General features: G+C 59.4%; 57 protein-coding genes and 8 pseudogenes (2 of these 65 only partly in view). 29 read left to right on the forward strand and 36 right to left on the reverse strand.

Features of this window, described 5'->3' with window-relative positions:
* On the reverse strand, positions 1–431 hold the start of the coding sequence (gene ltrA / locus AYM40_RS36110; protein ID WP_063500976.1) for a group II intron reverse transcriptase/maturase. It extends 877 nt beyond the left edge of the window; the window shows 431 of its 1,308 coding nt (coding positions 1–431); it begins with the start codon at positions 429–431; the stop codon falls past the left edge of the window.
* 511 nt (positions 432–942) lie between these two features.
* On the opposite strand from ltrA, the gene AYM40_RS36115 reads away from it, so the two are divergent.
* On the forward strand, positions 943–1,260 hold the full coding sequence (locus AYM40_RS36115) for a hypothetical protein (RefSeq protein ID WP_181448482.1): 318 nt from the start codon (positions 943–945) through the stop codon (positions 1,258–1,260).
* Positions 1,261–1,313: 53 nt separating this feature from the next.
* On the opposite strand, the gene AYM40_RS36120 is transcribed toward AYM40_RS36115, so the two are convergent.
* Positions 1,314–1,661, reverse strand: a complete 348-nt coding sequence (locus AYM40_RS36120) for a carboxymuconolactone decarboxylase family protein (RefSeq protein ID WP_063500977.1) — start codon at positions 1,659–1,661, stop codon at positions 1,314–1,316.
* A gap of 102 nt (positions 1,662–1,763) precedes the next feature.
* Positions 1,764–2,258, reverse strand: a complete 495-nt coding sequence (locus AYM40_RS36125; RefSeq protein WP_046565394.1) for a hypothetical protein — start codon at positions 2,256–2,258, stop codon at positions 1,764–1,766.
* 517 nt (positions 2,259–2,775) lie between these two features.
* Here AYM40_RS36125 and AYM40_RS36130 point away from each other — a divergent pair.
* The 4 genes from AYM40_RS36130 to AYM40_RS36145 all read left to right on the forward strand — a co-directional run bounded on the left by AYM40_RS36130 (position 2,776) and on the right by AYM40_RS36145 (position 6,160).
* Positions 2,776–3,348 carry a cytochrome b gene (locus AYM40_RS36130; protein WP_063501110.1) on the forward strand — a complete coding sequence of 191 codons (573 nt, stop codon included), beginning with the start codon at positions 2,776–2,778 and terminating at the stop codon, positions 3,346–3,348.
* A gap of 258 nt (positions 3,349–3,606) precedes the next feature.
* On the forward strand, positions 3,607–4,134 hold the full coding sequence (locus AYM40_RS36135; RefSeq protein ID WP_063500978.1) for an efflux RND transporter permease subunit: 528 nt from the start codon (positions 3,607–3,609) through the stop codon (positions 4,132–4,134).
* Positions 4,135–4,193: 59 nt separating this feature from the next.
* Positions 4,194–5,402, forward strand: a complete 1,209-nt coding sequence (locus AYM40_RS36140; RefSeq protein WP_046564565.1) for an MFS transporter — start codon at positions 4,194–4,196, stop codon at positions 5,400–5,402.
* Complete coding sequence (locus AYM40_RS36145; protein ID WP_063500979.1) at positions 5,399–6,160, forward strand: phosphatase PAP2 family protein; 762 nt, start codon at positions 5,399–5,401, stop codon at positions 6,158–6,160. The genes AYM40_RS36140 and AYM40_RS36145 overlap by 4 nt, the downstream gene beginning before the upstream one ends.
* A gap of 64 nt (positions 6,161–6,224) precedes the next feature.
* Here AYM40_RS36145 and AYM40_RS36150 read toward each other — a convergent pair whose 3' ends face one another.
* Entirely contained in the window at positions 6,225–6,872 is a 648-nt protein-coding gene (locus AYM40_RS36150; protein WP_236721152.1) for an IS6 family transposase, read from the reverse strand.
* On the opposite strand from AYM40_RS36150, the gene AYM40_RS43115 reads away from it, so the two are divergent.
* Together AYM40_RS43115 and AYM40_RS36155 are read left to right on the forward strand one after the other, a co-directional pair.
* A complete protein-coding gene (locus tag AYM40_RS43115; RefSeq protein WP_236721159.1) occupies positions 6,771–7,034 on the forward strand; it encodes a hypothetical protein in 264 nt (87 codons plus the stop codon). The two genes, AYM40_RS36150 and AYM40_RS43115, sit on opposite strands and share 102 nt — an antisense overlap.
* A 392-nt stretch (positions 7,035–7,426) precedes the next feature.
* Positions 7,427–9,406 (forward strand): sulfatase-like hydrolase/transferase, encoded by a 1,980-nt coding sequence (locus tag AYM40_RS36155; protein WP_236721149.1) that lies wholly within the window; start codon positions 7,427–7,429, stop codon positions 9,404–9,406.
* Positions 9,407–9,724: 318 nt separating this feature from the next.
* On the opposite strand, the gene AYM40_RS36160 is transcribed toward AYM40_RS36155, so the two are convergent.
* Together AYM40_RS36160 and AYM40_RS36165 are read right to left on the reverse strand one after the other, a co-directional pair.
* A complete protein-coding gene (locus tag AYM40_RS36160) occupies positions 9,725–10,750 on the reverse strand; it encodes an IS30 family transposase (RefSeq protein ID WP_063500981.1) in 1,026 nt (341 codons plus the stop codon).
* An 86-nt stretch (positions 10,751–10,836) separates the two neighbouring features.
* A pseudogene (locus AYM40_RS36165) lies at positions 10,837–11,349 on the reverse strand (IS6 family transposase); the annotation flags it as partial.
* 42 nt (positions 11,350–11,391) lie between these two features.
* Between AYM40_RS36165 and AYM40_RS36170 the strand changes: the two are divergent.
* A pseudogene (locus AYM40_RS36170) lies at positions 11,392–11,682 on the forward strand (IS6 family transposase); the annotation flags it as partial.
* 31 nt (positions 11,683–11,713) lie between these two features.
* Positions 11,714–12,460, forward strand: a complete 747-nt coding sequence (locus tag AYM40_RS36175) for an IS6 family transposase (protein WP_063500980.1) — start codon at positions 11,714–11,716, stop codon at positions 12,458–12,460.
* A 55-nt stretch (positions 12,461–12,515) separates the two neighbouring features.
* Here AYM40_RS36175 and AYM40_RS36180 read toward each other — a convergent pair.
* A pseudogene (locus tag AYM40_RS36180) lies at positions 12,516–12,638 on the reverse strand (IS6 family transposase); the annotation flags it as partial.
* A 311-nt stretch (positions 12,639–12,949) separates the two neighbouring features.
* Between AYM40_RS36180 and AYM40_RS36185 the strand changes: the two are divergent.
* The gene (locus AYM40_RS36185) at positions 12,950–13,669 is read left to right on the forward strand and encodes an IS6 family transposase (protein WP_063500983.1); all 720 of its coding nucleotides are present in this window, start codon (positions 12,950–12,952) and stop codon (positions 13,667–13,669) included.
* Here the strand turns inward: AYM40_RS36185 and AYM40_RS36190 are convergent.
* The 9 genes and pseudogenes from AYM40_RS36190 to AYM40_RS36230 form a co-directional block, all read right to left on the reverse strand.
* Positions 13,663–13,842 carry a hypothetical protein gene (locus AYM40_RS36190; RefSeq protein WP_063500984.1) on the reverse strand — a complete coding sequence of 60 codons (180 nt, stop codon included), beginning with the start codon at positions 13,840–13,842 and terminating at the stop codon, positions 13,663–13,665. The genes AYM40_RS36185 and AYM40_RS36190 overlap by 7 nt on opposite strands.
* Positions 13,843–13,864: 22 nt before the next feature.
* The gene (locus AYM40_RS36195; protein ID WP_063500985.1) at positions 13,865–14,164 is read right to left on the reverse strand and encodes a hypothetical protein; all 300 of its coding nucleotides are present in this window, start codon (positions 14,162–14,164) and stop codon (positions 13,865–13,867) included.
* 140 nt (positions 14,165–14,304) lie between these two features.
* The gene (locus tag AYM40_RS36200; RefSeq protein ID WP_063500986.1) at positions 14,305–14,523 is read right to left on the reverse strand and encodes a hypothetical protein; all 219 of its coding nucleotides are present in this window, start codon (positions 14,521–14,523) and stop codon (positions 14,305–14,307) included.
* Positions 14,520–15,287 carry an IS21-like element helper ATPase IstB gene (istB, locus tag AYM40_RS36205; protein WP_063500987.1) on the reverse strand — a complete coding sequence of 256 codons (768 nt, stop codon included), beginning with the start codon at positions 15,285–15,287 and terminating at the stop codon, positions 14,520–14,522. Before istB ends, AYM40_RS36200 begins: the two co-directional genes overlap by 4 nt.
* The gene (locus tag AYM40_RS36210; protein WP_236721150.1) at positions 15,274–16,200 is read right to left on the reverse strand and encodes a Mu transposase domain-containing protein; all 927 of its coding nucleotides are present in this window, start codon (positions 16,198–16,200) and stop codon (positions 15,274–15,276) included. Before AYM40_RS36210 ends, istB begins: the two co-directional genes overlap by 14 nt.
* 11 nt (positions 16,201–16,211) lie before the next feature.
* The gene (locus AYM40_RS36215; protein ID WP_063500947.1) at positions 16,212–17,207 is read right to left on the reverse strand and encodes a tyrosine-type recombinase/integrase; all 996 of its coding nucleotides are present in this window, start codon (positions 17,205–17,207) and stop codon (positions 16,212–16,214) included.
* On the reverse strand, positions 17,200–18,141 hold the full coding sequence (locus AYM40_RS36220; protein ID WP_063500948.1) for a tyrosine-type recombinase/integrase: 942 nt from the start codon (positions 18,139–18,141) through the stop codon (positions 17,200–17,202). The genes AYM40_RS36215 and AYM40_RS36220 overlap by 8 nt, the downstream gene beginning before the upstream one ends.
* Positions 18,138–19,379, reverse strand: coding sequence for a tyrosine-type recombinase/integrase (locus tag AYM40_RS36225; protein ID WP_063500949.1), 1,242 nt, complete (start codon positions 19,377–19,379; stop codon positions 18,138–18,140). The genes AYM40_RS36220 and AYM40_RS36225 overlap by 4 nt, the downstream gene beginning before the upstream one ends.
* Positions 19,380–19,481: 102 nt before the next feature.
* Positions 19,482–20,195 (reverse strand): annotated as a pseudogene (locus tag AYM40_RS36230) (IS21 family transposase); the annotation flags it as partial.
* Between the two features lie 447 nt (positions 20,196–20,642).
* Here AYM40_RS36230 and AYM40_RS36235 point away from each other — a divergent pair.
* The 4 genes from AYM40_RS36235 to AYM40_RS36250 are packed head-to-tail and all read left to right on the forward strand — an operon-like array spanning position 20,643 to position 26,207.
* Positions 20,643–22,094, forward strand: coding sequence for a site-specific integrase (locus tag AYM40_RS36235; RefSeq protein WP_236078321.1), 1,452 nt, complete (start codon positions 20,643–20,645; stop codon positions 22,092–22,094).
* Positions 22,091–23,971 (forward strand): hypothetical protein, encoded by a 1,881-nt coding sequence (locus AYM40_RS36240; RefSeq protein ID WP_063500988.1) that lies wholly within the window; start codon positions 22,091–22,093, stop codon positions 23,969–23,971. The genes AYM40_RS36235 and AYM40_RS36240 overlap by 4 nt, the downstream gene beginning before the upstream one ends.
* Positions 23,968–25,848, forward strand: coding sequence for a hypothetical protein (locus tag AYM40_RS36245; protein ID WP_063500989.1), 1,881 nt, complete (start codon positions 23,968–23,970; stop codon positions 25,846–25,848). The genes AYM40_RS36240 and AYM40_RS36245 overlap by 4 nt, the downstream gene beginning before the upstream one ends.
* Positions 25,845–26,207: a hypothetical protein gene (locus AYM40_RS36250; RefSeq protein WP_063500990.1), complete on the forward strand. Its 363-nt coding sequence runs from the start codon at positions 25,845–25,847 to the stop codon at positions 26,205–26,207. The genes AYM40_RS36245 and AYM40_RS36250 overlap by 4 nt, the downstream gene beginning before the upstream one ends.
* Before the next feature lie 1,056 nt (positions 26,208–27,263).
* Here AYM40_RS36250 and AYM40_RS36260 read toward each other — a convergent pair.
* The 9 genes and pseudogenes from AYM40_RS36260 to AYM40_RS41690 form a co-directional block, all read right to left on the reverse strand.
* Positions 27,264–27,995: an IS6 family transposase gene (locus AYM40_RS36260; protein WP_063500992.1), complete on the reverse strand. Its 732-nt coding sequence runs from the start codon at positions 27,993–27,995 to the stop codon at positions 27,264–27,266.
* A gap of 136 nt (positions 27,996–28,131) precedes the next feature.
* Entirely contained in the window at positions 28,132–28,857 is a 726-nt protein-coding gene (locus tag AYM40_RS36265; protein ID WP_082855549.1) for a TetR/AcrR family transcriptional regulator, read from the reverse strand.
* 134 nt (positions 28,858–28,991) lie between these two features.
* Positions 28,992–30,242, reverse strand: a complete 1,251-nt coding sequence (locus tag AYM40_RS36270; RefSeq protein ID WP_063500994.1) for an MFS transporter — start codon at positions 30,240–30,242, stop codon at positions 28,992–28,994.
* Positions 30,243–30,379: 137 nt separating this feature from the next.
* Positions 30,380–32,002 carry a long-chain-fatty-acid--CoA ligase gene (locus AYM40_RS36275; protein ID WP_063500995.1) on the reverse strand — a complete coding sequence of 541 codons (1,623 nt, stop codon included), beginning with the start codon at positions 32,000–32,002 and terminating at the stop codon, positions 30,380–30,382.
* Positions 32,003–32,021: 19 nt separating this feature from the next.
* On the reverse strand, positions 32,022–32,795 hold the full coding sequence (locus tag AYM40_RS36280) for an SDR family NAD(P)-dependent oxidoreductase (RefSeq protein WP_063500996.1): 774 nt from the start codon (positions 32,793–32,795) through the stop codon (positions 32,022–32,024).
* A pseudogene (locus AYM40_RS39695) lies at positions 32,792–33,025 on the reverse strand (acetyl-CoA C-acyltransferase); the annotation flags it as partial. The pseudogene AYM40_RS39695 and the gene AYM40_RS36280, both read right to left, overlap by 4 nt.
* Positions 32,967–33,728 (reverse strand): acyl-CoA dehydrogenase family protein, encoded by a 762-nt coding sequence (locus AYM40_RS36285; RefSeq protein ID WP_082855550.1) that lies wholly within the window; start codon positions 33,726–33,728, stop codon positions 32,967–32,969. The gene AYM40_RS36285 and the pseudogene AYM40_RS39695, both read right to left, overlap by 59 nt.
* A gap of 60 nt (positions 33,729–33,788) precedes the next feature.
* Positions 33,789–34,709, reverse strand: a complete 921-nt coding sequence (locus AYM40_RS36290; RefSeq protein ID WP_063500997.1) for an alpha/beta hydrolase — start codon at positions 34,707–34,709, stop codon at positions 33,789–33,791.
* A 311-nt stretch (positions 34,710–35,020) separates the two neighbouring features.
* Positions 35,021–35,170, reverse strand: a complete 150-nt coding sequence (locus AYM40_RS41690; RefSeq protein ID WP_158515388.1) for a hypothetical protein — start codon at positions 35,168–35,170, stop codon at positions 35,021–35,023.
* A gap of 48 nt (positions 35,171–35,218) precedes the next feature.
* Here AYM40_RS41690 and AYM40_RS43975 point away from each other — a divergent pair.
* Together AYM40_RS43975 and AYM40_RS43125 are read left to right on the forward strand one after the other, a co-directional pair.
* A pseudogene (locus tag AYM40_RS43975) lies at positions 35,219–35,320 on the forward strand (IS5/IS1182 family transposase); the annotation flags it as partial.
* Positions 35,287–35,485 (forward strand): annotated as a pseudogene (locus AYM40_RS43125) (zinc ribbon domain-containing protein); the annotation flags it as partial. The pseudogenes AYM40_RS43975 and AYM40_RS43125, both read left to right, overlap by 34 nt.
* Positions 35,486–35,510: 25 nt before the next feature.
* On the opposite strand, the gene AYM40_RS36300 reads toward AYM40_RS43125, so the two are convergent.
* Entirely contained in the window at positions 35,511–36,113 is a 603-nt protein-coding gene (locus AYM40_RS36300) for a recombinase family protein (RefSeq protein ID WP_063500999.1), read from the reverse strand.
* Positions 36,114–36,232: 119 nt separating this feature from the next.
* Here AYM40_RS36300 and AYM40_RS36305 point away from each other — a divergent pair, with 119 nt between their 5' ends.
* From AYM40_RS36305 to AYM40_RS36315, 3 genes and pseudogenes are all read left to right on the forward strand, one after another.
* Positions 36,233–36,601, forward strand: a complete 369-nt coding sequence (locus tag AYM40_RS36305; protein ID WP_082855551.1) for a plasmid pRiA4b ORF-3 family protein — start codon at positions 36,233–36,235, stop codon at positions 36,599–36,601.
* Complete coding sequence (locus AYM40_RS36310; protein ID WP_148662451.1) at positions 36,586–36,861, forward strand: hypothetical protein; 276 nt, start codon at positions 36,586–36,588, stop codon at positions 36,859–36,861. The genes AYM40_RS36305 and AYM40_RS36310 overlap by 16 nt, the downstream gene beginning before the upstream one ends.
* A gap of 13 nt (positions 36,862–36,874) precedes the next feature.
* Positions 36,875–37,994, forward strand: a pseudogene (locus AYM40_RS36315) (ISKra4 family transposase); the annotation flags it as partial.
* A 5-nt stretch (positions 37,995–37,999) separates the two neighbouring features.
* On the opposite strand, the gene tnpC reads toward AYM40_RS36315, so the two are convergent.
* From tnpC to tnpA, 3 genes are all read right to left on the reverse strand, one after another.
* Entirely contained in the window at positions 38,000–39,601 is a 1,602-nt protein-coding gene (gene tnpC / locus AYM40_RS36325) for an IS66 family transposase (RefSeq protein ID WP_063501004.1), read from the reverse strand.
* A gap of 97 nt (positions 39,602–39,698) precedes the next feature.
* Positions 39,699–40,049 (reverse strand): IS66 family insertion sequence element accessory protein TnpB, encoded by a 351-nt coding sequence (gene tnpB, locus AYM40_RS36330; protein ID WP_063496045.1) that lies wholly within the window; start codon positions 40,047–40,049, stop codon positions 39,699–39,701.
* Positions 40,030–40,524, reverse strand: a complete 495-nt coding sequence (gene tnpA / locus AYM40_RS36335; protein WP_063496046.1) for an IS66-like element accessory protein TnpA — start codon at positions 40,522–40,524, stop codon at positions 40,030–40,032. The genes tnpB and tnpA overlap by 20 nt, the downstream gene beginning before the upstream one ends.
* An 83-nt stretch (positions 40,525–40,607) precedes the next feature.
* On the opposite strand from tnpA, the gene AYM40_RS36340 reads away from it, so the two are divergent.
* The 4 genes from AYM40_RS36340 (at position 40,608) to AYM40_RS36355 (ending at position 43,922) form a co-directional block, all read left to right on the forward strand.
* Complete coding sequence (locus tag AYM40_RS36340; protein WP_063501005.1) at positions 40,608–41,009, forward strand: hypothetical protein; 402 nt, start codon at positions 40,608–40,610, stop codon at positions 41,007–41,009.
* Between the two features lie 168 nt (positions 41,010–41,177).
* On the forward strand, positions 41,178–43,013 hold the full coding sequence (locus AYM40_RS36345) for an AMP-dependent synthetase/ligase (protein ID WP_063501006.1): 1,836 nt from the start codon (positions 41,178–41,180) through the stop codon (positions 43,011–43,013).
* A 404-nt stretch (positions 43,014–43,417) separates the two neighbouring features.
* A complete protein-coding gene (locus AYM40_RS36350; protein ID WP_148662452.1) occupies positions 43,418–43,645 on the forward strand; it encodes a hypothetical protein in 228 nt (75 codons plus the stop codon).
* 31 nt (positions 43,646–43,676) lie between these two features.
* Positions 43,677–43,922 carry a hypothetical protein gene (locus AYM40_RS36355; protein WP_063501007.1) on the forward strand — a complete coding sequence of 82 codons (246 nt, stop codon included), beginning with the start codon at positions 43,677–43,679 and terminating at the stop codon, positions 43,920–43,922.
* 146 nt (positions 43,923–44,068) lie between these two features.
* Here the strand turns inward: AYM40_RS36355 and AYM40_RS36360 are convergent, their stop codons facing one another.
* Complete coding sequence (locus tag AYM40_RS36360; protein WP_063501008.1) at positions 44,069–44,719, reverse strand: BON domain-containing protein; 651 nt, start codon at positions 44,717–44,719, stop codon at positions 44,069–44,071.
* A 363-nt stretch (positions 44,720–45,082) separates the two neighbouring features.
* Here AYM40_RS36360 and AYM40_RS36365 point away from each other — a divergent pair, with 363 nt between their 5' ends.
* The gene (locus tag AYM40_RS36365) at positions 45,083–45,745 is read left to right on the forward strand and encodes a nitroreductase family protein (RefSeq protein WP_063501009.1); all 663 of its coding nucleotides are present in this window, start codon (positions 45,083–45,085) and stop codon (positions 45,743–45,745) included.
* Between the two features lie 108 nt (positions 45,746–45,853).
* Here AYM40_RS36365 and AYM40_RS36370 read toward each other — a convergent pair whose 3' ends face one another.
* Complete coding sequence (locus AYM40_RS36370) at positions 45,854–46,288, reverse strand: Hsp20/alpha crystallin family protein (protein WP_063501010.1); 435 nt, start codon at positions 46,286–46,288, stop codon at positions 45,854–45,856.
* A gap of 203 nt (positions 46,289–46,491) precedes the next feature.
* Between AYM40_RS36370 and AYM40_RS36375 the strand changes: the two genes are divergently transcribed.
* Positions 46,492–48,192: an AAA family ATPase gene (locus AYM40_RS36375; RefSeq protein ID WP_063501011.1), complete on the forward strand. Its 1,701-nt coding sequence runs from the start codon at positions 46,492–46,494 to the stop codon at positions 48,190–48,192.
* Positions 48,193–48,300: 108 nt separating this feature from the next.
* Complete coding sequence (locus tag AYM40_RS36380; RefSeq protein ID WP_063501012.1) at positions 48,301–48,813, forward strand: universal stress protein; 513 nt, start codon at positions 48,301–48,303, stop codon at positions 48,811–48,813.
* 151 nt (positions 48,814–48,964) lie between these two features.
* Here AYM40_RS36380 and AYM40_RS36385 read toward each other — a convergent pair whose 3' ends face one another.
* The 5 genes from AYM40_RS36385 to AYM40_RS36405 all read right to left on the reverse strand — a co-directional run bounded on the left by AYM40_RS36385 (position 48,965) and on the right by AYM40_RS36405 (position 51,876).
* On the reverse strand, positions 48,965–49,951 hold the full coding sequence (locus AYM40_RS36385; protein WP_063501013.1) for a zinc-dependent alcohol dehydrogenase family protein: 987 nt from the start codon (positions 49,949–49,951) through the stop codon (positions 48,965–48,967).
* A 1-nt stretch (position 49,952) separates the two neighbouring features.
* On the reverse strand, positions 49,953–50,180 hold the full coding sequence (locus AYM40_RS36390; RefSeq protein ID WP_063501014.1) for a DUF3562 domain-containing protein: 228 nt from the start codon (positions 50,178–50,180) through the stop codon (positions 49,953–49,955).
* Between the two features lie 144 nt (positions 50,181–50,324).
* Positions 50,325–50,600 (reverse strand): DUF1488 domain-containing protein, encoded by a 276-nt coding sequence (locus AYM40_RS36395; RefSeq protein ID WP_063501114.1) that lies wholly within the window; start codon positions 50,598–50,600, stop codon positions 50,325–50,327.
* A 79-nt stretch (positions 50,601–50,679) separates the two neighbouring features.
* Entirely contained in the window at positions 50,680–51,381 is a 702-nt protein-coding gene (locus AYM40_RS36400) for a CBS domain-containing protein (RefSeq protein WP_063501015.1), read from the reverse strand.
* Between the two features lie 30 nt (positions 51,382–51,411).
* Positions 51,412–51,876 (reverse strand): hypothetical protein, encoded by a 465-nt coding sequence (locus tag AYM40_RS36405; protein ID WP_063501016.1) that lies wholly within the window; start codon positions 51,874–51,876, stop codon positions 51,412–51,414.
* Positions 51,877–52,346: 470 nt separating this feature from the next.
* Between AYM40_RS36405 and cydP the strand changes: the two genes are divergently transcribed.
* The 3 genes in view from cydP to cydB are tightly spaced (at most 54 nt apart) and all read left to right on the forward strand, a layout consistent with a single transcriptional unit that may run on beyond the window.
* Positions 52,347–52,607, forward strand: coding sequence for a cytochrome oxidase putative small subunit CydP (gene cydP, locus AYM40_RS36410; RefSeq protein WP_063501017.1), 261 nt, complete (start codon positions 52,347–52,349; stop codon positions 52,605–52,607).
* Positions 52,597–54,192, forward strand: a complete 1,596-nt coding sequence (locus AYM40_RS36415) for a cytochrome ubiquinol oxidase subunit I (protein ID WP_063501018.1) — start codon at positions 52,597–52,599, stop codon at positions 54,190–54,192. Before cydP ends, AYM40_RS36415 begins: the two co-directional genes overlap by 11 nt.
* 54 nt (positions 54,193–54,246) lie before the next feature.
* A protein-coding gene (gene cydB, locus AYM40_RS36420) for a cytochrome d ubiquinol oxidase subunit II (protein WP_063501019.1) crosses the window boundary here: on the forward strand, positions 54,247–54,840 show its 5' portion. Its footprint extends 543 nt past the window's final position; only the first 594 of its 1,137 coding nucleotides appear in the window; the start codon lies at positions 54,247–54,249; its stop codon lies off the right edge, out of view.

Consider the following 54,840-nt stretch of genomic DNA (forward strand, 5'->3'; position numbering starts at 1 on the left):
CAGTTCCTTCTCGCTTGCGCAACAGCTTGCTTCGCCGATTTGTTAGGCCGATAACCGAACGATGATGAATGGAATATCGCATCGATTCCCGGTTCAACCAGTAACTTGACCGCCATCTGAGCCACTCGGTCAGTGATTGTCGGTACCCCGAGAGGACGAAACCCGTCCCCCTTCGGTATCAGCACCTCCTTGACCGGTTGAGGAAAGTAACTCCCCGAACTCATTCGATTCCACAGAGCGTACAGATTTCTCGCCAAACGATTGCGGAAGGTTTCAATACTCTCCCGGTCCACGCCCGGTCCGCCTTGATTGGCAGCCACGCGTTTCCAGGCTTCCCAGATCAATCGCTTGGGTATCTCGAACGACTTGGCGTCAACCCCGGAATCATCCCGCGTCGCAGTTGTTCCATGATCTCCACCAGACAAGGTCATGCCTTCGCTCCGGAAGTCATTACAACCCCTTCAACGCTACTACGCATGACTCCGCCCCTGTGCCTCGCATCGGTACTCTCACCCTCACGGGTTCTCCGCTTGAGTTTCTCCCTTGACATCGAGACGACAGGTTCCCAAGTTCCATATCCACGCCTGCAGAAAGGTCGCGCCACCTCTATGCCGGATGCCGTCAAACCCACCTTCAGGTTGCCGTTTGACTGATCCCGAGGCGTTGTCGAGTCCTCGGTTTTGACATCATTGCAATTATCGACACTTCTTCGATGGTTCACTTTCGTTCGCCTCCTTACTGCACACCTGACGGGATTCATCCCGCCTTTTCCACAGACGCTCACCACACCCGCTCTTAACGAGTGCAGCTCTGGGTGGTTTGGTATCACCGCCTGATCGGCGACACCGAGGGGCCGGCCCCCATCACGGATACAGCATGTACAGCGACGTACTGTCGCTTTCCTTCTTGGCACACCGACATCTAGTGTGACGCAGGGGGGTAGTGCAGACCAAGCTGATCCGAATGCACCTACGTGAAATCCAGGCCGAGTTTCGGCGTGGCAACTTTTCGGCGCCAGCCCGGATTCACGGTGCGGACATGCCCGGTTTATCGCAGCTCGGCGCGGCAAAGCCAGGTCAGGTATTGATTGTTTACAGGGACGTGGACGGCGGGGGCGAACTGATCTTTCGCAGCGGTGACCCCGGATTGGTGTCCGCGCTTCACGTGTGGTTCGATGCACAGCTCTCGGACCACGGCATCGACGCAATGGACGGACATATGGCGCATCACCCCGGTATGGTGCCGCCGGGATCTGATTAGCATCGCGCGCTCCGGGCGAATGAGGCCAGGGAGAGCAGATACGTCGAGCCCGTTCAGGACGAAAACTGCTCAAACGCTCCAAGCGCATGGGTGGCGTACATCATCGACGGGCCACCTCCCATATAGACTGCGGTGCCGAGCACGTCCTCGATTTCGGCTCTCGTCGTGCCGAGTTTCACCAGTGTCTGCACGTGAAAACCGATGCAATCATCGCAACGACTGGCAATCGCAATCCCCAGTGCCACTACCTCCCGCGTCTTCCGGTCCAGTGGGCCGTCTTTCGTACCTGCAGCAGCAAGCTGGCCGAATGCATTCATCAGATCAGATTGCGAAGTGCGCATCGCCCGCATTTGAGAAGCAACTGCGTTCGTGAGTTCCTTGTAGTCCGGAATGCCGCTCATCTCTGCTCCTGTAGCCTGGCTAGCGTTGGAAACCGGCCGATTGCCGGCAGGCGATGCTTCGGAACCTCCTGGTAGCCAAAGTTTCGCTCGACGTTAATACATTTACTGCGTTCCAGCAGGTGGCGGTCCCATCCGGTACCGTTGCTGCCACATCATGTTGCTCATCATCTCCTGCTGCATCCGCAGGTACTGGTCAGTCATGTATTGCCGCTGCCGAAGTTGCCCAGGCGTCATATGCGAATAATAGCCACCCATATGTCCCCCGCCCTGCCCTGCGCCACCCATCATTCCCGGACCCATCATTCGAGGACCCCACATACCATGCATGATGGACATTGCACCCTGCATGGTGGCCCAATGTTCATCGAGCAGCTTTTGACGCTCTTTCGGATCCTGGGCCTTACGAAGCTGGTCCATCTGCGCCTGCATCTCATTCATCTTCTCCTGCCATTGCGCCACGTTCTTGTCGAATTCAGCCGGGTCTTCAGCCTGGGGGCTGGAGGCGGCTTGTGGTGGACTCGTATTCCTGGTAGCCGCATGCAGCACAGGTGTGTTTAGTGTCATGCCGATCGCTACTGCAACCAGAAGCTTTTTCATGTTGTGTACCCAGGACGATGTTTCGGATGACAGGAAGGTAAAGACGAGTCCCTGTATCAGCCTACGTCTGGGCTGGCGATGCATATTGATGCAGGTCAAATGCGTCCGCAACGGCTCGCATCCGGCTTGAACGGCGAGATTCGTTTGAGCGACCGAACATACGTCGGGATTGGTAATTCCAGAACGACACGCGAGCCAGTGCTCCCCGCGAGTTGCGTTGGCGATTCGGCGCCGAAGACGAGGACGAAACCATCCTTGAAACGAATTTTCTGGAGATGTTACTAGTCTGCGATGACGGCGAGATGCCCCGAAGTAATCCGAGTCAGCCGAACTCGCGCGCCCGTCATTCGTCATGACGCAAGGTCACCATACTTCGCTGGCCAGCCCGTTTGCAGCGCCTGCGTGAATGGCGCATCAATAAATGGAGGGTGGCGTAGTCTTCTGGCTACGCGGCTCTTCGTCTGCAATAATGCTGATTACCCATTTGACGCTCGCTGATCAGCAAAGGGGAAACACCATGGGGAAAATCACTGGCACCCGCTACGGTTCGATCGCCCAATTCCTCCACTGGTGTACGGCAATTCTTGTCCTCGTGGCATTCATGTATGGGCCCGGCGGACCAGAGCAGCGCGTGTACTCCTCCGTCCACGAGTTCGACCGGCGACTCCACGAGACATTGGGATTGTGCGTGTTCACGCTGGCCGTCATCCGCTTGCTGTGGCGGACTATCGATGCTCGACCCGAGCCTCCTCCGGTTTCGCGCTGGATGCGTGTCATGGCAACTGTCGTCCAGGGGCTGCTGTATATGCTTCTCCTTGCACTTCCGCTGACAGCCATCGCCGGCGCGTGGCTCGAAGGACATCCTCTGGCGCTCGTCGCCGGGGTCGAAATTCCACCTTTACTCGGCGCTTCACACAATGCGGGCGCAACCTTCGCATCGGTCCACAAGTGGCTCGGCGACGCGATCATGTGGCTCGCAGGACTTCACGCACTCGCTGCTCTTTACCATCATGTCGTCCTCAAGGATGGTGTCTTGACCACCATGCTTCCGCGCTGGTTTCCAGCAGGACGTGCAAGAACTGACCGGTGAGCCCTGAAACGTGCTTCTCAGAAGCGCCTGGAAAATCCGACCGACGTCAATGTGACGACCAGACCAAATGTCATAAGGCATCTGAATGGACTGCGGGTCGTGGAGATACTGGCGACACCCACCGCACCGCTCGACCAGGTCAGTTCACCTTCTAAACGAGCGCTCGCGACGCTTTCCCTGCCTGCGGGTTACGAAGTCAAATTTGGCGGTCTGTAGACGCAGTTCAAGTGTGCTGCCCTAAATGTCGGCGTCGCGGCAATGGTGGCGCTAACGCTGGGCATACTGACGTTGCGGTTCGACGGTTTGCTAGTACCTGGCCTGATATTGTTGCAAATGCCACTCGCGTTCCCGGGAGGGGCAGTCGCCCTTGTGGTGAGCGGCGCTGGACTGAACGCCATCGGCCTGATTGTCTTCCCTACCGTGATTGGGGTGAGTTTGAATTACGGCATCGTGTTACTGCGACTGGTGAAGCGGAACGAAGCGCAAGGATTCTCCGTAGTTGACGCTGTACGCGACGCGGTCGAGGTGCGCTTTCGGCCAATTCCGCGGACCGTCCTGACGGCATCGCCACGTCTGTCGCCTACGGCTCGTGGCTTCGACAAGGGAGCGGCATCGGAACAGGGTCCGGCTATCGTTACGCTGAGCGGCCTGGTCTGGAACGGTCTGCCAGGTACAAACCTGTTACCGGCCCTCTACGTGTGCAGGCGTGCAAAGCAGCGTCGGAAGGTAACCTGGACCCGTCGGGCTGGAACGTCGCCCGATATCACCGGTAGCGCTTCATATTGATTTCGCGTCGACGTGCGACCATGCCACCGTCGAACCGGACAATTCCAGAATCGAGAAAAATGCAGACCGACATCAAGCCTCCCGCCCGCACGCTCAGCCAGATTCCTCGTAGCATCTGGATGCTCGGCTTCGTCAGCATGTTCATGGACATCTCGTCGGAGATGATCCACAGCCTCCTACCGATGTTCCTGGTGACGAGTCTGGGAGCGAGCGCCATGATGGTTGGCCTCATTGAAGGTGTCGCGGAAGCGACTGCGCCCATCGTGAAAGTCTTTTCCGGTGCACTGAGCGACTATCTTGGCAACCGGAAATGGCTCGCCGTCATTGGTTACGGCATGGGCGCACTCAGCAAGCCGCTTTTTGCACTTGCCCCGACGGCAGGAATTGTCCTGACGGCGCGCGTCGCGGACCGAATCGGGAAAGGTCTGCGGGGGGCCCCGCGCGACGCGCTCGTAGCGGATATCACGCCCCCGCATCTGCGTGGTGCCGCGTATGGCCTCCGCCAGGCGCTGGACACCATCGGCGCCTTCGTCGGTCCATTACTGGCCGTCGTGTTGATGCTGCTTTGGTCAAACAACTTCCGTCTGGTGTTCTGGGTGGCCGTGATTCCAGGCATCGCCGCCGTAACGTTGCTTGTAATCGGCGTCAGGGAGCCGCCGCATCCGTCAGGTGCGAAACGCATCAATCCGTTGAAGCTCGAAAACCTGAAGAAGCTGAGCAGGTCGTACTGGTGGGTAGTGTTTGTCGGCGCGGTGTTCACACTCGCACGGTTCAGTGAGGCGTTTCTCGTCCTGCGCGCCATGCAAGGCGACGTACCCGTGGCGCTAGTGCCGCTCGTCATGGTCGTGATGAACCTGGTGTATTCGGCGTCGGCTTACCCCTTTGGCAAGTTAGCCGACGTGATGAGCCACACCCGACTGCTAGCCATGGGTCTCGTCGTGCTGATTATGTCGGATGTCGTGCTTGCGCACGGAAGCCACTGGCCACTCGTGCTGCTCGGCGTCGCTCTGTGGGGCCTGCACATGGGGCTCACGCAAGGTCTGCTGGCGACCATGGTCGCGCAAGTAGCGCCGCCCGAGCTGAAAGGGACAGCGTTTGGCTTCTTCAACGTCACGAGCGGATTGGCAACGCTTGTGGCAAGTCTCGTCGCCGGCGAGCTCTGGGACCGGTTTGGAGCAGGCACAACGTTCTATGCAGGCGCTGGATTCTGTATCGCGACGCTGATTGCGCTCGTCGCGAGGACAACGACGTCTGGCGGTAAAGCATGAACTGGCGTTTGCTCTTCAAGCGCATCGGAATTCGCAACCTGCTCGTTGCCGGCGTACTAGCCGTAGGTGGTACGTGGCTTTTCCTTGGCGTGCTGGAGGATGTCGTGAGTGGGGACCCGCTTGTTGCGGTCGACGTCAGGATTCACGCGGCGCTCCAATCTATCCGTTTCCCGCTACTCGACTCCCTTATGGTTGCCGCCTCGGAACTGGGCGATGCTGCCGTCACCATTCCAGTCATCCTCGTCGTGCTTGCGTGGTTCGTGGGCCAGAGGCGGCTGCGAAGCGCTGCTTACTGGATTCTGACGGTCCTGTTTGCACAGGTCTTCGTCGTCACGCTGAAGTTTGCCATGCGCCGTGCGCGACCGTCATCGATGTACGAAGGCATACAGGGATTTTCCTTTCCCAGCAATCATGCGACGCTGAGCGTCGTCACCTATGGCTTTCTGGCGTTTTTCGTTGCGCGCGCGTGGGGCAGCGCGGCACGGCTACGTATTGCGACTGTCACCGCACTCTTCATTCTTCTGATTTCGTTCTCACGCCTTTATCTGGGCGTGCACTGGTTTTCTGACGTGCTCGCCGGAATCAGCTTCGGTGTGGCATGGATAGCAATGGCAGCAGTGCTGCATCGTGTAGGGGATGAAAACGGAAGGTGTTCTTCTTCCCTAGGCGTGGCGTCCTTCGTGACCTTTGTCATCAGTGCGACGGTGCACATCATCATGCAACACGGTGTGAACATGGCCCTCTACGTCCCCAGGTAGCGTGTTGGCGGGTTCTGTCGCGATAACGGCGGACGGACAATTCTGATCGATATCGTAGGACTGCTTACATAACCAGCGAGTAGAACTGCTCGGCGGCTGATGGATGGGTGTCTTTTTCCGCCCGCATTTGTCCTTTGCGAATCATGTGCATGACCTCGATGCCAGACAGAATGATGCGCGCGCACCGAAAATCCTTGAAGCCCAGCATCGGTTTGACGATACGTTTGATGGCCCGGTGATCCTGCTCCACAATGTTGTTCAGGTACTTGCATAGCCGAATCCTGATCGGTGTTTCCCGCTCGGCATTGATCGCCTGAAGAGCGGCCAGATTCGCGCCGCTTTTGTCAATCGTCACAGTCTCCGGCGCGCCGTTCTGGTCGATTGCCTTTTCGAAATATCGTCGCGCAGCAACCTTGTCCCGACGGGCCCGAAACAAAAAGTCGACCGTGTCTCCGGCCTTGTCCAAAGCGCGATACAAGTATTTCCACTGGCCGCGCACCTTGATGTACGTCTCGTCCATCCGCCAGCTCTTGCCCACCGGGCGCTTGTGCTTGCGGAAGGCTTTTTCGAACAGCGGCACCAGCGTGATCACCCATCGGTGCACGGTCGAATGATCGACCTCGATACCGTGTTCCGCAATCATCTCTTCGAGATCACGCAGACTCAGCGAATACGCCACGTACCACCGAACGCACAGCAGGATCACGTCCACAGGGAAATGCAGCCGCTTCAGAACTTTCGCGACGCCCGGCGGCAACGCTTTCCGGCAAATGCGTTCTTTCTTCACCGGCGCTTCGGACACATTTTTCATGCCCCAATTTTACCCTACCGCCTTATCGCGACAGAACCCTGGCACCTGCCCAAAATTGTCTGATCCTTATGGCACTTGTCCGAAAAACATAGCTGTCCTTCGCCTAATATTGTCCTCATGAGTGGTTGGGCCATATTGGCCACTCTCCGCAAAACGCGGTCGCGAGTGTGAGTTATCTGTAACGACATGGCCATGTCGTGGAAGAGGTTCCATGCTATGGAGGACGCTGCCTGGGCAAGAACCTGGCAATCAATGGCATTGCCCCGCAAACACCAGTATTTGACTCGGTTGCCGCCCTCCGTCCTTGGCACGCCTCCTGCCCATCATTGACTGGACGGAGCAGTCTTCTGTTCATTTTCTTTAATCCGTAGTTTGTTAAGGGGCAAAGGACACGGCCAGGAAGCTGCCAGCCCCCAATTGCGATAGAAACTAAATGCTAAACAAATGAGGCAAAAATGTTACCCAAGCGAACTCTCACCAATTTAACCGATGACGAGCAAGATAAATCCAAGGTTGCCCCGCATACTGGCAATGTGAATTTGTCAAGGCGCAATGTATTAAAAGGTGCAGCTGCGGTCGCGGCTAGCTCGATATTACCTGCCCACGGGAATGAAGGATCTTCACCCGGATCAGCTAGACCCAATATCTTATTTATAGTTGTTGATGAATTGCGCTTCCCGACTGTTTTTCCCACCGGAGTCACAAGCGCGGCTCAGTTTATGCATAAATTCATGCCAAATACCTTTTCATTATGGAGCGGCGGGGTAAAGTTTTCAAATCACAATTCCGCTGCCACAATGTGCTCTCCGTCTCGCGGCGTATTGGTTACCGGACTTTATAGTCACCAAACCTGGATGGCTACGACGATCATCCCAAATCCCAGCACAAATATATCCGACTCTCCACCGCTCCATCCGGGCTTTCCAACCTATGGGAAGTTATTTCAAGATGCTGGCTATGCGACTCCCTATATTGGAAAGTGGCATTTATCTGTCCCTCATCAACCTGATGGGAAAGGTCTCCTTTCTTTGTTTGGTTTTCAGGGGCTTACCGACCCTGATCCAACAGGTTTTAATTTGCAAGGCACTTATGGTGACATGAACAACCCATCGAGTCCCTATTACAGCGATGGATATATCGCTGATCAGGCGTCCGCCTGGCTTAGCAATAAACATCCCGGCGATCAACCTTGGTGCCTTACGGTCGGCTTTGTAAACCCGCATGATCAAGAATTTTTTCCCGCGGGCACGGAATATCAAACCTTCACCAATTTATTTGACAACTCAATCAGCAAATTGAATCCAGATGATTATAACCAGCACGCTAATTATTCTGTGCAAGTTTGTGCTGAATCTGTAATTTGGTCAACTAACGTTTTGGCCAATCCTCCCAGCTATGGGTATCCAAGCATTCCACCCAACTGGGAATCCCTTGAAAGGCTGCGAGCCAATAAGCCTGCATGGCAATCGGTGACAAGACAATTTTTCGAGATGCAATTTGGAGGCGTTTCTGGCAGTGTGGAAAGCACAAATTTTTCTATCGCACCTTATCCAAACACCACTACGTATCCTGGCTATTCCCTGGCTGGAAATTATGGCATCGGACTTTCGCCATATAGCTACTGGCAGCGATCGATGGATACGTATACCTTGCTCATGTCTATTGTGGATCATAAAATCGGCCAGGTAATTCAATCGCTTCCAAAAAACGTAGCTAGCAACACCATCATCATTTTTACGTCCGACCACGGCGATTATGCGGGTTCTCACGGTTTAGTGGCCGGCAAGGCGGGCTCTTTGTATGCCGAAGCGATTCGGGTACCATTGATTGTGTTCGATCCTACAGGTCGATTTACCGGCGACATTGACACGATTCGCACACAATTAACCTCCTCTGTCGATATAATGCCCATGTTGGTAAGTTTTGCCTATGGTGGCAGTCGTTCCTGGATGCGGGGCGATTTGGCTACAATTTACCGGGGCCGTTACGATATGTTTCCGTTACTGAAATCCTATAATGAGCCAGGTCGCGATTACGCTCTATTTGCATCCGATGAAGTTCTGTCTTCTACATTTGATTTTGCAACTGCACCCGATCCTGTTACGAATAACCAAACACCATCTCATATTGTCGGCATGATTACTGAAAAAAGTAAATTGGGCGTTTATTCAAATTGGCAGCCAAAGTCAGTTGATGTGGTCTCAGCCAGTCAGCAGAGTGAATATTACAATTACTCAACACCACACGGCAAATTAGAGCTGAACAATACGTATTCAATCGAACCGATCGCCGCCGAAATGAAAGAATTGCTTTTTAATGAGCTTGTGCCTAATGAACTCGAAGCTCCCCTGCCTAATGCCTTGCAGGCGGTTCATGCGACAGCGCAAGCCGCATTTTTGGCGTTTCTGGCTTTGTCTGAAAATTCTGGGGAGTGAGAATTTTCCATTAATCAACCAGAAGGTTATCTGATAATCTCTCTGCAGTCATCGCATTACACACAAGTCATGACGAATGGGTTGTAAACAAATCCGAGAAGCTTGCGATTACCCACATCTTGATCATAAATTCTGCTAATCTGAAAACGTTTAGGATAACGATCCTAAGAATGGCAAGGAAAGAACAGGCGGATGACGAAGCATGGCTGGATCACGAGATTGTAGAGAGCGAATTTCAGGACATCCGGCTCCGCAAGCGGTTTGGAAGGTTGTGTCGCGATAAGGCTGGGCGGTTTCAAGAGTGAAGCGCAACAGGGGCTAATGAATGGAAGCTGAGTGTATCGAAGCGGTTGCGAGCATACGTTCGAAGACCTCGAATGGCGAATGAAATGCATGGGTAGCGCGAGGTCGGCTGTTGAGGCTGTCGGCGATGGCATCGAGTTCGTCCTGACTGTAGATCGAGAGGTCAGTACCCTTCGGCAGATACTGCCGCAGCAGCCCGTTGGTGTTCTCGCAGGTACCGCGTTGCCATGGACTGTGCGGATCGCAGAAGTACACGCGCACGCCGGTGGCGGCGCTGAGCTCCTGATGCCGGGTCATTTCCTTACCCTGGTCGTAGGTGAAGCTCTGGCGCAGTGGGGCGGCGATCGAATTCAGTTTGGCAGTGAAGCCCGCCAGTGCCGAGGCGGCGGTGGCGTCTTCCATCTTCGCCAGCAGCACCAGGCGACTGGTGCGCTCAACCAGCACGCCGACGGAAGACTGGTTGCCGGCGCCCTTGATGAAGTCACCTTCCCAGTGACCTGGCATCACCCGGTCGTAGACCTCAGGCGGCCGCACATGGATGCTCACCATGTCGGGGATCTGGCCGCGCCGGTCAGTGCCCCGCTTGCGTGACATCCGCGTGCTGTGGCCGTGGCGCAGACAGGCGATCAGCTGACGGCGCAGCTCACCGCGTGGCTGGGCATAGATGGCGGTGTAGATGGTCTCGTGCGAGACGTGCTGGGTCGGATCGTTGGGCCACATGCGCTTGAGCGTACCTGAGATCTGCTGGGGCGACCACTTCCATTCCAGCAGGGTGAGTACGACGCGCCACGACATGCTTTGAGGGTGCAGCTTGGGACATGTGCGCGCAGCCTCGCGTCGGCTCGTGCTGAGCCACTGCGCCGGGGCAGACGCATAGCCCACGACAGAACACGTGTTCCTGGTCAGCTCGCGGCTCACAGTTGATGCCGGGCGCCCGAGTGTTCGGGCCATGGCCCGAACACTCGAACCCTGCTGCTTCATGCTTGCAATGGTCATGCGCTCTTCAGGCTGAAGCTGTTGATACGTTCTTCTTTTTTGCATGTGCGCACCTTACACGAGGAAGGTGTTGCACTTCAGATTTGATCGCGCCCTGGCAAGGCGAAAAGTTGCGCAATTTTAAGGATTCCTTACATGACCAACGAATAGAATTGCTCGGCGGCAGTTCGTGAGACGCCATCAGCTTTCATCTGCCCTTTCCTGATCATATGCATCGTTTCGATGCCCGACAGGATGATGCGGGCACAACGAAAATTCTTGAACCCCAGCATCGGCCGGGTACGGCGCTTGATCGCCCGGTGGTCCTGTTCGATGAGATTATTCAGATACTTGTTCTGGCGGACCTTGATCGGCGTGTCGCGCTCGGCATTGAGGGCCTCCAGCGCAGCCAGATTGGAGCCGCTTTTGTCGATCATTACCGTCTCGGGTTCGCCATTATGGGAGATCGATTTTTCGAAGTAGCGCTTCGCCGCAGCCTTGTCACGATGGGCCCGTAACAGACAATCGATGGTGTGACCGGCCTTGTCGACGGCGCGGTACAAGTATTTCCACTGGCCCCGTACCTTAATGTAGGTCTCATCGACGCGCCAGCTCTTGCCGACGGGGCGCTTGCGATGACGAAACGCTTTCTCCAGCACCGGCAACGGCTCTGTCACGTTAACGAGGCTGCCGCGTAAGATTACACAATGAAGAAAGCAAAATCGCTTTACCACGGTCATCGGTTCCCGGCAGCGGTCATCAGCCACGCAGTTCGCTGGTACTTCCGGTTTCAGCTCAGGCTGCGTGATATCGAGGAACTGCTGTTCGAACGCGGCGTGATTGTCAGCTACGAGACGATCCGCCGCTGGTGCGACAAGTTCGGCGCGGGCTTTGCGCATCGTATGAAATCCGTACGTCGCAAGCCGGGTTCGACCTGGCACCTCGACGAGGTATTTGTGACGCTGCGCGGCGAACCGTACCTGCTGTGGCGGGTTCTGTCGCGATAAGGCGGTAGGGTAAAATTGGGGCATGAAAAATGTGTCCGAAGCGCCGGTGAAGAAAGAACGCATTTGCCGGAAAGCGTTGCCGCCGGGCGTCGCGAAAGTTCTGAAGCGGCTGCATTTCCCTGTGGACGTGATCCTGCTGTGCGTTCGGTGGTACGTGGCGTATTCGCTGAGTCTGCGTGATCTCGAAGAGATGATTGCGGAACACGGTATCGAGGTCGATCATTCGACCGTGCACCGATGGGTGATCACGCTGGTGCCGCTGTTCGAAAAAGCCTTCCGCAAGCACAAGCGCCCGGTGGGCAAGAGCTGGCGGATGGACGAGACGTACATCAAGGTGCGCGGCCAGTGGAAATACTTGTATCGCGCTTTGGACAAGGCCGGAGACACGGTCGACTTTTTGTTTCGGGCCCGTCGGGACAAGGTTGCTGCGCGACGATATTTCGAAAAGGCAATCGACCAGAACGGCGCGCCGGAGACTGTGACGATTGACAAAAGCGGCGCGAATCTGGCCGCTCTTCAGGCGATCAATGCCGAGCGGGAAACACCGATCAGGATTCGGCTATGCAAGTACCTGAACAACATTGTGGAGCAGGATCACCGGGCCATCAAACGTATCGTCAAACCGATGCTGGGCTTCAAGGATTTTCGGTGCGCGCGCATCATTCTGTCTGGCATCGAGGTCATGCACATGATTCGCAAAGGACAAATGCGGGCGGAAAAAGACACCCATCCATCAGCCGCCGAGCAGTTCTACTCGCTGGTTATGTAAGCAGTCCTACGATATCGATCAGAATTGTCCGTCCGCCGTTATCGCGACAGAACCTCATTTCGACAAGATCGCGCAGACTGAGCTTGTAGCGCAGGTACCAACGAACACACAGAATGATGATCTCCCGATCAAAATGGCGTCCAGCGAACAGCTCGTCCAGACTTTTCAGCTTGCTCATCGTAGGTCATCGGTTCGTTTTGCTCCGGCAACTCTAACCTATTCGCCGACCCTATTTGCACCAGAACCCAACAAGGGTCCATCGACCGGCAAACCTCGCTGACCGATAACCCCTGGTCTCGTACCATGCGAACTACTTCCAGCCTGAAGCTGGCGTCAAATTGTCGGAGCCTTCTTGTCATCTTGCTCTTTTTCCTCGTCGATTCCGGATTGTCCTCCTATCGACCTGTCCGAGGAAATTAGACGGCTCTGATGCAAATAGCGTGGTCGAAACGGTTACAGTCTCGGGCCGAACGAGTTTGAGAGCCGACGATGAGTAAGTTTAAGGGTCTGGAGGAGTTGTTCGCGGGGCGCCACTTTGATCGCGAGGTGATCATCCTGTGTGTTCGCTGGTACCTGCGCTACAAGCTCAGCCTGCGAGATCTGGTGGAAATGATGGCCGAGCGAGGACTGTCGCTGGCGCACACCACGATCTTGCGTTGGGTGAAGCGCTATTCGCCCGAATTCGTCAAACGCTGGAACCGTTTTGGCACGCCCACCGGTCAGTCCTGGCGTGTCGATGAGACGTATATCAAACTGCGTGGCCAATGGGCCTACCTTTATCGCGCGGTGGATCGGGCAGGCCAGACAGTAGACTTCATGCTCCGCGCCAAACGCGACGTGGCCGCAGCAAAAGCATTTTTCAAGAAGGCCATCAAGCATCAGGGCCAGCCCCCGAAAACCATCACTCTCGATGGCTCCGCGGCTTCGCATCGCGCGATTCGTGAGATGAAGGAAGACGGCGTGCTTCCCGAAGACACCAACGTCCGGTCCTCGAAGTACCTGAACAACCAAGTCGAGCAAGACCATCGCAACATCAAGTCAAGGACGAACGTCATGCTTGGTTTCAAGCAATTCAAGAACGCCACGATCACGCTTGCGGGCGTTGAATTGATGCATCGCATTCGCAAAGGACAATTTAGCCTCACCCAACTGCGCGTCAAGGATATCACTGTGCCTGCGGTTTGGAATGCGGTCCTCTCGGCTCAGTGAGGCATCCTATCAAAACCATCTTGCTCGACAACCTCCGCTATTTGCACCAGAGCCCACAGCAGGATCACGTCCACAGGGAAATGCAGCCGCTTCAGAACTTTCGCGACGCCCGGCGGCAACGCTTTCCGGCAAATGCGTTCTTTCTTCACCGGCGCTTCGGACACATTTTTCATGCCCCAATTTTACCCTACCGCCTTATCGCGACAGAACCGCCCTCAGGCCCAGCAGGATACGGCGCACCGCCGAGTAGCTGCCGGTGTAGCCATGGTTGCGTTTCAGCGCGTGGTGAATCGTTGTGCCCTGAACGCCGGCGTCATGCCAGTCACGGATCTGCTCGCGAAACGGCTCGAGCGTGGACACGCATGTGCTCGGCAAATGTGGAGTGCGGCCAAACACGCCGGCAATCACGGTATCGTCAGGCAACGGCTGCCCGGGATTCAGCCAGCCGCGCTCGTCGGCCATACGACGAACAGCGGTCAACTTCTTGCGACCCATCAGGCCGCTACGCCCGATGTCGCGATCAGAATCGCCTTGCTGTTAGCGGCGGTGCAAATCCGGCCCTAAACGGCGGCACAAGGTTAAGGAGCGTCAACGAGTAGGGGCCGTTACCGGCGCCTACTGTAGAGTGATGCTCATCAGAATGGATCGTCGACGTCGTTCAGGTGAGCGTTCACGGGAGGGCCGCGTTGTTCGTGCAGCTGTTCATGCAATTGGACCTGATAGTGCATGCAGATTCGCTCGCGTAGATCGTCGATGAGTTCGACGACAGCGAGCGCCTGATCGGCGGACCAGTCGTCCGGAATCAGGAAGTCGAGCCCACAAGTAATTCCGGAAGGCAGGTGAAGGCGCGTCATGATGTCTTCTTCTCGGCCTTGGCCGCAGTACGTTTCTTCGTGCGCTGCTCAGCGCGTTCACGCGCCTCCTTCACACGATAGGACTCGCCCTCGATCACAACGACTTCCGCACGATGCACCAGTCGGTCAACAAGGGAGACGACGCAAGCCGCGTTCGGAAACACCTCATGCCATTCTCCGAACGGTCGATTTGTCGTAACCACTGTCGACGCGACACCGTACCGCCGGCTGACGAGTTCGAACAGCAGATCGGCGTGGCGGTTCGAGTACGAGAGGTAGCCGACTTCATCGACCACAAGGACGTCGGGTGAGGCATAGCGGTTCAGCCGGCGGCGCAAGGCCGAATCGCTATCGAGCGCGGCCAGTTCTCCGAGCATCTGGCCGGCGGTGGTGAACAAGGCAGTGTGGCCATGCACGATTGCCTGATAGGCGAGATTGAGCGCCAGTGTCGATTTGCCGACGCCGTTCGGGCCGATCAGCACGACGTTCGCGGTGTCCTTGACGAACTCGAGCGCCATCAACTCTTCGACGACAGCGCGATCGCACCGTTTGGGCCAGGCCCAGTCGAAGTCGCACAACGGTTTGAAGCTGCCCAGATGGGCATCGCGGATGCGTCGCTCCAGAGAACGGCGTCCGCGCTCGTCCTCTTCCCAGCGCAGCAATGGCGCGACCCACGGCTCGGCCACCACATCGGGCCAGTGTGCTATCAGTCCATACAGGCGCAAGGCGTGCGCGCGGTTTTGCAGATCATCAGGCGCGTTCATCGGTGCCTCCGGTGATCTGGTCGTAAATGTCGAGCCGATGGGGTGTCACCAGCGTGTCCTTCCTGCGCACGTGTTCCGGCATCGGGACGGCCACTGGCGGAGGCAGCTTGCGTGCCTCGCGCCGGCGCTCCAGCGCCAGACGAACCGGATTCGGATGAGGTGCAGCACCACTGGCGAGAGTCTCCTCAATGGCCGCCTGCAGTTCGGAGGCGCCATAGCGGTCAAGCAGGCGCAGCAGATTGGCGGTGATGTTGCCCAGGTTGCCGCCCCGTTCAGCGGCGCGCAGCATCAGCGTCTGGCTGGCCGGTGCCGCCTGGGCCAGATGGTCAAGGCCGCGATGATGGCGGGCCTCGCGTTTGCGTGCAACGAGGGCGTCGATATGTGTGGCAATTTCGATCTGTGCGCCGCGATCGTAACTTCGCACATGGGTGGCGAGCAGATCGGCGCCGTCGAGAATGCGTACCTGGTGCGGATCGGCCCGTACCGTGAGCGTGCGCCGCACGTGCGTATGTGGGATCGTGTAGTCGTTCAGGTCGAAACGTACGTAAGGCGTCTTGTTGACCTTCACGGCCAGTTGTAGCTCGCACGGATACGGATTCGCCGGCAAGGCGAGCAGGCTGGGCTGTTCGCGGGCGAAGGCCTCACGCACGGTGATTGTGGGCTCTTCCCGGCACGGTCGATCAGCCGCAGGTCCAGCGCACCAGAGGGCGGCCTGGGCATTGAGGTCGTCGAGGTCGACGAATTTGCGCGCGGCAAAGAAATTCTCGCGTACAAACCGTATAGCCCTTTCGACGCGACCCTTCTCGTTGTTATGGGCTCGAGCCCATAACAACGAGTATGGTGTGGTAAAAAAAATGTGCTGGTCGATAACCAACGAGGCGAAGGCAGCGTCTTTGCGGAAATCGAACAGCACATATTATTCGGCTACAGGGTGCGGAGGAAGGCCATCAGGTCGGGCTGATCACGCCATTGTTTTTGTACTTCGGCATTGCCTTGCACTTCGCATGTCGCCAGCGCCCGCGCCTTTGTTTCCAGGTTGATCTCGGCATAGATGTTGGTCGTCTCCAACGACACGTGCCCAAGCCAGCCGCGTATCGTATTGATGTCGACACCGGCCTGCAGTAGTAGCGAAGCGGTTGTATGCCGAATCACATGTGGGTGCACATTCTTGCCGGCGAGTGACGGCGCGCTGGCTGCAGCACGAATAGCGCAGCGCTTCACCAGAGCATGAATGCCGGAGCGCGTCATCGTCTGGTGGAAGCGGTTGAGGAACACAGGTTCGGCGGCGGCCCTGCCTTCAGTCTGTGAGCGCAACGCCTCGATTGTGGATTTCCAGAGCGGGCAGCGGCGATGTTTGTTCCCCTTGCCGACGATGCTGGCCGAACGCGTGTGCCAGTCAATGTCGCCAATCCTGAGCTGCGCGGCTTCGCTTGCACGCGCTCCTGAATTAAACATGAAGAGCAGTAACGCATGTTCGCGCTGCCCCTGTGCTGTATTCATGTCAGAGGCTGCGAGCAGGGCGTCCATTTCCTGCCTGCTAAGGTAGCTGATCTCCGGCCGACTGGTTCTCTTGACGGGAATCAGATGAATCTGTGCCCACCATTCGACGTATTCCGGTGCATGTTCGCCGATGAAACGAGCCAGCGCATGGATGCCGCCGAGCCGCTGATTTCGTGTGCTGACCATACAGTGGCGCTGTTCTTCCATGTGCGTCAGGAACAGGCGGACCATTTGCGCGGAGAGATCATCAACGCTCAGGCGGTCGATCCGTTTGTCGACCTTGGCGGCCAGATACGGAAGCAACAGCATGAGCATGTCGCGGTAACTTTTTTGCGTATTGATTGCAAGGTTACGTTCGCCCACCAGATACTCGATCAGGAACCGCCGGATCCACGGACCCAGCAGAGATGAGTTATTCATGATGCACCTCAAGGAAGTAAGTTTCAAAGCGCGTGCCCGCTTCATTCAGCAACTCGGGCGTCAGAGTGAGGTAGCGCTGGGTGCTCGCGAGATCGATGTGGCCGAGATAGGTGGCCAGTTGCGGTAACAACAGTTGCAACTCCACGCCACCGCGATACCAGGCGATTAGCCGGTGCACTGCGCCTGAGTGCCGCAAATCATGCAGCCTCGGCTGGCAGGACGCACCGCCTTCGCGTTGGATGTTTGCCAGGGCGCGCTGTCGCTGAAAGGCCTTGCACACAGCTTTCTGGGTCACAGGGCGACCATCGCGGAAACAGAAGAACGGCGCAGCCGGTGCCTGCCCAAATCTCTGGTTGCGTTGCCGGGCATAGGTTCGCATCGCACTATTCAGATCTGCGCCTAGCGGAACCAGCCTCGATTTATAGAATTTGCTCTCGTGCACATGCAGGACGGCTTCGTCGAGATTGACGTCCTGCATGGTTAGCCGCAAGGCTTCGCCATGGCGCAGGCAAGCGCCATACAGAATCAGAATGAGTGCACGCAAAACATATGCATCCAGCAGACCGTATGGACTGCATGCCGCCGGAGCCACGTCGAGCAGGCGCTTTAATTCCTGCTGCGAATAGATATAGGGTATCAGCGGTGGCGGCAATTCCGGACTGTAGGGAGAAAGTGGAGAAGCCGAGACATGCCCACGCGAGAGGGCAAAACGAAACAGGCAGTCAAGTACCGACCTTCTCTTGCGCCAATGGTTAGTCAGCGGCCTGTTGCCAGTCAGGAAGTCATGTACATGCCTGAGCGTGACCGACGTCACATCAATGTTGCCATCAACCCGGCGGCAGAATGAGGCAAGCGTGGCCGCTTCGGAATCAAAGCGCATGCCCAACGCCCGTTTGTGGCTCACGTATTGGGCGACAACTTCGGAGAGCGTCATAGCAAACTCCCCAGATCGATTTCGGCCACACGCCTCAGTCCGCTCAGGTCAACCTTCGCATAGGTTCTCGTCGACGAAGCGCTGCGATGGCCGAGATGATCGCCGATCTCCTTCAGGGCAAAACCAGCATCGAGTAAGTGCCGGGCATTGGCATGCCTCAGGCAATGTGCGCCACGCCGCGGGATGTCGATGCCAAGCACTGCGAGACGCGATCGGACAATGTCGCTTACGCGCGCAGGTGACAACGGTCGGATCGGCGCCTCAACCGACAGGAACAGCTCACGATGAGCGCTTCGTGGACGCGCCTCCTTCAGGTAACGCAGAATGGCATTCCCAACTGTTGCCACCAGCGGATATTGCTGTGTGCAACGCTGCTTGGGACGATGGACATGAAGGATCTCGCCGCACCAGTCTATATCCTCCAGACGGAGCAGTACCACCTCGCCGCGCCTCAGTCCGTAGACAACCAGCAGCATGATCATCGCACGGTTGCGTAGATCGATCGCACTGTCGCCGACAAAACTGGCGACGAATCTTTGCACGTCATCCCAATCTGGCCCGAGCGGCAAACCCTCCTCCCTATACACCACGGGTGCTTCAATGCCGCACGCAACGTCGGTAGCCCAGCCTTGTCCTTCTGCATACCGGAAGAAATTGCGCAGCGTGCTCGCAAGCGCGTGCAATGACACTCTGGACCAGCCATGGTTGCCCTGGTACGCGAGGTAGGTGTCGACGTCGTGGATAGTGAGAGCATCAATTGCCCTGTCAGGGCGGCAGACCATCGCCAGAAAATGACCGATCTCATCACGACAGTTTGAAATCGTAGCAGGAGAGAGTCCTCGCTGGTCGCGCATGAAATCGACGTAGTGTTCGACATAGCGAACAAATGGTTCTCTCGTGGGATGCCGTTCCTCCAGACGCCCCAGAAAACACAGCCAGGCCGTGGCGGTATGGATGAACAGAAGCCGCGAGCTGCGGGACTCGTTCGTGCGCTCACTTCGAACGAGACGAATCCGGTGGTCAACCGCAAACGCGATTTCCTCGTGCGTTATTAACCGCGGGCGGGACAGATCCATGCTCTGCGAAAAAACCAGCAGGACCCACGCGATCTTGCGGATCGACTTAGGCGGATAACCCAGTTCCTGACAATGTACGAGGAAGCGTTTCCTGGATTCCACGCAGGGCGCGAGCGTGTGGGCAGCAAGAACATGCGGACGCGTAAAGAGAGTCTCAAACATGATATTCCCTCAATGTGGATCAGTGGAATATCAGTATCAGCCTGAAATTATGTCGCCATGGACGCGTCAACCTGACAGGCAATACAGGGTCATTAAGAGGCACCGCGACATTTTTTTTACCACACCATACTCATTTCCTCGGCACACGGCCACTGGACGGGGCTCGTAGCGATGATGCGCGGCGAACGCGAGCAGCGTCGGGTTGAAGCGGATCGCGTCGCCCCGACGTTCAAGCACGGCACTTTTAAGATTGTCGTACAAGACGACACGTGGCAACCCGGACCATGCCGCCCAGGCACCGGCGTGGCCGGCCAGGAAGCTGTCCATGCGTGCATCGAGGAAGAAGTGCAGATAGATCTGTCGCGACCACGACAGCACCATCACGAAGGCCATCAGGGGTCGGCGCGCACGTCCGATCTGCAGATGGCCGAAGCTCCCCCAGTCGCATTGAGCTTGCTCCCCAGGCAAGGTGCGAAGCCGAAGGTACGCCTCGGCCACCGGGCGCGGACGATGAAGCGAAACCAGGTGTCTGAAGTGGTGCTGACCGCCGCGGTAGCCGCGCTCATAGACCATCGCATACAGGCGGCTGGCCGTGAGTGATGGAAACTTCTTGAGCGTCTCATGGATGAACGGCAGGTAGGCATCGATCTGCGAGGGCCGCAGCATCGGGCCAATCCGGGGCAGTCCGGCCTGAGCCAGCACGCGCTGGACGGTGCCGCGGTTTACGTGTAACTGGCGCGCGATGGTGCCACAGCGCCACTTCTCGACATGGTAGTAGCGCAGGATCTGCGCTTCGAGTTCAACTCCGATGGTCATGGGTCCCTTCCTGTGCAGTGAGTAGCAGTACGAACGTCACGGAAGACCCGACGGCGCAGTGGCCCGAGGCGTAAGAAGCCAGGACAGACGCAGTGGCAGAAGTGGCAATGCTCAGGCACAGGTGTGGCGCTGGTGGGTACCGCTGCTCTGGCCGCCGACGTCGTCGAAGTCGGTGCCAGTAGAGCATCGGCGGCAGGCACGGCGGAACCGTGATGCGTCACTTTATTCTGGCGGCTGCGATAGCGGCGCATCCGTTCAGCGTGTGCAAACCGGCCGTGGCGACTGCGCTGATAGCGCTGAGCAGCCTCGCGTAAGCTGGCCTGGCGTGAGGCTCGAGAGCAGTCGCCTTTGCAGTAAATCTGTCCTATGCGCAAGTGAAGAACGATTTCCTGGTACTCGCAGGCTGTGTTAAAGCGGACATCCCCACAAACACAGCAGAGGACCTGCATGATGACAGCAAGACGAACGACCATCCGGCAACTGCCGCTAACCGAGGTCGTTGACCGCGACACACCCGGCGCGACGCCGGTCAGTATCACCACCCCCGATGGCGGCACCATCTATCACACGGCCCCGCTCGCAGCCCCCGACACAGGCAAGCGACGCGACGCCCGCCCGCAGTGGATCGCAGACACCTTCCCTCTCTTTCCTGTTGTCCGACTCGCTGACGGTGCGCCGTGGGCCGAGGCGAACGTCTGGCTCATCGATATGATGGAGTCGAAGTCGTCGCCCAACATGCTCACGTTCGCCAGCATCGCAGACGACCTGGTGGCGTTCCGTCGTTATCTGGATGACGAGGGCGTCGACTGGCTGACGTTCCCCGCGAACAAGCGGCAACGTCCGACCTACCGCTACAGCGCCTCGATCAGGCTGGCCGTGCAGGCAGGCGAACTGTCTGCGGGCGTTGCCAGGCGTCGTATGGGCGCTGTGGTGCGCTTCTATCGCTGGCTCATGACGGAAGCAGGCCTCAGGCCCGCGAACGCGCCGTGGGTCGAATCCGATCGTTTCATCGAGTTTAAGGACCAGAAGGGCTTCAGCAATGTGATTGCGGTCAAGGCCACCGACCTGTCAATCAGCGGTCGGCGCGCCGAAGATCCGTGGGACGATCACATTCAGGACGGCGGTCGCCTGCGCCCGCTGCCCTCTGCCGAGCAGTCGGCGCTGCTTGAATCGTTAGCCGCACTCGGCAACACCGAGATGACGCTCATTCATCTGTTCGCGCTGTTGACAGGCGCTCGCATCCAGACGGTACTGACCGTGCGCGCGAAACACATGATGCGCAAACCGGGCGAGTTTCACGGCGACGACATCCGTCTCGCCTGCGGTCCGGGTACGGGCATCGACACGAAGGGCGGTGTCAAGGGCGTGTTGCACCTGCCGCGCGGTTTTTACGAGCGGCTGTACGTCTACGTGCACAGCGATCGTGCACGCAAGCGTCGCCAGCTGGCAGACGGCGGTGATCATCCCGACCAGCCGATCTTTCTGAGCCATCGCGGAGCGCCGCTCTACGAGGATCGCGCGTCGCGCGACCCGCTCACCACTGGCCCGCGCGTGCGCCGTCACGTCAAGACCGGGCAGGCCGTGCGCCAGTTCATCAGGGACGAACTGTTGCCCATGATGCGCGTGCGGCTCGGCAACCCCAGGTACGAGTTCAGCTTCCACGACCTGCGCGCGACCTTCGGGTTGAACATGGTCGACACGATGACAGCGAACGGGACGAAGTACACACGGGCGCTCGATCAGTTGCGGCAGTTGATGTGGCACGTACAACCGTCAATGACTGAACGCTATCTCGCTTACCGCGAGAATCGCAAGCTGTTCGACGCTGTGCAGGATGGCTGGGGCGCGCACCTGTCGACGCTGGTCGCGCGCACGCTCGACACGGTGGAGGCAGCATGAGTCGCCAGTACGAGGAAGTGTACATGCCGCTCGCGGAAGGCACGCTGCTGCTGCACCCCGGGCGCGCGCTGCTCAGGTGGGAAGGCATGAGCAGACGTTCCGATATCGGTCAGATCTGCTATCTGACGCGCGACACGTCGAACCCGCAGCGCACGCGACACACTTTCGACCACACAAGCTTCTGCAGCGAACGCGCCAGGGTTGTACGTCTGCTGGTGACGCAGCTTTCCGCGCAGGTGACCCCCGGCGTGATGCGTCCGAAGACGGTCTACGGTGCGCTACGCGCCGTGCTTGACTTCGTTAGCTGGGCCGACAGGCAGGGCCTGCATCAGGTGCTCTGTGACGAGAAGCCTACGGCGGAGGCTGTTCATCGCTACTTCGGTGAGAAGCGCGAACAAGTCTCGCAGGGCAACCTGAGCCGCAATACCGTCGCCGGCTATCAGCGTAATCTGTTGTCGATGCTACGCGAGCTCTTCCGAAACGACGAGTTCTGCGCCGATGCGCGGGTGCTGCGCTGGCAACAGGAAGCGGCTGTGCCGACAGCTGTGCCTGACGCCGAAGCACAGGCCGCCCTGCTTGCGTGGGCTGATGCGCTCTTCAGCAGCATCAGCATGCTGGTGCTCGACTTCAAGCCGTACCCGATGCACGTGAGCACGGCGCGAGGCGAGAGTCTTTGCCTTGTTCCGCACAGACACAACCGCCGTGAAGGCAACGACTCGCCTGGCCTGGCTGGCTGGAATCTGGAAACGGGCGAGCTGCGCACCCGGGAAGAACTCATAACGCGCATGGCTGAGGCTGGCGCTAAAGATCCTCTTAACCGTTCACGGGGCGTTGCCTGGTTTGCTGCTAAACATCTTGCGGCGGCGAACAAGAACGCACAGTCGGCTATCCGTCGCTTGCACGCTTCGATGGCGGTCTATTGCTTCGCCGCGCTGTTTCTGGCCGAAACGGGCGTCAACCTCGCACAACTGCTGGCCATGAAGTGGAGTCCGGAGCTTGCCGCGAGCTTGCAGGATGCGTCGGTTGCGCGCCAGAAGTTTCGCGAGGTCAAGTACCGTGCAGCCGCGAAGGACGTCACGTTTACCGTCTCGCTGGGTTTCATGCCGAAGCTCAAGAAGTATCTGGCGTTGCGCGAGTATCTGGTGCAGGACGCAGACCGTGACGCGTTGTTTGTCGTAGTCGGACACCATGCCCAGCCGGGGCGGCTTACCGGTCTCTCAATCAGCTTCCTGGATCTGCTTTACAGTCGACTCGACACGCTCGGGATCGTGCTGCCGCGCATTACCGCCCGGCAGTGGCGTGCGGCAAAGCAGGATTGGGCGGTGAGCAACCACGACCCTCTCGTCGCAGCCAGGCTGATGGGGCACTCGCTGGCCACGGCACTGCACTTGTACTCGAACGGTACGGACGCCGCGCACAAGGCCGAGATGGGCGCGTTCCTCGCGTCGGTCGAGCAGACCGTGCTGAAACCTGGTAACAAACCGGCAGGCAGCATCAGGAGCGCGGTGGGCGTTTGCATCGGGTTCCACAAGCCTGCGCCGATCGCGGCGTCGGTCACCGTACAGCCTGACTGCCGCTCGACCGAAGGGTGTCTCTTCTGCGACCAGTACCGCGTGCACGCTGACGCCACCGACATCCGCAAGCTGCTGGGCTGCCGTCATTGCGTCAGGCTCATGAGCAGACGTGCGGACTCGATCGAGCAATACGACAGATCGTTCGGTGCGGTGCTGCGACGCGTTGACTTCCTGCTCGACGAACTGCGCAGGCGCGACGCCGCGCTGGTCGATCAGATCGAACATGACGTTGATATCAGGGGGAATCTGGATGCTTTCTGGTCGGCCAGGCTCGACCACCTCTACGAACTGGGGGTGGCATGAACAACACGTTGATTTCGCCGCTCGCCGGGCGCCCCGACTGGTATCGGGTCGAGGACGACACGGTCGTTACGCACGACAAGGCTGGAAACGCGGCTTCGCTGTTTGGTGACGACGCCTGGGACATCCGGGCATATACGATTGGACCGCGCACCCATATCTACTTCAGGGGCCACGTGCCTGACGGCGTGAGCCGCGCCCTTTCAGAAGCGACTACGCGGCAGTGGAAGCAGGTGATGTACTTTCAGATGCACGAAGCGACTGATACGGTACCGGTGTTCGGTACGCTTCAATCCCGTTCAACCTGCCTGAAGGAATTCACGTTCTTTGCTGCCGAACGTCAGCTTACGCTCTACGAGGGGTTGTCCAGCGCTGCCGTTGTTCTGGACTATGTGGCGCATGCCGGGAGGGAGAGAAAGGCCAATCCTCTTCATTCGCTTCTGGTAAAGCTTCACCGTCTGGGCGTCGGGACCACGGGGCTGCGCGTACCGCTGGCCCAACTGCACAAGCCTCTGTTCGAACGCTACGCGCAACGTGCTGGAAGCTCACAACACCCTGTCATCCCGACGCGGATCTACCAGCACTTTCTGTCGACCTGTGAGCACGACCTCAGCGTTGCTGAGGGTGTCGCTGGCATCCTGTCGGACTACCTCGCACACAAGTACGCCGGCGAGATTCCATGCATCCCTGATGAACTGGTAAGGATCGCTGAGTACTTCGCGTGCAAGAACTCCCCTTTCGTCGTGTTGTCGCTTGTGGCGTCGATCGGTGCGCTATGCCAGCTTGTCATCCTGTCATTCACCGGCATGCGTGCGATGGAAGCGGAGACCCTGCCGTACGACTGCCTGCGCGAGACCCGTCTGGATGGCGTGACCCACTACACCATCGAGGGCGTCACGACCAAGCTGTCGGGAGGGCATCCCAGGCGCGCATGCTGGGTGACCAGCCCGCTCGCCGCCCGTGCCGTCAGGCTCGCGCAACGCCTGTCGGGCGAGGCACACCGTGCGCACGGCGAGCAGGGCTACGCCGAATCGACGGACGGTTCGCACCTGCTGTTCTGCCGGATGGGTCTGCATCTTAAGTACGTGGCAAACCGGGCGGCGAGTAACGTACATAACGAAATCGAAGCCTTTCGCGAGCGCGTCTTCCCGACGATCACGGCGGAGGATATCGCTGAACTGAAGCGTGTTGACATGCACCGCGCGTGGGAAGACGAGCCGAAGTACACGCTCGGGCAACAGTGGCCGTTCACTCGGCACCAGCTTCGCAGGACCTTGGCCCTCTTCGCCCATCGGAGCGGCCTCGTGACGCTACCGACGCTCAAACGTCAGCTGCAGCACCTCACGCAGGAGATGAGCACCTACTATGCGCGCGGCTCGGCGTTCGCGAAGGGCTTCATCGACACCGACAGTACCCACTTCGCGAAGGAATGGGCCGAGACGCAGGGCCTGTCCGAGTATCTCGCGTACGCCGAGCAGGTGCTGTTCGCTGACGAGCGGTTGTTCGGCGGGCACGCAGCGTGGGTGCAGAGCCGTGCCGTGCAGGCTTCGCCGGTGTCGGTTTATTCGCGCGAGCAGACGGTGAGAATGTTCGGTAAGGGCGAACTGGCGTACCGAGAGACGGTGTTGGGCGGCTGCGTCAGCGTCGAGCCGTGCAAGTCGACGCCACTCGACTGGATGCGTCTGGATTGCCTTGAATCGAACTGCCGCAATCTCGTCGTCGTGCCGTCAAAGCTTCAGCGCGTGATCAAGGCGCAGCAGGTTACGGTCGCGAAGCTGCGCGCGGTCGATGAGGCGAGCGTCGAATACCGTATCGAGGCCCAGACGCTGCAACGATTGCTTGACGCGCAGAAGAAACTGATCAAACCGGAGGCAGCATGAGCGACGCCATGACCGACTACTACGCCGCCCTTGAGCGGCTGAAGAAACGCAAGGGTGCACGTATCAACAACGACACCGTGGCGATCGAGGCGGGCCGCAAGAAGGGCAGCATCAAGAAGTCGCGCCCGCAGTTCACCGAACTGATCGCAGCGATCGACACGGCCAACGTGGTAACCGCGCGCCCGAAGCTCGAGCTGAACGAGCGGCTGAACCGCGCGAAGGGCGACGCGAAGGATCTGCAGGCACAGCTTGACGAGTCGCTGGCTCGTGAACTCGCTCTGCTACGTCAGGTGTTCAGCCTGCGCAAGGAACTGGCCGCGCTGCGTGGCGGTAGCGTCCTGCCCTTGCAGCCGCGCTAGATCGGGGCGGACGTCTTCGCTCCATGCGGGCTGGTGAAGCCCGGCAAAGTGAACCCTTGACGCGCGATGGCTTGACGCGCTCCAGCATGGTCGGAGGCCCGGCTTTATCGGGCCGCCGACCACGCGAAACTTGCGGCGGAAGATGGACATCAGGACAGTTGTTCTGTCCACTTTTTCGGCTAACCAAATGGACATCCTGCTGACTGCCGATCCCTGTATTTTCAAGGCGCCGGCTGATGTCCACTGTTTTTCTCTTGCGCATACTGGCCGCGGTCACAACGGCGGCAAACAATGACCTGGGCCCGGCAGCGGGCGCAAACGAAGAGGCGGCCTGAGGCCGGCATCGGCAATCCCCGTCAATGCCGATGCGATATCGACAGGGCTGACGGGGCGTGCAATACTTTGCTGGCACCGTGCCCCGTCGTGCGCGTGCTGGGCTCGACACCGGATTGGACCTGGCAGTTTAGGCCGGTGTCGGGCCTGTTTCTTCGGCGGTAGGCCTTCTTCTACCGCATCCTGACTCCTGCGTCACCCCTTCCTGAAACGAGCCGCGTCGGGTGCGTCTGCACTCGCCCTTCGGGCTCCTTCCGACGCACCCGATACCGCCCATCGATGCCATCAACAACAAGCACCGGACTGCCCTGCAGAACAGGAATCGTTTCGCATTTCTGATCGACGCCGCCATCTGGTGTCGGATTCTGACCGCCGTCCACACTTGCCGCATGCGGACAAGGACTTGACGGTACTCAAACAATTCGAACCTCCGGTTGGTCATGGACACTCCGTTCAGAAAGAACGGGAGCGTACCCATCTGGAAAGTTCGAATCGCGTTCAACACCCCGCGCCAGTGGCGCCTATGCGCCGGTCATCAGGCGGCGCCAATACGCCGATCCCGGAATGGCTCCATAACGCCGGTCAGTGACACCTGAAGCTCGCTCGTCTATAGGCCGTATAGTACATATCTTCGTTTGATGGTGCGTGCTTAGATGCCAACTGACGGCGTTGTCAAGTTGGCGACTGTAGGCAAAAAGTGCGGCGCACGCGTAGTTATCCTTATCAGATTGCTATCTCGATTGCGGCTGCGACAGTCCAACCATGCCAGGTGGCGAGGCGTTCTGTTAGTACGGCGCGATGACATGCCGCGTTCATCTGATGTCTGGGCAACGCGAAGTGCTGCCGAATCGGGCCGAAGCATGAGAGAAACGCCTGCGTGCGACGCGCGTCGCGAAAGCCGCACATCTGGCGTTCGTGCCTACGGGTTGGCTGGTGACTGTTCTCGGCGCGGTTGTTTACGCGTGCGGCCGCTTTGACGAAAACGTGCTTTACCTGAGCGAGCTCAGGAATATCAGCCTTCGCCGCCGGATAACTGCGCAGTTGGTCGGTAACGATTTTGCGCGGCACCGGGTTTGAACGCAGCACCCGCCGAAAGAAGCGCTTTGCCGCGGCCTTGTCGCGACGCTTTTGCACCAGCACATCGAGTTCGGCGCCGTGCTCGTCGACCGCCCGCCACAACAGGTACGGCTCACCGCGCAGCGTCACGAACATCTCGTCTAAATGCCAGGTGCTGCCTGGCTTGCGCCGCACCGCCCTGGCGCACTGAGCGAATCCGGCGCCGAACTTGTCGCACCAGCGACGGATCGTTTCGTACGTGACCACTACGCCACGCTCGAGCAACAACTCCTCGATGTCGCGCAGGCTCAGGCTGAATCGGAAGTACCAGCGAACGGCGCAGCTGATGACGATAGCAGGGAAGCGGTGGCCGTGATAAAGCGATTTCGTCTTCTTCATCGCTTCATTCTACCGCCCCATCTCCAGCAACTTGACAGTGCCCCCGCACCTACTGCCGCACCGCTCAATAACAAATCAACCGCGGATCGAGTCATATGACCTGAAACGAGGCGTTACATTGCCGGATCCCAGATGACTACTTCCCTACATCGACAAGGCTATGAAATCCAGCGACCAGGAACGGAACCAGGCGGTCATAGACGTGCCGAAGATCCGAAGCGGCAAAACGGCCTGTCGAGAGCGCTTCGACTCGCCCCGGCTCTGCGATCAGCGCAACCATGGCACCGACCATGAAGCTGAACCCGTGGTGAACATCCTCCTCGGAAACGTCCGGCAGTGCCTTGCGGAACTCAACTACGTACTGTCGCGCGACCGCATCGTAGTGCTTGCTGATGATCTTGGCCCAGTCCGGCGAATTAGCAAGACGAGCGACAAGCCGCGAATAACTCTTCCAGCCCTGGCCGCCGTCCGCGCTACGCTCGACGAACGGCCAGACATAGCCCTCTACGAGGTCCTTTATCGGCAATGGACCTTCGGGCGTACGCAGCCTTGCAGCGTCGAGTGCCTGAATACGGCGATGGGCCATGACTGATGCGCGCCGCTCAACGACCTTGTCGAAAAGAAGATCCTTTGTCCCAAAGTGATACGTAACGAGCGCGATGCGCGCATCCGACGCTTCAGCAACATCCCGCATGGAGGTGCCGTGAAAGCCGTTGTTAGCGAAGAGTTCTTCGGCAGCATCCAGCATCTTTTCCCGAGTCGCATCCCCCGCCTTGCGCGCGCCTTGCCTTACGACACCAGGCACACTTTGAGCGATCCCATTACGCTTTTCCGGGACAGTCGGAACGGAGACTTTCTTCATGCAGGAATGAAACTTCGAAAGTATTATTGGGCATATGTACAGTTGTCATTATCGCATGAAACGCAGTCCAGAACGGCCGCTGCAGCCGCGCAACGGCCAACCATTCAACTAGCTTACATCCATGATTTTCCGAGTCATTCCCGCGATAACTTGGCATCGGCTGCGGATTCAAAAAGCGGCTTCGCATGGCGCCGAACCCGCGCCAACAGCGCGGTAAATACGCCGGCCAGACCAAAGCCGAACCCGCAGAGCGCAATGCCAGTTGCAAGACTGCTCTTTGCCGCAACCGCCCCCAACGCGAACGGAGCAAATGCTGAGAGGCCTCGCCCGACATTGAAGCAGAAACCCGCCCCAAGGCTGCGGATTCGCGCAGGATACAGTTCGGCAAAGTAGGCGCCGAATATTCCTGTGAACGAGAAAAATAATGCAGTGACTGGTCCCATCCACAGGAGCAGCGCAGTGCTGCGGGTTACGGCGTAGATGGGAAGCGTCACGACCGCGCCGGCAAAAGAAAGAATCAAAGCCCGTTCACGCCCGATCTTGTCGCCGAGCCACCCGAACAGTTGATATCCAAGAAACATGCCGACGTTGAGCAGAATCACGAACGTGGTCATCGTCCCTGTGTCGAGTCCTCTCTCTTTGACCAGATAAGTTGGAATCCACGTATTTGCCCCCCAGTACCCAACGAGCGCAAACGTTGCGGCGAGCGTACCAAGCAAGGTCGTGGCTCGAAACTCATCCAAGAAGAGATCCCTGACAGACACCGATTGCGCCGCAGTGCCGGTCGCGTGCCGCTCGGCGCCCCACGCCTCCGACTCCCGCACGAATAGCAGGGTATAAATTGCGGCGAGAATTGCGCCAATCCCGCAGAAAAAGAGTGCTCGCCACCCATACACTGGAAGGACGAGGCGCGCAAGGAACGCAGCGAACCCAAAGCCGATTGGCCACGACCCGAGGACGAACGCGGCAGCGCGCCCTCTCTGGTGTGAAGGAAAGCTCTCTCGGATAAACGCCGCGGCTACGCCCCAAACTCCGCCAAGCCCCAGCCCGGCGAGAAACCGTAGAAGCATCAGGTGAGACCAGTCCTGCGCGAATCCTACTGCCGCCGTGAAGACGCCGAAAGCCAGCAGACTACCCACGAGTGCGCGCTTGCGCCCGTAGTTATCGGAGTACCATCCTATCAGGACGCTACTGAACCCGACGCCAATGAGCGTCGCTGTTCCAATCAGGCCGGCCATGCCAAGTGACAAATGAAGATCTGCAATAATCGCTGGCATTGCCACCGCTAGCAGCATGAAGTCCATCGCATCGAACGCGTAAGCCAAAAAGCAGGCTACGAGAACATGCCATCGGTTCGATGAACCTGTAGCGTGCGTCGTCGACATCGTCTCTCTCCTATGTGACCTGCTCGCTCCGATAGTTGACAGGTCTGGTTATGTGTTCCTGATGACTTGCATTTCGGCACAACTGGGTCAGCAGAATTGTTCTGCCGACGATGGTTCTTTCAGCTTCAAGGACTGGCTCAGGCGTGCGGCTTGGGTACCGCAACGACCATCGTTCGAAGCCGCTTCTTGTCGATCTTGCCCACACTCGTCTTCGGGATTTCCTCAACAATCACGAAAGACCGTGGGACGGCAAATTTTGGGATCACGCCGTTTCGGACCTGCTCGTTCAGCATGACGGTCAACTCACGAACAACTTCGTCTTCAGCCACAGTCCGCATTCCGTCGAGTTTGATGAACGCCCTCGGGCACTCCCCCCATTTCTCGTCTGGCACGCCGATCACGGCCGCTTCTTCAACCGCTTGATGCTCTCGCAGCATCCGTTCAAGGTCGAGCGACGAGATCCATTCACCGCCAGACTTGATTACGTCCTTCAAACGATCGACGATTCTGACTGCTCCGTCAGCGTCGATTCTTGCAACATCACCGGTGTGGAGATAGTCACCCTCCCAAAGCTGGCACGTACCCTGTTCATTCTTGACATAAGCTCGCGTCAACCAGGGAGCCCGCGCCACAAGTTCCCCCTGCTCAACGCCTTCGCCCCACAGCCGCAAATCAACCAGGGGAACCGGACAACCAACCCGGCAAAGTTCCGCCGGAGCCTGAACGGCGAGGGTCGCATCCGCTCTTGCAAAGCACACCACCGGACAGGTTTCTGACATGCCGTAACCCGCGAACACCTGGATCCCTGATTCCAGCGCGCGCGACGCGAGTGTGGGGACCATGGCCGATCCCCCCACCATTACCTTCCAGCCTGAAAACGTCACGCCTTGCAGTCGTGCTTCATCCAGAAGCATCTGCAGAATTGTCGGTACGCAGTGCGAATAGGTAACGCCCTCGCGATTGATGAGACCTGGCAGCGTTTTGGCATCAAATCTACCTGGATAGACCTGCTTCAGGCCAAGGAGCGTCGCAATGTACGGCATGCCCCATGCATGAACATGAAACATCGGAGTGAGAGGCAGATAGACATCTCCGACCCGCAGGCTCTGGTAATCATCGGCAGAAGCAAGTGCCAACCCAACGGCCAGCGTGTGCTCTACGAGCTGACGATGGGTGTAGCTCACGCCCTTGGGCAACCCGGTGGTACCGGTCGTGTAGAAGTGGGTCGCTACTGCCTCCTCGTCGACCTGGGGAAAGTCGAACTCACCGGCGGCCTCGAGCAGCGCTTCATAGTCACCCGCATATTCCATCGAGGTTGACGGAAAATGCTGGCTCTCGTCGGGGCAGACAATCAGCCGTAGCCTCAGCGTGCTTCCCTCGAGCGCCTGCTCCAGAAGGGGCAAAAACTCGGCAGCCGCGATGACAACACTCGATTCACTGTGCTCGAGCGTGTAGCGTAGTTGCGACGGCGACAGACGGATATTGGCTGTCATCAACGTTGCGCCAAGCATCGGAACCGCGAAATATGCTTCGAGATAGCGATGCGTGTCGCGATCAAGAACGGCGACCCGGGTACCGGTCGCGACACCCATATCGGCCAGCGCCTTGCCAAGCTTCGAGATCCGCTCCCGGAGCGCCTGATAGCCCATGCGCCTGCCGTCGGAGGTGACAATCTCTGTCCCCCGCGCAGCGCGTACGCCACTAGCGAGAATGGAGCCAATGGTGAGCCCGCAACGTACAGATGACGGTTGGTTGTTCATCAATTGCCCCTCTGGCGCGTCACATCCACGAGAGCACCTGGCCACCGTCGACCGGCAGACAGACCCCGGTGATAAATCCACCGGCGTCGGAGGCAAGTAGCAGTACGCTTCCATCCAGCTGGTGCGGCTTGCCAAACTTCTTCATTGGAATGCGCTGTCTTATCGTTTCCGCGAAGCCCTTTTCTTCGAAGGATGCGTGCATGTCGGTCTCGAAGTTGCCCGGGCAGATGGCATTCACGCGGATGTTCTTGGACGCCAGTTCGAGCGCCATGACACGGGTCAGATGAACCAGTCCCGCCTTCGCCGCGCCGTAGCTCGAAAGGGAACCACCGGCGCGAAGACCCGCTGTCGATGCAACGTTGATGATTGAGCCGCCGCCCGAACCGATCATCGAGCGTGCGGCCACCTGCGCAAGTAGAAATGCACCCTTCAGGTCCGTATCAAACACGGCGCTAACCTGTTCGGGAGTCTGGTCAATGAAGCGCTCCGTGTAGAGGATGCCCGCGTTATTGAAAAGAATGTCGATAGGCTGACCGACCTTCTCCTGGGCGAGTGCCCATGCGCTGTCAAATGTCGAAGGCTGCGTCACATCCAGCGTGACTGCATAGGCTTGCAACCCCTGTTCACGCAGGTTTGCTGCCGCCTGTTCGATACGGTCCGAACGACGGGCACAGAGGACAACTTTTGCGCCAGCCTCAGCCATCGTCGTGGCCATGTGCAAGCCGATCCCGCTTGACGCCCCCGTAATGAGCGCTGCCCGACCGCTCAGGCTAAAAATCGATGCGTAACTCATTGCACCACCTCAAACAGCGCAGCCGCGCCCATTCCCCCACCCACGCACATGGTCACAACGACGTGCCGCGCGCCGCGACGCCGGCCTTCGATCAAGGCGTGACCCGTCAGACGTGCCCCCGTCATCCCGTAGGGATGGCCAAGCGCGATGGCACCGCCATCGACGTTCAACTTATCCGGATCGATGCCCAGTCGGTCGCGGCAAAAGAGCGCCTGACAAGCCCGCATCTCCATCCGGGAGAAACTTCGGCACCAGAAACAGGGAGATTCCCTTAACGCCAGCGGGCGCCCCTTTGATGCGTGCGAGCACCATATGGGCAATGTTCTCAGTGAAGGCCTGGTCACCGCCAGAAATGAACATCTTCTGACCGGAAATCCGGTACGTTCCGTCACCCGCGGCGATCGCAACGGTCTTGATGTCTCCCAGCGCCGAGCCCTGCCCCGGCTCGGTCAGGGCCATCGTCCCCGCACAGCGTCCATCGGCCATCGCGGGAAGATATTGTGCCTTCAGCTCATCGTTGCCGAATTCCCGCAACAGATTTGCAGCGCCAATTGACAGGAACGGATAGCCTGCCGTGGGGGTATTGGCCACAAAGAAGTAAGCCATCGCCGCACGAAACACCGGCTCGGGCAACTGAATGCCACCCTCTTCGGCGTCCCAATGCGCCGACAGCATCCCAGCCTCAGCGAATGCCTTCCACGCTTCACCCGTTTCGCGAATGGTCCTCGCACCGCCTTCTACGAACTGCGGCTCTTCCGCGTCGCCCTTCGCGTAATGCGGCGCGAAGAAGTCGGCTGAAAGACGTTCAGCGGCGGACAAAATAAAGTCGAAATCCTCCCGTGTTTGCCCCTCATATCTGGGCCTTTGGGACAGTGTTTCGACTTTCAGCACTTCATGAAGCTGGAAGGCCAGCTCGCGTGACAGGGCGGACATCTTTGACTCGATCTACGGTTGGCGGATTTTTGAGGCCGGGGTCCCGGTTACGTGGGTGCCTTAGCGGACGCCGAGGTGTTCGGCGGCGAACTCGGCAGCCAGACGCCCCGCCACCGCAAGGTCGTTTTGCTTCGAGTACAGGCTCATGTGCGACACCTTCGGCAACACGGCCAGCTTCTTGCGCGCCGACGGAATGCTGTTGAACACACCAATCTCCAGATCCCACAGCGTGATCTCATCACCCTCCGCAACCACCATCAGCGTCGGCTTGTCGTACAGCCGCCGTGCGAACGGCGCCACGTCGTAGCCCAGCAGCAGCTCCGTCGACTCGATCGTGCTCCAGTGCTCATGACGCGGAGCCTCGCGCTCCTTGATGTCGTGGAAGATCGTGTGGATCGTCGGGAACGGCCACGTGCTCAGCTCGCTGAACGGATGCAGCGACGACATCGGCATGCGACCACCGGCGGTACCCGACTTCGTACGCTCGCGGCGGTCCGCCAGAATCAGCTCGTTGAGCTCGTGGAAGCGCTGCGAGCCATGCACGCGGCGCATGTTCTCGTAGCCGTCGACCACCGGAATGTTCGAGATCACGCATTTCACGCGCTCGTCGGTCGCCCCGACTGCCAGCACGTGGCCACCCGCGTACGAGATGCCCCACACGCCGATGCGCTCACCGTCGATCTCCGGAAGCCTCTCGCCAAATGTCACCGCGCTCTTGTAGTCCTCAATCTGCGCGGCCGGGTCAATGTGCTGGCGCGGCAGGCCTTCGCTGGCGCCCATGCAGCGGTAGTCGAACATCAGCACCGCCACGCCCTTCTCCACGATCGCCTTCGCGTAGTGCGGCATGACGATCTCCTTCACGTAGCACCAGCCGCCACCCATCACCAGCAGCGGGAACGGGCCTTCCCCTTCCGGAAGAACCAGATCGCCCCGGATCTTCTCGCCCTTGCTCAGAAACTCTACCGCGCGTTGACTGGACATCGTGTGCCGCTCCTGTTGAAAAGGTCCGACCTTCCACTCGAGGTCTCACGATAATTATCTGTACGATTGACCAATTACTTAATCATCGTAAACACTTGGAATTCCGGCACTAGCTGCAATACACACAAACTATCGCTTTCGATATTGATCATATGTATCGCTATCTTTTATGCCTTCCCCGCACTCCGGATGTCGCGCATTCGCAGCAGGTGTGCGCCGCTCGAGTACACGTATCAGGCGCAACGGAACTTCCCGTCGCACGCGACAGCCCGCTATTTCTTGGAACGTGTGCATCAGACCGAGCCACGTGATCACCCGCCGACGCGCAGACAGAGGCCCGGCTGATCCGGGTACGCCGAAGAGAACGGCGTACCCGGATCAGCGCCGCCAAGATTCTGATAGGACGCCGCGATATAGACCTTCGTGCGTTTCGATAGCGCGAAACCAAGCGTAGTAGCCACGTGGTTCCAGTTTGGACGCGTGATTGCTCTGCTCAGCTCGTAGCGGCGTTCGTGCATACGAAGACGCGGTACCGAGGTTTGACGAAAGACACTGCGCAGATCACGACACTGTTTGAGCTGGCGTGTGGTTCGATGAGGTCGATGAGGCGTATTCAACCCAGACCTGTAGCTGCTGTAAAAGGCGCGCAGGCCCGAAGGGCCTGGAAGGTCTTGGAATAAGGGAGCGGGCCTGCCTTTGAGTGTGGCGCGTATCATCATCGCGACATCAATGCAGCCGGAAACATTCTCGCGGCGGGACGTCGCCGTCTAGCAGGAGAGCGCGCCATTCCGGGGGCTGGGGTCACCGACCGACTTTTCGACCGTCAGGCGCGGCGTTGCCTTTCCTTCGGGCGCGCAGTAGCGTGGAAATGCTCACCCCCGATTGCTCGGCTGCCTGCTGGTAGGTCATTCCCTGCCTGATCAGGGACAAGCCCTTGTTCACCAGGCGCGGTGTCGCGTTGGGCCGGCCGAGGCGCTTGCCCCTGGCGCGCGCATTGGCCAGGCCAGAGCGGACACGTTCCCGAATAAGCTCCCTTTCGAATTCCGCGACCGCCGAGAGCAAATGCGCCTGCATCCGGCCCACTGGTGTGCTCATGTCGATCTGGCCAGGTACCACGAAGGCCACTCCAAGCGCTTCCAGCTCCGCCATTGTCAGGATCAGGTCCTGCACGCTGCGTCCCCAACGGTCCAAGGCCTGGACCAGGATCACATCGACGGCGCGGGTGCGCGCCAGTTGCATGACCGCTTCGCGCAGCGGCCGCTTTTGTGACGCGCCGCTGACGGTTTCCTGCATTTCCCGCACGATCTTCCAGCCGCGGGCTTTCGCGTAGTTGCGCAATTCCCGCCGCTGCCGGTCGGTGGATTGGTCCGGGGTGGACACGCGGGTATAGACCGCTGCACGCATGGTCAAAAACCCCTCCGATTCTCGTGCCCAGGCCCCAGTCCTGGCGGGCCTTGCAGAGCATCGTTTTCAACCGTCAAAATCAGGTGATTCTGACGGTCGTTTACTAAGCTTAGGTGACTATGCCAAACGCAACCAGCGCCACGGTTTACCGGCTCCACGTATGGATTCGCCAGATCAGTCCGATGATCTGGCGCCGATTACTCGTACGCAGTGACAGCACGATCGTCGACTTGCATTACGCGCTGCAGATCGCGTTCGGCTGGAACGACGCGCATTTGAATCTGTTTCACATCCATGGCCAGGACTATGGCGTGTACCACGACGGCGGCACGAGCTTCTCGACTGATCCGGACCAGGTTCGACTGTGCGATTTTAAATTCCGTATCAACGAGCGCTTCCGCTACGAGTACGACTTCGGCGACGGCTGGCAACACGAAGTGCGCGTTGAAGCGAGCCTGGCGCAGGACGAAAAATGCACCTATCCGTGAAGCGACGGGCGCCACCGGAAGGCTGCGGTGGCACTTTGGCCTTCATGGCACGACGGGACGCGGTCCCATCGCACGTTGAAGATTTACTCGAGGACATCCAGGCCGACCTGGATGCGAACGACATCGAGGCCGTCCGGAATCGACGCGAGGATATCGAAGCGTTGCGCGAATGGCTGACGCTGGATGAGTTCGACCGGCGCGGGGTCAACCGCCGGCTCAAGCAGTACGCGACCCACGATGAGTCCTGGATGTGGCAATAGCCAGGAGCCGGCGATGAAAGTGAGAATACAGGTAGTCGTTGAAGCCGAAAACGGCGAACCGGAGAAGGTCGAGGAAATCGCGCGGCTGGAGCGCGGTACGCTGCGTCCGGAGGACCTTGGTCTGACACTCGCGGAGGCGAAAGTGTTGCTACACGGCATGCAGCAGGCCGTGGTCACTGAGCAGATCGCGGAATACCTCGAGCAATTCAAGACCTGTCCGGACTGCGGTGCGCATCGGACCCGGAAAGGGCACCATCCCCTCGTTTATCGGACCCTGTTCGGGAAATTCAACCTCGTCAGCCCTCGTCTTTACGACTGCCCCTGCCAAAGCCACGGCCGCCATAGTTCAAGCCCTCTGGTAGAGCTGCTGGGCACGCATTGCGCGCCGGAACTACTGTATCTGGAGACCAGGCTCGCTTCGCTGATGTCCTATGGGCTGAGCGTTGAGTTGCTGACGGAAGTCCTGCCGATTGCCGAAGAGATCAGCCCCACGTCCGTGCGGCGCCACCTGCAACGCGTTGCCGGACGGATCGAAGGTGAGTTGGGCGAGGAGCAGGTCCAGTTCATTGAAGGTTGTCCCGGCGATTGGGCGAAACAACCGCCACCGGGGCCACCTTTGACGGTCGGCCTGGACGGCGGCTATGTGCATGCCTCGGACCAGAAGTCGAAAACCGAAGGTTGGTTCGAGGTCATCGCCGGCAAGGGTGTCCAGACCGAGGGCGGCGCCAAGGTGTTTGCATTCGTCAACAAGTACGACACCAAGCCCAAGCGCCGGCTTTACGAGGTACTGAAATCGCAGGGTCTTCAAATGAATCAGCAAGTCGTGTTTCTGTCGGATGGCGGCGACACCGTGCGTGATCTGCAGCACTATCTCAGCCCGGAATCCGAGCATCTGCTCGACTGGTTCCACATCACCATGCGCTTGACCGTCATGAGGCATGATGATCAAAGGGATGACGGCGGAACTGAAGGCCGGTGATAAATGTCCGGAAACTGCAACAGGGCTGGTCGATCTGGAGAAACATCTGGAAAGCGTCAAATGGAATCTCTGGCATGGCAATGTTCCGCACGCCCTGCAACGGATTGATGACCTGGACGGTAAGCGATCAGCGAAGCACGTCCCTCCCGCAGACTTGACCTAGACGTTTTTTTCGTGCTCCCGCTTGCCCAGCTTCCAGGGTAGCAGCGCCTCGTAGTCGTCGGCGCTCTTTGCGTAGGGCAGCGCCTTGAACAGATCAGTCAGGTAGCGGTAGATGTCGACGCGATTGGCCTTGCACGACTCAATGAGCGAATAGAGGTTGGCACTCGCTTTCGCCCCGCCCACCGTGTCCGCGAAGAGCCAGGAGCGGCGGCCTACCGTGAAGGGTCGGATTGAATTTTCGCAAGGGTTATTGTCGATGGGCCACGCTTCGTTCTCGACATAGCGGTTCAGCTTGGGCCACTGCCCGGCCAGGTAATTCAACGCCTTGCCCAGCAAGCCCTTGGGTGCAGTCGTCTCGAGGTGATGATCCAGTAACGCTTTGATTTGCGCGAGCACCGCGCGGCTATAGCGTCGGCGCAGCCGCGCCCGCCGATGCGGTTTTTCGCTGGCACGCGACTCCGCCGCGTACAGCTTGCCAATCAGATGGATGAACTGCGTCGCGGGTTGATGACGGCCACGCGCCTCTTTGGGCAAGACCGCCTCGGCTTCTACGAAGTAGCGGCGGCAATGGGCCCAGCATCCTAAATGCACGAGTTCGTTCGCGCTGGCGATCGCGTTATACGGCTCATAGCCATCGGTCATCAGCACGGCGCCACGGCGCATGCCGACCCACAGGTCCGCTCCCAGCTGTTTGCTGCGCCCGGGCGCATAACTGAACAGCCGCACCGGCGGCCCGCTGCCGTTCATTTGCGCCCACATGTAACTCTTCGTCTGCGGGGCCCGTCCGGGCTCCTTGAGAACCTGCACCGTGGTCTCGTCGCCAAACACGATCTCGCTGTCCAGCAGATGATCACGCATCAGGTTGATGACGGGCTGCACCGCTTCGCCCAGGCGCACCACGCTGGCTGCCAGCGTATTGCGCGAGATATCGCCGCCGAAGCGCCGCAGCAGTGCAGCGATTCGATACAGCGGCAAGCCGTCCACGAACTTCGAGATGACGAACCACGCCAGCGCCGCTTCAGTGAACAACCCCTTCGGGATGATGCGCGAGCGCGCCGGCGTGGCCTTCATGCCTTGATCACAGCTCGGGCACGCATACTTCACGCGCTCATGACGGATCACCCGCACCTGCTGCGGAATGATGTCGAGCTGCTCGCTGACCTCGACGCCGATCTCCACCCGCACGCTGCCGTCGTGCGGGCAGATGCGCTCCTCTTCAGAGAGTTCGTAGCGGATCACCTCGCGCGGCAAGGCCGGATCGAGCGGCTTGCGTCCGGACTTCTTGCGCCGGTGGCCGGCCACCGGCGTGCTGTCGACTTCGTCTTCCTGAGCCGGGAGCGTCGCCGCCGTCGGCGCCAGCGCTTCCGCCTCGTTCAGGAACAGATCACGCTGATCCGCGCTGCGTGCCTCGCTCTTCGCCCCGAACAGCCGGCGCTCGAACGCCTTGAGCTGCTCCTTCAGAAGATCGCGCTCGACCTTCGTTACCCGCAGTTCGCCACGCAACGCGTCGCGTTCAGCAAGCACCGCATCGCGCTCGGCGATGAGCGCGGCGAGTTCCTCGGCGGTGATCGAAGCGGGTTGAACAGAAGCGCGTGTCATGGCGTAACCATAGCGAATCCCGAGGCGCCGTGGGTTTACGTAAATTTGTAACGTCGCCGTCCTCTGTCGCGTCTGAGCTACACCCCAGCGAACGCCATCAGCTGACACGGGCATAGTGCCGCGCCGGATGCTTGCGTATCGCCGCCAGGTCGATGCCCTCAAGAAGCCAATGAAGTTGCTCTACCGTCAGCTCAAGTACGGCCGCTTCGCGTGGCCATATAAAACGGTCAGCCTCGAGGCGCTTCAACATGAGCCAGAAGCCGTTGCGCTCCCACATGAGTAACTTGATGCGATCGGCCCGCCGGTTGCGAAACACATAGACGGCCCGGGCGAACGGATCGAGTCCCAGCGCCTGCTCAACCAGGGCCGACAGACCCGTGATGCTCTTGCGGAAATCCACGGCGTCGCGATGGACGTACACCTTCAGGTCAGCGTCGAGCCGGAACATCGCAGCGCCCCAGCGTTTCGATCATCACCGACACCAGCGTCGCGTCCTGTCCGGCACACTCGAGCCTGAGCGTGATGCCGTTGGGCAACTCCGCCATCAGTCTCGATGGCGCCGGCGTGTATGGCAATGCACGGTCAGGCTCTGGGCGCGTCGGCGCGAGCGTGACATGCTCAGGCTTCGTGTGGACGCTCTCGATTCGGTCCACCGCGACGACCGGCACAAACGCCGGCATCGCGCTTCCTGTCACGGTCGTCGCAACGTGCCCGCCTTGCTCCTGCTGATGCTGGCTGATCCATTTGCGCAGCAGGTTCGCATTCAACTTGTGCTCCAGCGCCATCCTTGCAACCGATACGCCAGGCTGCAAGCACGCCTGTACCAGTTCACGCTTGGCCTGTGGATCGAAGCGCCGGCGGCGCCCGCCTCGCTCAAAGCCTGCTACCAGGCGCTCGTTCAGATCGCTGCTGTCTGCTGCCATAGTGTCCACCTCCGATTTAAGTGGACACTATCGTCGCCTCTCCGGGCGCGTGGCGATAGGGCGTCAATGAACGATCGCTTACGGTGCTTGAACACGCGGCGCGCGCCCGCTTTATGCCGGCTGCCCTGCTGCGCCGTGGCTGGCGCGCGGGTGAGGACACGCTCGCACTGCTAGCGAGCTTGCCGCAGGATCTGTCCCGGCTGCTGCGGGCGGCGCGCCGGGGAAAACTCGAAATCCACGTCGACGTGCCGCGCCTCGCGCGGGTGAGCAATCGGCTAGACCGCGCGGCCAGCCGGCTGACGATCGGCATTTTAGTCGCCGCTTTAGTCATCGGCTCGTCCATTGTGATGACCGTGTCCGGCGGACCGACATTGCTGGGCCTGCCGCTGTTCGGGCTGCTGGGCTTTGGCGGCGCGGTCGTGGGCGGCGTCTGGTTAGTACTGTCGGCATGGAAGTCCAGTCGGGGGAGTGACGATGGCGCGTGAAGTGGACACCGGCGCAGCTTGTCGCCCAGGATGAAGTTGATTTGTATCAAGGTGCCCAATGGCTCGGGGTGCGAGATTGACCGTGCGAACGGCGACGCCAATGGGCGGCCCTCAGTCCCGCGAATTGTGAAAGTGGAACGGCACGTCACTATCGATCTTACTCATGTAATGGCAACCGAACTCGAATCCGCAGAATTGTCCGATCTCTCCTCCGTTCGTACGCTCCCCGCGCTTTTTGCCTGGCGCGTAGCCCGAACCCCGCGGGCCGAGGCATATCGGCAATACGATGAAGCGACCGCGCAGTGGACCAGTTTCACATGGCACGATGTGGGTGAGCGCGTCGCGCGCCTTGCAACCTCGCTTTCACGTCTGGCGTTACCGCGTGGCGCGCGGATTGCCATCCTGCTACCCAACGGACTGCATTGCGTTTGCCTCGATCAGGCGGCGCTTGCCCTTGGGTGTATCCCCGTGCCGATGCATGCACTCGATAATCCCGCCAGCATTGCTTATATCCTGAGCGACAGCGATGCGTCGTTGTTGGTGGCGGCCTCGGATAGTCAATGGCAGGCCATTGCCAGCACGGGTGTTTCTCTGCCGTCCTTGCTGCAAGTGGTGGTGCTCGTGAGGGAGCCGCCGGACGAGGCGATGACCGGTGACTTGCCGGTGCTAACCATGGAAGAATGGCTATCCAGCGCTACCGCCACTGCACCGGGTCAAGATGTCCAGCATGTCGCTCCGGATGAGCTTGCCGCATTGGTTTATACGTCTGGCACGACAGGCAAGCCAAAGGGTGTAATGCTCACCCATGATAACGTCGTATCGAACGTCAAGGCCGCGCTGCAACGGATTGCTCCCCAGCAGAATGACGTCTTCCTGTCATTCCTGCCTCTGTCACATACATTCGAACGAACAGCCGGGTACTACCTGCCGATTGCAGCAGGTTGCTGCGTGGCGTTTGCGCGCTCGGCGAGGCAGCTACCGGAGGACCTCAAGACAGTAAAACCAACGATCCTGATCTCGGTGCCGCGCATTTATGAACGTGTGTTTGCCGGTATCGAAGCCTCGTTGGCGAAGTCCACAGTGAAGTCCTGGTTATTTGAGGCCGCACAAGCGGTGGGCTGGCGTCGATTTGTTCGCACGCGGGGACTCGCGGATGGAAGTGCCACGCAGGCGATCGTGGACGTGTGTGCCTGGCCTTTGTTTAATGCTTTGGTCGCGCAGACGGTGCAGCGTCAATTTGGCGGGCGGCTGCGCCTTGCCGTGAGTGGCGGGGCCCCATTGTCGCAGCAGATTGCGCGCTGCTTCCTCGGTCTGGGCGTCCCGATCATCCAGGGTTACGGGATGACCGAAACATCTCCCGTTGTGGCGGTCAACACGCTTCAGGACAACGATCCTGCGACGGTGGGTCGTCCCCTCCCAGGGGTTGAAGTGCGCATCGGTGAAAACAAGGAACTGCAGGTTCGTGGCCCCAACGTCATGCGCGGTTATTGGAAACGTGAAGACGATACCGCCAAAGCGTTTATCGACGGCTGGTTGCACACGGGCGATCAGGCAACCATTGAAGCCGGTCGTATTCGCATATTGGGTCGCGTTAAGGAAATCATCGTCACGTCGACCGGCGAGAAAATTGCACCGGTCGATCTGGAGCTGGCCATCATGGCAGACACCTCATTCGAGCAGGCTTACGCATTTGGTGACAACCGCCAGTTCATCAGTTGCGCTGTTGTTCTTACCAACGCCTATTGGAGTCAATTGACCGCCACTCTGGAACTTGACCCAACGGATCAGGCCAGCTTGAATTCTCCCGCAGCGCAAGAAGCCGTCTATACGCGCATCCAGAAACTGACACGCAACTTTCCCTACTACGCACAGCCGCGTGCAGTCATCCTGTCGCGTGAACCATGGACGATCGAGAATACATTGTTGACCCCGACCTTAAAGCTCAAACGAAACAACCTGGCGGCGCATTTTGCCAAAGAAATTGATCTGATTTATCAGCATTAAACCTACAACCGCCCCCCTGCGGCGCCGCCTTGCTGCAGAAGAGCTGGGCGCCAAGCTCGCGCAGGCTGTTCCACTTCTGGCAGAAGTCCGCCGAGCAACGTCTAGATTTTTCATCGTCGCACGGAGGCGCGCCGTTATCCGGTGCGTCTGCCTCAACGGCCTGCCCTGTCAGGCATATCCGTCCTCTTTCCCCGGGATGTCCGCTTCACGGACTCCCGCTCACGTCCGCATGTCTTGTAGGACAACACTGACACACACATCGGATGTCTTACGCGAAGCTCAGCGCCACCTGATTTGCGTCCTCGCGAGTGTGACCAATACTGAACTCATGGGAACGCAACTTCGTTGACAGGCGTTGCCAATGCACACCGCACCGTCACCGGACTTCTCGGGGGAGAACGATCATGTCGAACCAGCCCGCCTTCGGCCGCCCGGCCCTCACGACCACGGCCATGCGCGAGGCCAGTTCCGGGTGCGCCGAACTCGATGAAATACTAGCGCTCGCCCGCGAAGCAGGCATGTTGATCACGCTCGACGGACAGATCGGCCGGGAGAAATACCAGAGCATCGCGGGTTCTCTCGCGTCGTTCGAGCGGTTCGCTGAAGCCCTGCGCATGGCCGTGGCCGCTTGACGCCACGGCGACGAAGTTGAAGGAGACGCAAATGAAAATTGGAGAACAGTCCCTGCGTTGGCTGGTAGAAAAATGGCTGGCGCCGGCTGCGACGCCGGTTCATGTCACGCGCACCAGGTGGATGCACGCCAGTCAAACGCGCAGTGTGCGCGTCGAGACGATTCGCAAGGATGGTCCGGTCGCAATTTTCTTTTTCCAGCACGAGGATGGCGCGTGGTGCGTGTTTCCGCCAGCGGCCGCGCGCTTGACGATACGAGCTAACGCATGCTCGCCATGAGCAGTTGGAAAACCGCGCCCCCCACGCATTTGAAGATGCGCTCATAAAGCGACATTTCTCGGCGCAGCCTGAACGGTCACCGGATCGAGAATCGGCTGTCACTTTGGGTGTCGAGGCGTCGACCCCGCGCGGCTTCCCGTCACCCCTTACTCGACCGTCAGATTGTCGATGACCGCATGCACGCCGGGTGCCGACCACGCTGCGCCCCGAGCGGCCGATCGCTCCGCATACGAGCCCACCTTGCCCGTCAGCGTGACGACGCCCTGATGCGCGGTGACCCCGATGTGATTCGCTTCGTGCTCGGCATGGCGTTGCAAGGCCTTGCTGATCTTCTCGCCAATGTCGTCCGCGGCCCTGTCCCCGCCCAAGTCGATCAGATTCGAGACGCCCGTGACGCCGCGCATGTGGCTGATCGTGCGTGTGGCCACGTGCCGCTGGAACGCCCTGTCGACCTCGCCACGCAAGGTTACCCAGCCCTTCTCGACTTGCACCTGAACCGAGGCCTCCGGCAGTCCGACGATCCATTTCAGCATCGAGCGAACTGCGTTGGCAATCTCTTCGTCCGTTCGAATATCGCCGTGCGGCAGTCGAATGTTCATTTCAACAACCACCGCCTTGACGCCGGCGACCCGTTGCGCCGCCTTCTCCGCGGCCAGCTTTTCGGCATAGCTGGCCGGATGCCCCGACAGCGTGACAACCCGCTCCCTCACTTCGACGCCGATATCCGTCACATTGACCGCCGGATCCCATGCGAGCTCCTCTTCGACTTCCTGCTGCAGTTGCTGGTCCGTCTTCATCGCACTCTCCTGTCATTTCCACATGGTCACGCTACTCACTTGCGTCGCACGTATCACCTGCGGTTTCGCTGCGGCTTATGCTTCTGGTCGAAACAGCGAAAGGAAAACTCCGCTCAATTGAATGAGATCGGCTTTCCGGCTCCAGCGGGTTTGCGCGGGTCGCATGGACTACGTTATCGCTGCGGCCGAGCGACTGTCTGATATGAGTCAAGGTTTCACGCTCCAGCAGCGATAAAGGTCCACTGGTCGCGAACCCGGCGCCACGCGTGGCTTGATTGAGATCAAGGGGTACGCTAGCGAGCGAACTATCGTGAAGATAGCAATGCGCCAACCGGATACATGGGACGTTGAGAGGAGTTTGAGATGACCAAGATGCAATTTCTGACCTACGAAGTTCTGCCTGATGCACGGCCCGAATCAGCCGAGGGCACTGCGCCAAAAACCATCGCGCTGCCACAGCCCGACCAGCGCTCAGGTCTGCCGCTCATGACCGCTCTGTCGTTTCGATCAAGTACCCGTGAATTCGCACCGACCCCGCTGTCAATGGACACGCTCGGAGAATTGCTGTGGGCTGCGGACGGCGTCAACCGTCCAGTCAGCGGCGGACGCACCGCGCCATCGCCGCATGCCTTTAACGAAATCGACATCTATGTGGCGCTGCCCAATGGAGTCTATCGTTACGATGCGCCCAACCATCAACTGCTGCTCAAGCACGCCATCGATGCGCGCAATCTGACCGGCTATCAGGATTTCGTCGGCAAGGCGCCGCTCGACCTGGTGTATGTGGTCCGGACGTCCAGTCTGCAGGAGATGCCGCAGCAACAGCGCGAACGGTTTTCTGCCGTCACCGCTGGCGCGATTGCGCAGAACGTAGCGCTCTATTGCGCGTCAACCGGGCTTGTCAATGTGATCCGCGGCTGGATCAATCATCAGCTCCTCGCCGATGCGTTGCGGCTCAATGAGGATGAACTGCCGATCCTCGCGCAAACCGTTGGCTTGCCGAGCCCGCAGCACGCTCGAGATTGAGGTTTGGAGGCCGTCTGGAGGCCTTTGGAATGGCCAACCCAAGATCCAGCGGGATGGCCTTCGACAGCCAGGGTGCGCAGCCCGAACGCGCACCCTGCCCCCGTTTATCTAGCTGATCTGCAGGCGCTTCTGTGCTGAGGGCGCCTTCTTCGGCAATGTCAGCGACAGCACGCCGTCCTGGTACTGCGCCGCCGCCGTCGCTTCATCGACGTCGCTCGCGAGCGAGAACGACCGGCTGATTGCGCCCGAATAACGTTCGCGTCGCAGCACCCGCTCGCCTTCTTTCAATTCCGTGTTGCGTTCCACCTTCGCGCTGATCGATACGGTGTTGCCGTCGATCTTCACGTCGATGTCCTTTTTATCGACGCCAGGCAGTTCTGCTTTGACTGTGTACGCGGTATCGCTTTCCGTCACATCGAGCTTCATGTCCGCCAGCGGTCCGTCATCGCCCGCTGCGATGCCGCGCAGAGGACGGAACAAACCATGAAACAGGTCCGAAACCGGTTCCATCGAGAACGGGTCATAACGTGTCAAGTTGCTCATCGTAGCTACTCCTCAAATAGTCCATGATCGCCATGGAAGTCACACTGCCCTAAATAACTTTAGGCCTGTACGTAGAACGTCCGTTGATATGTATCAATTGACGCGCGTAACCGGAGCGGTTCGCAAAACACTGACCTCCATCAATTCCGGGGGCCCGAGTCTGCTTATGCTGGAACTGCCCTCTTGAATCTGCGGAGTCATCCATGCTTACCCGATCAACCGCGCCGACTCGCCGGCCGCTTCATGCGCAGCATCGTGAACGCGTCGCCCGCCGCGGTTGGTCGCACATCGACGCAGCGTTGCAGCGCCCCTGCTCGTATCGCCATCCGGCGGGGCGCATCCGGCGAATCGAAACCCATATTTCCGTGATCTATCTGGCCGGGCGATTTGCGTACAAGATCAAGAAGCCTGTCGACCTGGGATTCGTCGATTTCGCGGACGTGGACGCGAGGCAGCATGACTGTAACGAAGAGGTGCGACTCAACCGGCGGCTCGCTCGCAGGCTCTATCTCGGCGTGGTGCCAGTCGTGCGCCTCGGTCGCATATTCAAGGTGGACGCACAAGGAACACCCGTGGAGCATGCGGTCCGGATGAGGCGATTCGACGAACGACAATTGTTTTCCCGTCTGCTCACACGCGGCGAGCTGGGTTTCGCGCAGATAGACCGGGTGGCCGAGCGTCTCGCAGCGTTTCACCGCTGCGCCTCCACAACCCCACCGCGCAGCATGCTGGGGACGGCAACTTTCTTGCGCACACAGATGGAGACCGTGCTGACGTCGCTTGAGCGGGAAGCCGGCACGCTCGTGCGCGCTGGTGTGCGTCAGTGGTGCGAAAGAGAAGCAGCGCGGCTTGCTGGGCATTTTGAAGCGCGGCGCGCCGGCGGGTTCGTGCGCGAATGCCACGGCGACTTGCACCTCGACAACATCGTGCGCAAAGGAAACGACGCCATCTTGTTCGATTGCATCGAATTCAGCGAGGCCTTCCGCTGGATCGACGTGGCTAGCGACCTCGCCTTCCTGATGATGGATCTGCAAGCGCATGGCCGCGACGATCTCGCGTCGGCTCTCCTGAACGGATGGCTGCAACGGACTGGCGACTTCGGGGTACTCCCGGCGTTGCGCTTCTATCTCGTCTACCGGGCGCTGGTGCGTGCGCTTGTCGAAGTGCTGAAGGCGCGCGGGTCGTCCGCCGCGCACAGTCTCGCGCGCGCCCACGACTATGTGGCCTGCGCCGCCCGCATGGCAAGCGCGCCACAGCCGTATCTGCTGCTCTGTCACGGCTATTCCGGGTCCGGCAAATCGGTGGCGAGCGAAGCGCTTGCCAACCGTATCGGCGCAATCCGCCTTTCCAGCGATACGGAGCGCAAACGCCAGCGAGCGTTCGCGCCGCCGGATCAGCACGCCCTGCCCGCTGTCGCGTACTCGCGCAAAGCGATCGACTCACACTACGATGCGCTGCTGGAGATTGCGCGCCACATGCTCGAAGCAAGCTATCCAGTACTAATGGACGCGACGTTCCTGAAACAGCGGCATCGTGCATCCTTCATCGAGTTGGCGTGCGTATTCGACGTGCCGGTGTTTCTGCTGGATTTCCATACGTCTACGCGGCAACTGGCCGAACGCGTACGCAAACGCGCAACGGACCCTGGGCAGTCGTCTGACGCCAATGCAGCGGTGCTGGTCAGGCAACTCGCCAACGAAGAGCCGCTCACGCCCGACGAAGCCGCATTGACGGTTGCTTTCGATACGGACGTTCCGCTCGGCGCCTTTCAGCACGCGACGTACTGGAAACCGCTGTTGATCCGCCTGCACCCGAACGGCCCGGTAGAACACGCTGTTCACAACGGCACGCACCATTGGCAGACGAGCGGCTGGGACGCGACAGGTTGCCAGAGCGTCGCGTGAAACCGCCTGCGGTCGCAAGGGAACCAAAACGGCTTGATCCAGATCAGTATTCCCCACCCGTTCGTTGCCGATGATGAACGCATACGGTTCCCATCGACGAGGTCTGACATGTATCGACACATTCTTGCCGCCATCGACGGCAGTGAAACATCCGCACAAGCGTTCGACGCCGCCCTGCAACTCGCCCGCGAGTCCGGCGCGGAGTTGCAGCCACTTTATGTCGTCGACGTGCCAACGATGGTCTATGACGCCCCCGGCTACGATCCGAGCATCGTTCGCGACGCCTTCCTCGCGGAAGGCAAACATGTGGCCGACAACGCGCTTGCACGGATGAAGCACGACAGCGTCCAGGGGGCGCCGCGGATTATCGAAACTAATCTGGTTGACGGCGATTACGATGTCGCCCACTGCATCCTTCATGCGGCCGAGCATCTGAAAGCCGATCTCGTCGTGATGGGAACACACGGCCGGCGCGGCGTTCGGCGGCTCGTGCTCGGCAGCGTCGCGGAGCGCTTTTTGCGGATCGCGCAATGTCCGGTCCTGATGATCTCGGCGCACAGCGCTCCCGAAGCGGCGACTGACGCCGCGGGTGCAGCCGAACGCGAAAAAAAGTCGACCTGACCTGCAGGACCCTGATCGTCTTTATCGACCATAGCGCCCGTGGCAATGCTCTTGTCGGGTTCGAACTCGATCTGGCGCAACGGAATGGCGCTCATGCAGGATTCGGGTCGGTGGTCCCCGTGAACACATGATGTCAATACCAGAGATCCCGTCAACGGATTGCCAGCACCGCGGCCCCCGTCAGCTTCCCCTCCCGCAGATCGGCAAGCGCCCGGTTGGCCTCGCCCAGCGGATAACGCGTCGTTTCGATGTCGAGCGGAATCTCGGCGGCCAGACGCATGAACGCAAGCCCGTCTTCTCGCGTGAGATTGGCCACCGACACCACGCGACGCTCGCCCCATAGAAAGGCATACGGAAAGGACGGGATGTCGCTCATGTGAATCCCGCCACACACCACAATGCCGCCTTTCACCACCGCCTTCAGGGCGATCGGCACGAGCGCGCCGACTGGCGCGAAGAGCATCGCAGCGTCGAGTTCGTCCGGCGCCGCTTCGTTGCTGCTGCCGGCCCACGTCGCGCCGAGGCGCAGCGCGAGCTGTTGAGCCGCCACGTCGCCGTCACGCGTGAAGGCATAAACTGTGCGCCCCTGATAAAGCGCGATCTGGGCGACGATATGCGCGGCTGCGCCAAAGCCGTAGATGCCGATCCGCTCTGCGTCGCCGGCCATGGCCAGCGTGCGATAGCCGATGAGCCCCGCGCACAGGAGTGGCGCCGCGTCCACGTCCGAATATCGGTCAGGCAGATGAAAGCAGTAACGGCTGTCGGCGACCGTGCGCTCGGCGTATCCGCCGTCGATCGTATACCCCGTAAAACCCGGTTCATCGCACAGATTCTCGCGACCGGAGAGACAGTAACGGCAGTGACCACAGGTATGGCCTACCCATGGCACGCCGATCCGTTCCCCCACACGGAAACCGCTTACTCCCGCCCCCACCGCCGCAACGGTGCCGACGATTTCATGGCCCGGGATCACCGGCCGCTTTGGATGGGGCAGTTCATGGTCAATCAAATGCAGGTCGGTACGGCAAATACCGCATGCGTGGACGTCGATCAGCAACTGGCCCGCGGCCGGCACAGGATCTGGAACCTGCAGGTCGCGCAGCCCCTCCCCGGTATCGTCGAATACCATTGCGCGCATCTCACACCTCTCTTGCGTGATGGTTGCCGCTGGCACGGTTGTGGGAGGCGCTCTGCCTCACCTTGTCGGATACGCGTTTGATCGCGATGACCTGAATATAGTCGTGGACACGCGCACCGGCCGACAGACGACTGATTTCATCGCCCACCATGCGGGTCAGATCGTCTTCGCTCAGCGCCGTCCCTCGTGCGATTTCGAGCAGCGGCATCAATAGTTTATCGCGAGGCATGAGGGGACTCCGGGTGGGAAAAGATACGGCACGTGGATGTACATCTTCAATATGTCATCTTCATTCAACGCAACGGCGCAATCGGAAGTCGTGTCGAAACCGCCGCCCATTAAATGAAGCGTCTCTGCCCTGCTCTCACGCAGCTCACTCGCAGAAACGGAAATAGCCGCTATGCAACAGTACCGGCTTGCCGCCGAGTTCACTCAGCATCCGCTGCGCGGCGTGTTCGATCGCGCGCCGATTGGCATCGAAGGCACCGATCAGGTCGTCTTCGCGCAGCGATGCAGCTCTGAAATGATCTTCCAGCGCTTCAGCGGTGATCGCGCACCGGATGCGTTCACCATTGACCACGGCAGGGAAAGCCAGAACGGGATCCGGCCCGCCATACTCAGGGCGCTCCTGGGGAAAAGTGATATTCATCATGTCGTACCTCGGCTCGTATGCGGTCCTATGCTCACCTGCCCGGCAGGGCCCGACCGGTTGCGTAACGGAGGTGTTCCTACATTGCTGGCAAAGTCATGGGAAATTCAATGTGACTCTTGACGCCCTTGACCCCATACACGCTCTCCGCTGCGACACAGATTGCGCGTCGTTCTTCTTCCGACTGGACAACGGCCCACAGATGCACGATGCCTTCCTTGACGATCACGTTCTGACTGGGCTGCGCCCAACGATGATTGCTGAGTTCGCGCACGATCGCGTCGTGAATTTGCTGGTCGCTGGATGCAACCGGTAACGCGTCAGCTGGGACGCTCGCGAGTGCGCGAATCAGATTGGAGCGACTGACGATCCCAACCAGCTTTCCGTCACGCATGACGGGCACGCGCTTGATCCGCCGCCGTTCCAGCAGATTCGCGATCTCGGCGAGGGGGGTGTCCTCCGCAACCGACACGACTGTACCGCTCATGACGTCGCGCACCGTGCGCGCGTGTTCCTTGACATACGTGCTCGCGAGTTCACGGGTCGATGCAAGGAAGTCAAGCCACCATGATCGTCTCTGCCCGTTGGCCTCGGCGTCAGTGTCGATTTCCGTTCGATGCAGCAGATCGCCTTCGCTTATCATGCCTATTACCTGCCCGGCCGTGTCAACCACGGGCATGCCACTAATGTGGTTCTCAGCAAGTAGTTTCGCCGCCGCTTGCACGGTCATTTCAGGTATTGCAACCAGGACCGATGGGGTCATTACGTCGAGGGCACGCATAAGTTTCTCCTTCAGAAAGTATCATGATCGTCATCGCACTTCGCCTACCACGCCGCGAAAATTCATCTCCGCACGCCTGATCTGGTCTGCACATATCCCGTAAGTCCATGCCGGGTCGCCATCACTCGCGTACATGCCGCGGCACATGCCTTTCAGCCGGACTGTCGTCGTGCCGCTATCATCGGTGGTCCGCTCGGCCCAGAAATAGGCAACGCCCGATTCGTGGGGCGCTTCGGTCTCAATCACCGAATCGTTGAGGCGGCTGATCGGCGTTCTCGAGTAGAGCTGCACATAAAGCCGCGTGCGGTTCCAGATTTCATCGCACGCCATGCGTGAACTACAGGTCACCCACGCCTGTTCTCGTGCCTCCTGAAGCTGCGTTTCGGTGCTCCGGAACGCAATCATCTGGTTTGCCGTGGTGCAGGCCGCAAGGCCGGCCGTCATCAGCAGGAACAGGACCTTGGTCAAATCAACCGACAGGCGGATGCCTTTCATCTCAGTTCGCTCAGCGCACAATATAGGAATCGAGTTTTCGCGCTGACAGTCGCCGGCGCAGCAAGAACTACCAAGAAAACAGACGGACAGATAGCAAAATCCGGCTGCGGTGTCGAAAAGTAGTCCTGGTCTTCTACCGTTTGTCAGCGGGTCATATAACTGTGCAAATGGCCGGCCGCCTGCGTATATCGTGGAAACCAGTCTACGTGCAGGTTCGTCGCCAGAATTGACAAAGGTCAACTGCGCCGCGTGTCAGTAGCACCGGTTGGCAGTTGGCGCGGATGGCCCGCTTTCTTGATCTAGCTCAACAGCACCAATAGAGCCTGTCGTGAAGATGTGACCTATCGATCCGATGGCGCAGCCTGCAACCGCAGATCGTCTGCATCCCGGATCGTCACGTGCTCGCCAAGCCGCCTCCGCGGCTTGACTCCGACCGGAAAAGCCGGTGTGAAGCAGTCCGTCGACCGATCATGACCATAACGCTGAACGACAGGAATCCACCTCGTCCTGCCCTGCATGCGCGACTCGCCGGCTGGGTGCGCGGCCCCACCTTCGGGCGAGATATCGTCATTGTGCTTGCCATCAAATTTTCACTCCTGATGGTACTGAAGTACACCTTCTTCAATCATCCGCTGGCGGAGACCATGTCCATGCCGCCTGCACTCGTCGCGCAGGCACTGCTTTCGGTACCTGCCTCGCATCCGTCTCAAGGTGAACAACATGCCCGTTAGCGAAGTCGTCGATCTATCGCGTCTCCAGTTTGCGGTGACAGCGCTTTATCACTTTCTCTTCGTACCCCTTACGCTCGGCCTGTCGTGGCTGCTCGTCATCATGGAAGCCGTCTACGTGATGACCGGCAAGCAGATCTACAAGGACATGACACAGTTCTGGGGAAAGCTGTTCGGCATCAACTTCGCCATGGGCGTGACGACCGGTCTCACGCTGGAGTTCCAGTTCGGTACCAACTGGTCCTACTACTCGCATTACGTCGGCGATATTTTCGGCGTGCCGCTCGCCGTCGAAGGGCTGATGGCGTTCTTCCTCGAATCGACTTTCGTCGGCCTGTTTTTCTTCGGCTGGAACCGTCTGTCGAGAGTGCAGCATCTGATCGTCACCTTCCTTGTTGCAGTGGGCTCGAATCTCTCCGCGCTGTGGATTCTGGTGGCCAACGGCTGGATGAACAATCCAGTCGGCGCCGAGTTTAACTATGAAACCATGCGGATGGAACTGTCGAGCATCTTCGCCGTACTGTTCAACCCGGTTGCCCAGGTCAAGTTCGTGCATACGGTATCGGCCGGTTACGTCACGGCGTCGATGTTCGTGCTCGGCATCTCGTCGTGGTATCTGCTCAAGCGCCGCGACACCGAATTCGCGCTGCGCTCGTTTGCGATCGCAGCGGGTTTCGGGCTTGCATCGACGCTCTGCGTGATCGTGCTCGGCGATGAATCCGGCTACCGCACCGGCGAAGTCCAGCAGGTCAAACTCGCCGCCATTGAGTCGGAATGGGAAACAGCGCCAGCGCCGGCCCCGTTTACGATCTTCGGCATACCGAATCAGCAGGAAGAAAGGACCGACTACGCCATCCGGGTTCCCTACGCGCTCGGCATCATCGCGACGCGTTCGTTCGATGAGCCTGTACTGGGACTGAAAGATCTGATCGCGCAAAACGAACTGCGCATCAAGGACGGCATGATCGCGTACGGCGCGTTGCAGCAACTCAAACAAGGCAATGCCACCGACGACGCCAAGGCCGCCTTCGCGCTCCACAAGGACAATCTCGGCTACGCCCTGATGCTCAAGCAGTTCACGGCCAACGTCACCGACGCGACGCCGGCCCAGATCGCCCAGGCGGCCAGGAAAACCATCCCGCCCGTGTTGCCGGTGTTCTTCTCCTTCCGGATCATGGTGGGCCTCGGCATCCTGTTCCTCTCGACCTTCGTGCTGGCGTTCTGGTTCTGCGCGCAGCGTTCGCTGCTGCTCGACAAGCGCCGCTGGTTCCTGCGCTGGGCGCTGTGGGCGATTCCGCTGCCGTGGCTCGCGGCGGAGTTCGGCTGGGTGGTCGCCGAAGTGGGGCGTCAACCGTGGACCATCGCCGGCATCCTGCCCACCGCATTGTCTGCCTCTAGCCTGACGGCCACCGACCTGTATCTGAGTATCGGCGGCTTCGTGGTGTTCTACACGGCGCTCTTCGTGATCGAGATCACACTGATGTTCAAGTACGCGCGCCGCGGCCCGTCGTCACTGCATACGGGGCGCTACCACCACGAATCGCCGCCGGCTCAGCCGTCCAAGCCGCTGACCACCACGGCCGCATGACTCGCCACCGCGCTCCGCAAGCTGCAAAAGCTGTGTATAAAGGGAAAAATCATCATGGATTATGCAACCCTCAAAGTGATCTGGTGGGTATTGATCGGCGTGCTGCTGATCGGTTTTGCCCTCACCGACGGTTTCGACATGGGCGCCGCCATCCTGCTGCCGTTCATCGCGAAGACCGACTCGGAGCGGCGCATCGTCGTGAATACGGTCGGCGCGACCTGGGAAGGCAACCAGGTCTGGTTCATCACCGCGGGCGGCGCGATGTTCGCCGCATGGCCGCTCGTCTACGCAGCGTCGTTCTCGGGCTTCTATTTCGCGATGCTGCTGGTGCTGTTCTCGCTGTTCTTCCGCCCGGTGGGCTTCGACTACCGCAGCAAGCGCGAGGATCCGCGCTGGCGTAATACGTGGGACTGGGCGCTGTTCCTCGGCGGATTTGTGCCGGCGCTGGTGATCGGTGTCGCGTTCGGCAATCTGCTGCAAGGCGTGCCGTTCTCGTTCGATACCGACCTGCGCGTCACCTACCACGGCGGTTTCTTTGCGTTGCTCAACCCGTTCGCCGTGTTGTGCGGGCTCGTCAGCGTGTCGATGCTGGCCGCGCACGGCGCGGCTTTCGTGAAGATGAAGACCGACGGGGTGATTGCCCGCCGC

Origin of the sequence: Paraburkholderia phytofirmans OLGA172 (genome assembly GCF_001634365.1) — a bacterium.
Taxonomy (GTDB): domain Bacteria; phylum Pseudomonadota; class Gammaproteobacteria; order Burkholderiales; family Burkholderiaceae; genus Paraburkholderia.

Coding starts and splice junctions, on each gene's coding strand:
- AYM40_RS36120 (WP_063500977.1), bottom strand. CDS start 1,661: ATGAGCGGCATTCCGGACTACAAGGAACTCACGAACGCAGTTGCTTCT.
- AYM40_RS36125 (WP_046565394.1), bottom strand. CDS start 2,258: ATGAAAAAGCTTCTGGTTGCAGTAGCGATCGGCATGACACTAAACACA.
- AYM40_RS36130 (WP_063501110.1), top strand. CDS start 2,776: ATGGGGAAAATCACTGGCACCCGCTACGGTTCGATCGCCCAATTCCTC.
- AYM40_RS36135 (WP_063500978.1), top strand. CDS start 3,607: ATGGTGGCGCTAACGCTGGGCATACTGACGTTGCGGTTCGACGGTTTG.
- AYM40_RS36140 (WP_046564565.1), top strand. CDS start 4,194: ATGCAGACCGACATCAAGCCTCCCGCCCGCACGCTCAGCCAGATTCCT.
- AYM40_RS36145 (WP_063500979.1), top strand. CDS start 5,399: ATGAACTGGCGTTTGCTCTTCAAGCGCATCGGAATTCGCAACCTGCTC.
- AYM40_RS43115 (WP_236721159.1), top strand. CDS start 6,771: ATGATCGACCTCGATACCGTGTTCCGCAATCATCTCTTCGAGATCACG.
- AYM40_RS36155 (WP_236721149.1), top strand. CDS start 7,427: ATGTTACCCAAGCGAACTCTCACCAATTTAACCGATGACGAGCAAGAT.
- AYM40_RS36160 (WP_063500981.1), bottom strand. CDS start 10,750: ATGCAAAAAAGAAGAACGTATCAACAGCTTCAGCCTGAAGAGCGCATG.
- AYM40_RS36175 (WP_063500980.1), top strand. CDS start 11,714: ATGAAAAATGTGTCCGAAGCGCCGGTGAAGAAAGAACGCATTTGCCGG.
- AYM40_RS36185 (WP_063500983.1), top strand. CDS start 12,950: ATGAGTAAGTTTAAGGGTCTGGAGGAGTTGTTCGCGGGGCGCCACTTT.
- AYM40_RS36190 (WP_063500984.1), bottom strand. CDS start 13,842: ATGAAAAATGTGTCCGAAGCGCCGGTGAAGAAAGAACGCATTTGCCGG.
- AYM40_RS36195 (WP_063500985.1), bottom strand. CDS start 14,164: ATGGGTCGCAAGAAGTTGACCGCTGTTCGTCGTATGGCCGACGAGCGC.
- AYM40_RS36200 (WP_063500986.1), bottom strand. CDS start 14,523: ATGACGCGCCTTCACCTGCCTTCCGGAATTACTTGTGGGCTCGACTTC.
- istB (WP_063500987.1), bottom strand. CDS start 15,287: ATGAACGCGCCTGATGATCTGCAAAACCGCGCGCACGCCTTGCGCCTG.
- AYM40_RS36215 (WP_063500947.1), bottom strand. CDS start 17,207: ATGAATAACTCATCTCTGCTGGGTCCGTGGATCCGGCGGTTCCTGATC.
- AYM40_RS36220 (WP_063500948.1), bottom strand. CDS start 18,141: ATGACGCTCTCCGAAGTTGTCGCCCAATACGTGAGCCACAAACGGGCG.
- AYM40_RS36225 (WP_063500949.1), bottom strand. CDS start 19,379: ATGTTTGAGACTCTCTTTACGCGTCCGCATGTTCTTGCTGCCCACACG.
- AYM40_RS36235 (WP_236078321.1), top strand. CDS start 20,643: ATGATGACAGCAAGACGAACGACCATCCGGCAACTGCCGCTAACCGAG.
- AYM40_RS36240 (WP_063500988.1), top strand. CDS start 22,091: ATGAGTCGCCAGTACGAGGAAGTGTACATGCCGCTCGCGGAAGGCACG.
- AYM40_RS36245 (WP_063500989.1), top strand. CDS start 23,968: ATGAACAACACGTTGATTTCGCCGCTCGCCGGGCGCCCCGACTGGTAT.
- AYM40_RS36250 (WP_063500990.1), top strand. CDS start 25,845: ATGAGCGACGCCATGACCGACTACTACGCCGCCCTTGAGCGGCTGAAG.
- AYM40_RS36260 (WP_063500992.1), bottom strand. CDS start 27,995: ATGAAGAAGACGAAATCGCTTTATCACGGCCACCGCTTCCCTGCTATC.
- AYM40_RS36265 (WP_082855549.1), bottom strand. CDS start 28,857: ATGAAGAAAGTCTCCGTTCCGACTGTCCCGGAAAAGCGTAATGGGATC.
- AYM40_RS36270 (WP_063500994.1), bottom strand. CDS start 30,242: ATGTCGACGACGCACGCTACAGGTTCATCGAACCGATGGCATGTTCTC.
- AYM40_RS36275 (WP_063500995.1), bottom strand. CDS start 32,002: ATGAACAACCAACCGTCATCTGTACGTTGCGGGCTCACCATTGGCTCC.
- AYM40_RS36280 (WP_063500996.1), bottom strand. CDS start 32,795: ATGAGTTACGCATCGATTTTTAGCCTGAGCGGTCGGGCAGCGCTCATT.
- AYM40_RS36285 (WP_082855550.1), bottom strand. CDS start 33,728: ATGTCCGCCCTGTCACGCGAGCTGGCCTTCCAGCTTCATGAAGTGCTG.
- AYM40_RS36290 (WP_063500997.1), bottom strand. CDS start 34,709: ATGTCCAGTCAACGCGCGGTAGAGTTTCTGAGCAAGGGCGAGAAGATC.
- AYM40_RS36300 (WP_063500999.1), bottom strand. CDS start 36,113: ATGCGTGCAGCGGTCTATACCCGCGTGTCCACCCCGGACCAATCCACC.
- AYM40_RS36305 (WP_082855551.1), top strand. CDS start 36,233: ATGCCAAACGCAACCAGCGCCACGGTTTACCGGCTCCACGTATGGATT.
- AYM40_RS36310 (WP_148662451.1), top strand. CDS start 36,586: ATGCACCTATCCGTGAAGCGACGGGCGCCACCGGAAGGCTGCGGTGGC.
- tnpC (WP_063501004.1), bottom strand. CDS start 39,601: ATGACACGCGCTTCTGTTCAACCCGCTTCGATCACCGCCGAGGAACTC.
- tnpB (WP_063496045.1), bottom strand. CDS start 40,049: ATGTTCCGGCTCGACGCTGACCTGAAGGTGTACGTCCATCGCGACGCC.
- tnpA (WP_063496046.1), bottom strand. CDS start 40,524: ATGGCAGCAGACAGCAGCGATCTGAACGAGCGCCTGGTAGCAGGCTTT.
- AYM40_RS36345 (WP_063501006.1), top strand. CDS start 41,178: ATGGCAACCGAACTCGAATCCGCAGAATTGTCCGATCTCTCCTCCGTT.
- AYM40_RS36350 (WP_148662452.1), top strand. CDS start 43,418: ATGTCGAACCAGCCCGCCTTCGGCCGCCCGGCCCTCACGACCACGGCC.
- AYM40_RS36355 (WP_063501007.1), top strand. CDS start 43,677: ATGAAAATTGGAGAACAGTCCCTGCGTTGGCTGGTAGAAAAATGGCTG.
- AYM40_RS36360 (WP_063501008.1), bottom strand. CDS start 44,719: ATGAAGACGGACCAGCAACTGCAGCAGGAAGTCGAAGAGGAGCTCGCA.
- AYM40_RS36365 (WP_063501009.1), top strand. CDS start 45,083: ATGACCAAGATGCAATTTCTGACCTACGAAGTTCTGCCTGATGCACGG.
- AYM40_RS36370 (WP_063501010.1), bottom strand. CDS start 46,288: ATGAGCAACTTGACACGTTATGACCCGTTCTCGATGGAACCGGTTTCG.
- AYM40_RS36375 (WP_063501011.1), top strand. CDS start 46,492: ATGCTTACCCGATCAACCGCGCCGACTCGCCGGCCGCTTCATGCGCAG.
- AYM40_RS36380 (WP_063501012.1), top strand. CDS start 48,301: ATGTATCGACACATTCTTGCCGCCATCGACGGCAGTGAAACATCCGCA.
- AYM40_RS36385 (WP_063501013.1), bottom strand. CDS start 49,951: ATGCGCGCAATGGTATTCGACGATACCGGGGAGGGGCTGCGCGACCTG.
- AYM40_RS36390 (WP_063501014.1), bottom strand. CDS start 50,180: ATGCCTCGCGATAAACTATTGATGCCGCTGCTCGAAATCGCACGAGGG.
- AYM40_RS36395 (WP_063501114.1), bottom strand. CDS start 50,600: ATGAATATCACTTTTCCCCAGGAGCGCCCTGAGTATGGCGGGCCGGAT.
- AYM40_RS36400 (WP_063501015.1), bottom strand. CDS start 51,381: ATGCGTGCCCTCGACGTAATGACCCCATCGGTCCTGGTTGCAATACCT.
- AYM40_RS36405 (WP_063501016.1), bottom strand. CDS start 51,876: ATGAAAGGCATCCGCCTGTCGGTTGATTTGACCAAGGTCCTGTTCCTG.
- cydP (WP_063501017.1), top strand. CDS start 52,347: ATGACCATAACGCTGAACGACAGGAATCCACCTCGTCCTGCCCTGCAT.
- AYM40_RS36415 (WP_063501018.1), top strand. CDS start 52,597: ATGCCCGTTAGCGAAGTCGTCGATCTATCGCGTCTCCAGTTTGCGGTG.